Source organism: Salipiger thiooxidans (genome assembly GCF_900102075.1).
GTDB lineage: Bacteria > Pseudomonadota > Alphaproteobacteria > Rhodobacterales > Rhodobacteraceae > Salipiger > Salipiger thiooxidans.
Window position 1 is genome coordinate 1 of sequence record NZ_FNAV01000012.1, and the last position, 55,387, is coordinate 55,387.

Genomic DNA, 55,387 nt, shown 5'->3' on the forward strand with positions numbered 1-55,387 from the left:
CATGAAGGAGCTGAACCTGCGTGCCGACGAGTTCATCGTCACCGGCAAGGGGCCGGCGGCGGAGGCCTTCGCGCGGATCGGGCTCGGGGCGGCGGGTCTCGAGCGCAAGCTCGAGGCGCCCGAGGCGCTGCTGCTCGAGATCATCGGGCGCATGGAGGATCTCGACCGCGCCGCGCAGATCCGGGTGGCCGACGAGATCTTCGGCGGCACCGGCGGCGAGCGCTTCGTCGAGCTGCTGGCGCGCGGCGAGGACGGCATGCGCGCGATGATGCAGGAGGCTCGCGAGATGGGGCTGGTGATGGAGGCCGAGCTGGTCGCCAACCCCCGCGTCGACTACGCGCTCTCCGGCGTGGACAGCGCCTCGGGCGGGCCGACCTCCGGTCCGCGCGGCTGCCTGCGCGACAGCCGGGCTGGCACGATCTCCTCCGGCGCGCCGGCGCACCGCTACTGCCCCGCCTTCACCCTTCCGATCACCTGAGGATCCGCCATGACGATCACCCGATACACCCAGCTCGGCGCCGCCACGATGGCGCGCCCCTCGGCCTCGCCGGTCACCATCAATTCCACGCTCTCGAAGATCGCCTCGGTGGGCGGGCTGCTGGCCTACCTCGACCCGGGGCAGGTGGCCGAGAGCATCGCGCCGCTCTCGCTCAAGGAGCTGGTCTCGCGCAACCACCGCTTCAACGCTGCGACCACGGGCGAGAGCCCGACCGCCACGACGTTGGGTGGTCTCGCGGCCTATGACTACGACGGCGCCAACGACGCGCTGGACCTCATCAACATCGACAGCGGTGGCAACGTGAACATTCTGCCGCTCGGCGCGAGCTACTCGGTGATCCTCGCGGCGCAGCCCGACGCGCTCTCCGGCGCCCGGTCGCTGTTCGGCGGGGTCGCGGGCAGCGGCACCTGGGCGCGGCTCGACGTCAACTCGAACGGCGCTCTGGCGGGCTACCACGGCGGCGGTGCGGGGATTCCGCAGACGGTTCCCGGGCGCATCACCGCCGGGGCAACGCATCTCTGCGCGCTGAGCTTCGACGCGGCGGCAAACACGCTGGCGGTCTACGCCAACGGGCTGATCGGCAGCACCGTGCAGAGCGGCCCCGCGGCGCTGACCAACCGCACGCTGCAGCTCGGCAACCACGCGGCCTCGGGCTTCCAGCAGTTCGACGGCAAGATCGGCGACGTCATCGTCTTCGACTGGGCGATGCAGGCGGCGGAGAACGCCCTGCGGCGCCAGATCGTGCACGAGGCCCTCGCCGCGAAATGGGGCGTCACCCTGCTGGGGTAAGGCGCCAGCGCTGGTCCGGACTTCACTGAAGATGAGGCCACCGGTTCTGCACGGGCTTGCGCATGCCGGTGGCCGCCACAGGGCGCACAAAGGGTGAGCCCCCTGTGGCAGAGCACGATCTGGTGCGTTCGACGTGCCCGGCAAATCACGAGTTTGAACAGTACAGACCGGGGTGGAAATGGGAGACAGAAACATGACCGGCGACGAGTTCCCGAAGTCCAGAAGCGGCCGGGTGATCGAACTGGGAAAGATCATGGGCGCCATCGCTGCCATCTTCGGCGCCACCAGCTTGATATGGGGGATGACCTTCGGGCCGCTGCGCGAGGGCTACCTGATGATAGGCGACTTCGTGGACCGCTTCGCGCGCCTCGAGGTCACCGTCTCCGAGCTGCAGCAGGATGTGGCGCGGGCCAATGGCGAGGACCGGGTCATCCGGCAGATTCAGGGCCAGAGCTACATCCGCGAGCCGGTGAAGCAGGGCGACAACGTGGTGATGACCATGGTGGCGGCGCGCACGAAGCTCGGGGTCGACTGTCGCCTCACCGACTGGACGCCGATATTTACTGACGAGCTCAACATCCCGACGCCGGGGCAGCGGCTGAACGCGGGACGTGCGCCCCGGCAGCTCAGCGACGACACGCAGACGCTGCGCATCGAGATGATCCCTCCGGCCATCCTCCGGCCCGGGCGGATCACGGTCTACCTGACGCTGACCTACCAGTGCCCGACCGAGAACGGCACGACCACCGTCCAGGACCGCACGGACACGTTGGCCTATCAGCTCTTGTCTGCCGGGTGAGGGACGGGCGCAGCCACTAGATAGGGAACTTGGCGCCGAAGGGTTGGCGGCTTCAGCGCCTGGCTGAACCCGCTCGTCGACTTCAAGCGATCACGGGCTCCGGCGCAACCCTGCAAGTTGTGTCAGCTGGCCTTGGCCTATCTCGGCCTGGGGGTGGCGCGGCAAATAACGGGCGCAGCGAAATAAGTGTGGTCGGGCGAGACATCGTGAGTGGTGGCCGCGCTGCGCCCGCAACCCTGAGTATACACGAAATCTGAAACCGAGAATTACATTTCTTTAGTCGACGCTGCCGAAACAGCGTCCCGTCTCTGACCGCCCCGCCTCGTGCGGGGCTTTTTCATGGGAGAATCTCAATGAAGCTTATCGCCAACTGGCGCGACGTCGCGAAGAAGAGCCACAGCATGTGGGCCTTCTACCTGAGCCTCGTCTTCCTGCTGCTGCCGGAAGCGCTCTATTACTTCCTCGCCCTCGATACGAACCCGCACCTCTGGTTTTGGCTCGGCGTCGCCTTCCTCGTCTACGGGATCTGGGGCCGCCTGAAAGATCAGGGCATCGACCGGACCACGCTCAGGAGCCCGCTCTACGTCGTCCTTCTGGCGGCGATCATCGCGGGGGGAGGCGTCTTCCTGACCGGCGAGCGCCCGCACCGGCCCGCCAATGTCCCGCGGCTCTCGCAGGCAGGGCCGGAACAGCTCTTCCTCCAGGAGGCGATTCCGCTGGTCTCGAAGTGGGAGGGGCTCAGGACCGAGGCCTACCTCGACACCATCGCGAGCCCGCCGGTCTGGACCGTGTGTTATGGCGAGACCGTCGGCGTGAAGGCGGGGGACCGCTACAGCGCGGACGAGTGCGCGGCCATGCTCGGCCGCCGGATCCTCGTCTATCGCTCCGGCCTGCACCGGTACATGTCACCCGAGACGCTGGCGCGGCGGATGCCGCCAACGCGGGACGCGGCGTACACCTCGCTCGCCTACAACGTCGGGGTGGCCGGGGCAGGGAAGAGCACGGCGACCAGGCGCCTGAACGCCGGGGACATCCGCGGCGGCTGCGAGGCGCTGACCTGGTGGAACAAGGCCGGTGGCCGCGTGATCCGCGGGTTGGTGAACCGCCGTGCAGAGGAGCAGGCCAAGTGCCTGATCGGCGCATGAGCTCGCTCATGGTGGCATCCCGCAGCGCGAGGATGGGCTGATGGGCCGATTCTGGTTCGGCATCCCGGACGTGGCGAAGACCATCCTGTTCTTCACCGGCTTCGCGCTGGTCTGCGGCTTCGCGGGCTGGCTCATCCGCGGCGGCTGCGACGAGGCCGCGAACCTCGAGGCCTGCCGCGAGCGCACCAAGATCGAAAAGGAGATCCGCCGTGAAAGCGATGATGATTTGCTGCGTGGCATTACTGAGTAGCTGTGCCGTGCCGGGCGACTTCTGCGAGGTCGTGACCGGCGAGAAGCGTTTCGACCCGGCGACCGGCGCCGCGATGATCCGCACGGATCGCGAGGACGTGGTGCAGATCCGGGTCGAAAACGACTACTGGCTGGCGCGCTGTCAGGTGTCAGACAAAAGCGACTTTACTGTCAGGTCGCTGACCCATTTCGCCTTTACCAAGGAAAAGCCGTCGTTCGCGCCACATGCAGGAAAGGTCGGGAGTGAGCCCAAACTCCTCATTGGCGAGAACGCGTTCTCCCGAATAATTTCTGTGGCGCAGCAAGGATGTCCTCTTGCCCTGTCCCGCGCTACGCGCGGAACTCACAGGCAGGAGCGCGACAGGCCGGTTGCCCGTCCCGCCGCGGCCCGAATGTGACCTACTGCAGTTCGACGGTTACCTGCTTGATCGTGCCGGTGAATGCGAATGGCGCAGCTTCCCTGTAGGCGGGAGTGACCGTTGCACCGAGGTCCATTCCAATGTCCAGCGTCTCTGTTGCGGAGTAGCGGGACGGCACGACCTTCTCCACGTTTCCGGTTGCAACCTCGGCACCGTCCACGAGAAGCGTCGCCGTGCCGCCTGTAACCTCCTTCCCGGCCTCAAAAGGAAGCTGTTCATAGATCATCGTCACGGTGTGCTCACCTGCTTCCAGCGGCGTCTCTCCCGCAACCCGGTAGAGCTCCTTGCCGAAAAAGTTGAACTCATAGACCGGCACCCCGTCCTCGAGATACAGCGTGTATCCGGCCGCTGACCCACCGTTCGCGATCATCACGCCGCTTGCGCCTCCCTCGGGCACCTCGATTTCGGCGGTGATCGTATGGGAGCGCTGATAGGCCGGAGCCGCGCTGCCTTCGGGTATGCGGACCGTGCCCGGCGCATAGGTGAAGACGTTGCGACCGCGGGTCACGGACGGGCGTTCGGGGTTTCTTGCGCGATCAGAGAAGCGATCGTCGAGCGGGTAGACCTGGAACTTCTGGGCCTCTTCGTCGAACATCGCCTGAAGCTCGGCGAGCTTCTCGGGGTTCTCGGCGGCAACGTCATGTGCCTCAGAGAAATCTTCCTCGATGTTGTAGAGCTCCCAGGTGTTGTTGTCGAAACCGACCGAGCCGGTCAGCTCCCAGGGTGCGCCGTGGAACGACGCGGCGACCCAGCCATCATGATAGAGCGCGCGATGCCCTCCGGTCTCGAAGTACTGCGTGTGCCGTGTCCCGGGGGCCTCGGCGTCGGCAAAGGTGTAGTCCATGCTCACGCCTGCCATGGGCGTCTGCTCGGTGCCGTTGACCACTTCGGGCTCGGGAATGCCCACCGCTTCGAGGATCGTCGGGGCGATGTCCACGACGTGATGGAACTGCGTCCGGATGCCACCGGTGTCGGTGATCTGCGCGGGCCAGCTGATGACCATGCCATTTCGGGTCCCCCCGAAATGCGAGGGCACGCGCTTCATCCACTGGAACGGCGACGAACCTGCCCAGGCCCAGCCCACAGGGTAGTGATTTTCATGTAGCGGGCCGCCGATCTCGTCCATCACGGGCAGCTGCGCTTCGACCGTGTCGGGTACGCCGTTCTGGGTCATCATATTGTTCAGAGTGCCGGTGATGCTGCCCTCGGCGCTCGGGCCGTTGTCGCCCGCAATGAGGATGATCAGCGTATTGTCGGCACCGGGCATGGTGCGGACCTTCTCGATGAGGCGCCCGATTTCATAATCGGTCTGCGCCAGGAAGCCGGCAAAGACCTCCTGGTGCTTGCTGAAGAGTTTTTGTGCATCTGCGTCCAGGGCGTCCCAGGCCCGGATCTCCTCCGGTCGCGGCGTGAGGTCCGTATCCTCGGGGACGACGCCGATATCCTTCTGCCGGGCCAGTGTCTCTTCGCGGACCGCGTCCCAGCCCTGGTCGAACTGGCCGGCGAACTTGTCGATCCATTCCTGGCTGACATGCAGCGGGGCATGCACCGCGCCCGGCGCAAAATACATGAAGTAGGGCTTGTCGGGCGCGATGGACTGCTGGCGATCGAGCCAAGCGACCGCGTCATCCACCAGATCGACGTTGAGGTTGTAGCCTTGCTCCGGGGTGGTCTCCGGCTCCACAGGAATCGTGTTGCGGAACAGCTGCGGATCCCACTGGCTGGTCTCACCGCCCTGGAAACCGTACCAGTATTCAAAGCCCAGCCCGGTGGGCCAGTGATCAAATGGCCCCATGGGAGAGGTCTCCCAATCCGGCGTATTGTGCCACTTGCCGAAAGCCGAGGTCGAATAGCCGTGATCCTTGAGGATCTCCGCGATGGTCGCGGTAGAGCGCGGCCAGATGCTGTCGTAGCCGGGATAGCCGGTGGAGAGCTCGGTGATCGTGCCAAAACCGCTTTGATGATGATTGCGCCCGGTCAGCAGGGCCGCCCGCGTCGGCGAGCAGATTGCGGTGGTGTGGAACCGCGTATAACGCAGGCCATCTTCTGCAAGGGCATCCATCGCCGGGGTCGGAACCGGCCCCCCGAATGTGCCTGGCTGGCCGAACCCAAGGTCGTCGATCAGCACGACCAGGACGTTGGGCGCCCCTTCGGGCGGTGTCACCGGCTGCGGATAATCCTGCGTCGAGCCTTCGAAGGTCTTGGTGATGACCCCGTTGAATGGTGCCGGCGGCAGCGGCAGGACCGAGCCGCCCCGGGGCGCATCTTGCGCGCTGACCGTTGAAGCAGACGTGATGAACAGGAGGGCAGCGCCTTCTCGAAGCGCACGCCTGAAGTGGAACCGCTGGGTCATAGACTTCCCTCAGTAATCACTGAATCAATCTTGATGCTAGGTTAACACACAATTCATGCGTGCAAATAGGCCTCTTTCACTCGCGCAATTCGGAGCGAAGCTGCGGTCACGAGGTGACCCAGCACCTGCCGGACCTCCCGCCGGGGGCTGTGGACCCTACCGGCTGAACGCTCTCGGATGCGGCGCTGGCGCGGCTGCCATGCTCGGCCTGTGGGGGGCGGGCGGCCCGAAGAGGTGCGGTTCGGGTGGAGCCATGGGGGCGGGGGAGCCTGGTGCGCTTTTAGGCAGTCTTCTGCGATAGCGTACTGGCGGCAGCTGCGGTCCCGGGAAAACTCACAAAATCAGTCAAGATGACCTTGCGTCATCTTTGGGTCTATTGTTTCAAGCCGCCAGCGGCTCATGCCGCGTTTTGTGATTTTTCGGTAACCAAAGAACAGGTGCTCGACCACTATGCGGCTCGATCAACAGAGATACTTCCACTGCAAACACTGTAGTCACAAACTCCGCTTCGGGCGCCGCGAATGCGGTGCCTGTTACCAGCACACGCCGGTCTACAACCGGTTCATCTTCTGGCTGGTGCTGGTCCTGCTGCTCACGGTCAGCCCACTCGCTTCGTTGGTCGTCGCTGCGGTATAGCTGCTCAATAGGATGCTGCGAACGTTTCAAGATTCACGATCCGTTCTCGCTTTGTTCGTTGAAACGTGAGAGGCTAAGAAGCTGTATCCTATCGAGTTTTCGAACTCTGGTACGACAGCATCAGCGGAAACCCAGTGCGCGGCGCAGCCGCATCATCGGCGAGGTCTCGTCTGCCGCGCGGCGCGCGATCTCGTCCAGAACCGCCTTCTTGCGGGTGGCATCCACGGTGCAGACATCGCGCACGTCGCGCAGTGCGGCGTGGCGGCGCTCGGCCTCGTCGCGGGGCATGGCGGTGGCGTCGATCTCGGGGAAGGAGATACCGTGGGTCTCCGCCAGCCAGTCGAGATCGGTGCAGCGCGCCTCGATCACCTCGTGCAGCCCGTTGCGGAGCACCGGCTTCGACTGGCCGGGCACGGCGGCGTCGGCGGTGCGCACCAGCCACTTGTAGCGCTGCGGGCGGCGGTCGTAGTGACGATGCGGGGATTTCTGCGTGCCGCGGAAATACTGCTGCAGGATCTCCATGGCCTCGGGGCTCGCGGTCTCGTTCTCGGCGTAGCTGCGACGGTCGAAGGCCCCGGGATCGGTCATCGGCAGGAAGTGCGTGATGAAGTCGGTCACCACGTCGCCGCCGGTCAGCGCCTCGCGCGCGTAGCGGCGGCAGATTACCTCGCCCGGGCCCTTCGAGGCCCAGGGCTCGAGCACGTCGCGGAAGCGGCTGGCCGAGGGCAGCTCGAACTCGGGGCGCTTCTTCAGGTCCTGCTGTGCGGCGGACAGGAAGTAGGAGGCGGGCGCGCGCAGGTAGGCCATCACCCGGATGTTGGCGAATTGCGGCTTCAGGATACCGTTCATGCGGGCGAAGGCGGCGTCGGTGAAGGGGCGGAACTGGTTCTCGCAGCTCAGCACCACCAGCGAGGGCGAACGCTTGGCGATGCGCTCTTCGAGCCGGGCCCAGAGATCGGCACCGGCTTCCTCGGCCTTCTTCTGCTCGCGCGCGGCGTTCACGTAGCCCGGCATGTTGCCCTTGGGCAGGCGGCTCAGGTGGGCGAAGATCTGCTGGTGGTTGGCGTGGCGCTCGGCCTCGCCCACGACGACGCCTGCCGCCTCGAGCATCTTGCGGTTGGCCACGAGCGCGTGCTGGATCGAGCTCGAGCCGGTCTTGCCGTGGCCGATGTGGATCAGGAGGTCGGGTTTCTTCATGGGGATCCTGTAGAGCTTCAGCACATCTCTCTAGAGCGTTTGGGGACGGACCGGAAACGCTTTCCGCGGCCTCATTCCTGGGTCGGGCACCGCGATCGTGACCCGGCGCGTCGGGTGAGTCTTGCACATCTAGTCGCGTGGTCTTGCACATCTAGGGGCTCGTGCGCGCTCGCGCCATGGGGGGCCGCGGCATGGGCGGGCGGGCGCCGGTGCGCGCGTCTGTCAGGCCATGCCGGAGCTGCGCATGTCCTCGACCGCGAAGTCGATGAGCGCCCGGGTCTTGCGCGGCAGCGTCCGGCCCTCGAGCCAGACCGCGGCGATGGGGCGGGCGGGGCTGTCGTAGCCGGGCAGCAGGGGCACCAGCCGGCCGGCCTCGATATCATCGCCCAGCACGAAGACCGGGCAATAGGCCACGCCGTCGCCCGCCACCGCCAGATCGCGCGCCACCTGCGCGCTGTTCACCATGAAGCGCGTCGGCACCCGCACCGTGGTGGTGTCGCCGTCGCGCAGAAAGCGCCAGCGGGCGGGGTCGGAGCGGTTGGTGTCGACGATGCAGAGATGGCTTGCAAGATCCTCGGGCGTGGCGGGCGCGGGGTGGCGGGCGAGGTAGTCGGGACTCGCCACCAGCCGCGAGCGGATGGCACCGAGCTTGCGGCGCTTCAGCGACGACAGCGCGGGCTCGCCGATGCGGAAGCCCAGGTCGATGCCATCGGCGGCAAGGTCGACATAGGCATCGCTGAGCCGCAGGTCGATGGTCAGCTCCGGGTGCGGTGCGGCGAAGCGCGACAGCAGGTCCTTGACGTATTTCTCGCCGAATGTGACCGGCGCCGAGACCCTGAGCGTGCCGGTGAAGCCGCGCCCGTCCTCGGTCACCTCGGCCAGCATCTCGTCGAGTTCGTCCAGCAGCGCGGGCGCCCGCGCCAGCAGCGCCTCGCCCGAGGCGGTGACGCCCACCTTGCGCGTGGTGCGCTGCAGCAGCCGCACGCCCAGCCGCCGCTCGAGCTCGGCCACGTATTTCGAGGTCAGCCGGTTCGAGATCCCCAGCCGCTCGGCGGCGCCGGTGAACGAGCCGGTCTCGGCGGTGGCGACGAAGGCGCGCAGGCCGTCGATCATGTCCATGCGATCATTACGAACGAAATGTGGATTGTCATTCCACATCATCTCCATTTCATTCCTTTCCCGCAAGGCGCATCTTGGGCCTATCAAAACACACACCGCCACCGGGGACGCCACGACGCGCCGGTGCCGGACCTGACCGAAGGACCACCACCATGATCGACGTGAAATCCGCGCCCTATGCCGCGCTCCTGCTCCGCGTCTGCACCGGCGCGCTTTTCGTGACGCACGGGCTTACCAAGCTCTTCGTCTTCACCCCCGCCGGCACCATGGGCTTTTTCGAGAGCCTCGGCCTGCCGGGCTGGCTCGGCCTTGCCACCATGCTCTTCGAGATCGTGGGCGGCGCGGCGCTGATCCTCGGCGTCGCCACCCGCCTCGTGGCGCTGGTCGCCGTCCCGGTGCTGCTGGGCGCCGCGATCACCGCCCACTGGAGCAACGGCTTCGGCTTCTCGAACGCCGGCGGCGGCTGGGAATACCCGGTGATGTGGGCCGCCGTGATGGCCGCGCTCGCCCTGCTCGGCGACGGCGCGCTCGCGTTCTGGCCGCTCAAGCGCGGCTGAGCGCCCGCACCTATTAACGGGTGCCGCCGTGCCGCATGATCGGCATGGCGCCGCGCCCGACGCAACCCATTCCAGGGGAGATCCGCCATGAGCATCTCGCAACAACTGCAGAAACTGAAAGACGGCCTGAAGGCCTCGGACCGCATGCCGGTGGTCTTCCTTGGCCACGGCAGCCCGATGAACGCCATCGAGGACAACCCCTACGCGCGCAGCTGGGCCAGGCTCGGCCAGACGCTGCCGCGCCCGCAGGCGATCCTCGTGGTCTCGGCGCACTGGATGACCAGGGGCTCGACGCTGGTCAGCGTGACCGCGCGCCCCGAGACGATCCACGATTTCTACGGCTTCCCGCAGGAGCTGTTCCAGCAGCAGTACCCGGCGCCCGGCGCGCCCGGGCTCGCCGCCGAGGTGGTGTCGATCCTCGCCAGCCACCACGCCGAGGGCGACGACACCTGGGGGCTCGATCACGGCGCCTGGTCGGTGCTGAAGTTCCTCTATCCGGGGGCCGACGTGCGGGTGTTCCAGCTCTCGATCGACATGCGTGCCGACCTGCCGGAACACGTGGCCATCGGCGAGGCGCTGCGCGGCCTGCGCAGTCGCGGCGTGCTGATCCTGGGATCCGGCAACGTGGTGCACAACCTGCGCGAAGTGCGCTGGGGCGGCGGGCCCGCCCATGACTGGGCCGAGGAGTTCGACACGTTCTTCGCCGACCGGCTGGGGCAGGGCGACATCGCCGCGCTCAGCGACCGCGCCGGCATGGGCCGGCTCTTCAATATGGCGCACCCGAGCTTCGACCACTACCTGCCGGCGCTCACCGTCGCCGGGGCGGCCGATGCGAAGGACCGGCTGATCTTCATGAACGACAGCATCGACCTGGGATCGGTCTCGATGCGCAGCTTCGTCTACTACTGAGATACAAGGACCGGGAAGGCCCCCGACATGCTCGTGACAGGTATATCGACGACGGACTGGCAACCGGTGCAGAAGGCCGAAGAGAAGGGCCGCTTCGTGCGCCAGGACTCGTCCTTCCGCAACCGGATCACCCGGGACGGGGCGCCGGGCCACTCACCGGTGAGGGCGGCTTTCCCGCCGAGGCCGGGCGCTACCGGCATCGCCTGAACCTGCCCCCGGGCGTCGCGCACGCTGATGGCCCGCGCCCTGAAGGGGCTCGAGGAGATCATCCCGGCTGCCGTGGTGAACCCCGCACCGGGCGCGCAGGGCTGGGAATTCTGCGGCCACCCGGGCGCCGGGGAAGATCCGCTGCACTGGGCCGCCTACCTGCACGAGCTCTACACCCGCGCCGACAGGCAGTTCACCGGCCGCGCCACGGTGCCGGTGCTTTGGGACATGAAGCGCGACGTGATGGTCAACAACGAAAGCGCTGACATCCTGCGCATGTTCGACACCGCCTTCGAGGGGCTGGTGCCCTCGGACCTGCGGCTCTGCCCCGAGGACCTTGCCGCCGGGATCGACGCGCTCAACCCGCGGATCTCGGCCTGCATGGCGCGCATCCTCGCGCGGCCCGGGGTGCGGGCGACGGTCAACATGGATCACATCACGCGGGGGTACTACGCCATCAAGGCGCTGCACCCAACGCGGATCCGGCCAATTGGCCCCGCGCATTTGGGGCGCTGTTGCGGGGGTGACCTTGGGGACCTTGCCGGGGGCGCTTTGTGGAGGGGGCGGGAGTGAGGGGCCAGCCCCTCACACTCCCCGGAGTTTAGGGGCAAGATGAAGGGCGGACGCGGCGCTGGGGCGTCTGGCCGCGTGCTTTTTGATTTCGGGCTGTGGGGCTCGCGGGTGGCGGGGCGTTTTTTGGCTTTGGAGCGTGGCCGGGTGTAGGGGGCGCACGCGGGCTGGTGTGTCGGCGGGTTGTGGGGCGCCGGGGCCATGTGCCGGGTGCGGGGAGGTGGGGCCGGTTCGGGGTGAAGGTGCTGGCGTATTGGTTGAGGGGCAGGGCGCCGGGGGACGTCCTGCCCCTTTTTCGTCATGCGGGCTGGGTGATCTTCTGGATTGCCCGGAAGCCTTCGAAACGGGGGGCGCCGCTGTGCAGCTTGCGGGTCTCGCCGGCGCGGGAATGGGCGGCGCGGAAGCTGTCGCTGCGGGTCCAGTCGCGGAAGTGCTCCTCGCTCTCCCACACGGTGTGCGAGGCGTAGAGGATGGTGCCGTCCTCCTCGGGGCCCTTCAGCATATGGAACTCCACGAAGCCGGGGTTCTCGTGCAGCTTGCTTTCGCGGCCGAGCCAGAGTTCCTCGAACTCGGCGGCGTTCTCGAGCGGGACGGTGAAGCGGTTCATTGCGAGATACATCTGTGGTCCTTTCTGGGGTCACTCCGCCGCGAGCGAGGCGGGGTGGGGGAGGATGAAGGGCGTGCCGGGCGGCGGCGCCAGGCCCACGCGCAGCGTGCAGCCGTAGGCGCGGGAGAGAGTCTCGGAGGACATTACCCCGGAGACGGGCCCCGCGGCCAGCACGTGTCCGCCGGAGAGAAGCGCCACGTGGTCGGCGAACATGGCGGTGAGGTTGAGGTCGTGCATCACGGTCACCACGCCGCCGCCGTCATCGGCGAAATCGCGGGCGATCTGCATGACCGCGAGCTGGTGGGCGATGTCGAGCGCCGAGACCGGCTCGTCGAGGAAGAGCCAGCGCGGCCCGTCCTCGTCGGCGGCGGCGCCGACCTGCGCCAGCACGCGGGCGAGCTGGGCGCGTTGCTGTTCGCCGCCCGAGAGCGACTGGTAGGGGCGTCCGGCATGGTGGCCGAGGTCGACCCGGGCCAGCGCCTGCAGCGCGGCGCGGCGGTCGTGGCCGGCGCGGCCGCGCGAGAGCCCGATCTCGACCACCTCGAGCACGGTGAAGGGGAAGGCCAGCGCCGAAGCCTGCGGCAGCACGCCCCGGATCGCCGCCAGCTCCCACGGGGCCAGCCCGTCGAGATCGTGGCCGTTGAGCGTGATCCGCCCGCCGTGCGGCAGGTCGCCGGTCAGGGCCTTGAGCAGCGTGGTCTTGCCCGAACCGTTGGGGCCGCAGATGGCGGTGACCTTGCCGGGCGCGGCGTCGAAGTCGACGCGGTGCAGGACCTCGGTGCGGCCGAGCCGGACGGTGATGTCGTGCGCGTGCACCATCAGAGGTCCACCACGCCGCGCTGCCGGAGCAGGATCCACAGGAAGACCGGCGCGCCCAGCACCGCGGTGACGATGCCGATGGGCAGCTCCGCCGGGGCCACGACGACGCGGCTGATCATGTCCGCCACCAGCAGCAGCGCGGCGCCCAGAAGCGCCGCGTTGATCAGCAGCGCCCGGTGGTCGGGGCCGGAGGCGAGGCGCAGCAGGTGCGGCACCACGATGCCGATGAAGCCGATGCCACCCGAGACCGCCACGGCGGCGCCGGTGGCGGCGGCGACGCAGAGGATGGAGAGCCGCTTCATGCGCTGCACGGGGATGCCGATGTGGGCGGCGGTGGCCTCGCCGAGCGCCAGCGCGTTCAGGGCGCGGCCCAGCAGCACCGCGCCCGCGAGCGAGACGGCGATCACCGGCAGCGCCACCGCGAGCTTGGTCCAGCTCGCACCGGCAAGCGAGCCGAGGCCCCAGAAGGTGAGGTCGCGCAGCTGCGCGTCGTCGGCCATGTAGACCAGCACGCCCGAGACCGCGCCGGTCAGTGCCCCAAGCGCGATGCCGGCAAGCAGCATCGTCGCCACCGAAGTGTGACCGCGCCGGGTCGCGACGCGGTAGAGCAGCAGCGTGGTGACCCAGCCGCCGAGGAAGGCCGCGACCGGCACGAGGTAGGGCCCCGGCAGGACGGCCAGTGCCGGCGGCAGCAGCCCGCCCAGCACGATGGCGAGGATCGCGCCGAGCCCCGCGCCCGCGCTCACCCCGACGATGCCGGGATCGGCCAGCGGGTTGCGGAAGAGCCCCTGCATCACCGCGCCCGAGACCGCCAGCGCCGCGCCCACCGCGAGCCCCATGGCAAGGCGCGGCAGGCGGATGTCCAGCAGCACAACGCGCTCCATGGCGCTGAGTTCGTCGCCGCGCAGGAGCTTTCCCGCGACGTCCCAGAGTTGCACGCCGGTGGCGCCCACGGTGAGGCTCGTCAGCGCCACGACCACGAGCAGCAGCGCCAGCAGCCCGTGCAGGCGCCGGGCCCGGCTCAGCCTGTCGGGCGGCGCGGGGGTGGCGAGGGTCGGATCGGTGAGAGCGACCACGGCTCAGGACCCGTAGAGCGCGGCGGCAAGTTCGCTCACCGCCGCGCCGGTGCGGGGGCCGAAGCCCAGCAGCTTGAGCCCGTCCATCTGGACCAGCGACCGGCTCTCCGCCGCCGGGGTCACCGCCAGCGCGGGCAGGGCGAAGAGTTCTTCGGCGCTGGCGCCATGGTCGCCGCCGCGGTCCATCATCAGGATCACGTCGGGGGCGGCGGCGGCGGCGGCCTCGTCCGAAAGCGGCTTGTAGCCGGTCACGCCCTCGAGCGCGTTGACGCCGCCCGCCATGGCGATGATCGCCGCGGCGCCGGTGTCGTCGCCCGCGCCCATCAGCCGGCCGCCCTGCGCCGAGAGCACGAAGAGCACGCGCTTGGGGGCACCGCCGTGTTCCTGCGCGCGGGCCTTGGCGGTCTCGATCTGCCCGGTGACCTGCCGGGCCAGCGCCTCGGCCTCGTCCGGCACTTCGAGCGCGTCGCCCACGGCGCGGATCTTGGCGGCGACGCTTTCGGCGTCGAAGCCGCCGGGCACGGTGATGAAGGGGATGGCGGCCTCTTCCAGCACCCCGAGCGTCTCGGGCGGGCCGGCGCCTTCCTCGGAGAGAATCAGGTCGGGACTGACCGAGAGCACGCCCTCGGGCGAGAGCGCGCGCATGTAGCCGACGTCCGGAAGGGCCTGAGCCTCGGGCGGGAAGGTCGAGGTGGTGTCGCGGGCGATCAGCCGGTGCTGCTGGCCGAGCGCATAGACGATCTCGGTCACCGAGCCGCCGATGGCGAGCGTGTCGGCCTCGCCGCGCGCGGCCTGTGCGGGCAGGATCGCCGCGCCGAGCCCGCCGAGCGCGAGATAGGCGGCGGAGGAGAGGGTAAGGGCCAGGACGGAGCGGCGGTTCATGCGGTGACCTCCTCGGCCGAGGGCAGGGCGTCCACGATCTCGCGCCACGCCGGGCGGTGGTCGTTGCCGTCCTTGCCGACGCCGAAGCACTGGAAGATCAGCCCGCCTTCGGCGTCGAAGGCCTCGACCGAGACCGCGGCGCCGCGTTGCGTGGGTTTCTCGACCGCCCAGAGCTCGGCCACCTTGTCGCGGCGCAGGTGCAGGTTGAAGCCCGGGTCCATGACGTTCTGCCACGGCCCCATCGGGCGCAGCGTGCGGATCGGGCCCGAGTGGATCTGGATGCAGCCGCGGTTGCCGACGAAGAGCATGATCGCGGTCTCGCGGTCGCGTACGGTCTCGAGCATCTGATCGACGCAGCCCGGATCGAGCCGCCGGGCAAAGGGCGCGCCGGCGATGCGGTAGGCGCCGAGCCGGTTCATCCGCAGCTTCGAGCACAGCCGCAGGAACTGGTGGGTGTCGGTCAGCCGCGCCCATTCCTTGCGCAGGATGTCGAGCTTTGCAGGGTCGGACTTCGGCGCCTCGACCGGTTCGCGCGGGGCGACGTCGAGCGTGTCCGCGGTCTCGCCGGTGGCCAGCGCCTCCCTGGCGGCGACCCATGCGGCAAGGTCGGACCCGGCGCGGAGGTGGATCTTGTGCACCGCGTCGCCGGCGGCGTCGAACACCTGCAGGCTGCGGCGGAGGCCGTGCTCGCCCTCGTGCTCGACCATGAAGCCGTGCACCCAGTGTTTGGGGAAGATCCGCAGGTCGATCTCGTCAGCCAGCACCATCGCGGCATGCGGTCCGGGGTGGTAGTTGGCGTAGGTGCCGACCTTCTCGTGCACCGCGGCCTCGACCCGGGTCAGCGCCATGACCTCGCCCATGCGCTCGGCGGCGTGGATGACGACGTCGGGATGGGCGGTGATGCGGATCACGCCATGCCCGGTCTGGGCGGCGAGAAGCTGGGCTTCGGAGATCTTCAGGCGGTCCGCGAGGTCGCGGCTGCGGGCGGCACCGGCCTCGGTGAGGGCGGCGCGAATCTCGTTCGGGGTGGGCGTGCGGGTTGTCATGACACCTGTCCGGTTCTTCAGCATGTGAGGAAAGAACGACGGCTGGCGCTTGTGACGGCTGGCAAGTCCTTGTTGACTGTTTTACTAAGATAATGTACCGGCTGCAAGTATCAAACCCGAAGGTGCTGCGGAAATGCGCCTTACCGTGGTTTCAGCCAGCCCCAGGCCAGCGATCAAGAAAAACGCTGACAGAGGGACAACACCCCATGACTCGCAAAATGCTGCGCGGCTCCACCGCGTTGTTTGTGGCGCTGTGCGCCATCCCCGCCCTGCCTGCCGTGGCGCAGGAAGGCACCACCGCCGGCACCGGCTCGCAGGACGCCGTCTCGCGCGGCTTCCTCGGCACGCTCTGGATGACCCCGGGCAAGCGCGACCTGAGCCTCGGCAGCGCCGTGTCGCGCACCACGATCGACGCCGAGGAGATCGCCGACCGGCAGGCCGGCACCATCGCCGAGCTGCTCGACACCATCCCCAGCGTGACGCTGATCAACGGCTCCACACCGCAGGGCTCGGGCATCAACATCCGCGGCTATGGCGCCAACTCGACCTACGGCAACGATCAGAAGATCGCGATCCAGATCGACGGCGCCTCGGTTGGCTCGGAAGAGCTCTACCGCATCGGCACCCAGCTCTTCACCGACCCGCTGCTGTTCCGCGAGGTCGAGGTGCTGCGCGGCACCATCGGCAGCTTCGAATACGGCTCGGGCATCGTCGGCGGCGTCGTCCGGCTCGAGACCAAGGACGCCTCGGATTTCACCGGCGGTGTGCCCGGTTTGCGCATCGGCCAGACGCTCGAGTTCAGCTCGAACACCGCCGGGGCCACCAGCTCGACCACGCTGGCATGGCAGCCCGACGACCGGGCGGAGTTCCTTCTCAACTACACCTGGCGCCAGCAGGACGACCAGATCGACGGCGACGGCGACGTGATCGGCAACAGCGAGTTCGAGACGCCGTCGTGGCTCGCCAAGGGCAAGTACACCTTCGGGCAGGACGACGACCACTCGATCAGCCTGTCGTTCTCGCGCACCACGGCGGACGAGAAGGACGTGCCCTATGACACCTTCTCGACCACCGCCGGCAGCTTCGGCAACGTCGACCGCACCACCGAGACCCAGCAGGCGACGCTGCAATACGGCTACAACCCGGTCAGCGACCTCGTCGACCTGACCGCGACGCTCTCCTATGCCGACCAGAAGATCGACTACAGCTACGTGCCGGGCTCCTCGCCGCTCGAGGTCACGCCGACCTGGCCGTTCCTCGAGGCGACGGTCAACGCCAAGCAGCGCTACGAGACCACAAAGCTCGTGGTGAAGAACGAGGCGCGCTTCCTGACCGGCGGGGTGGCGCATTCGCTGCGCACCGGGGCCGAGGTCTCGCGCCGGGTGCGCAAGGACAACGACGCCTCCAGCGCCCCGGGCGGCGAGGACAACCGCGTGGCGCTCTTCGTCATCGACGAGATGACCGCGGGCGGGTTCACCATCACCCCGGCGCTGCGCTGGGAGAAATCAAAGGTCGAGAGCGCCGAGAATTACGGCGACTACGAAAACGACGCGCTGATGGGCGGGCTGGCGCTCGCCTATGAGTTCGACAACGGGCTCTCGGTCTTCGGAAGTTATGCCTACACCGAGGGCCTGCCGATCATCGACGATCTCGGTTCCGCCGCAATCAACGACTGGCGCATGAGCACCACCGAAAAGGCCGAGACCTGGGAGATCGGCGCCTCCTGGGCCGGCACCGACGTGCTGTCTGCGGGCGACAATTTCTCGGTGCGCGGCAACTACTACAGCACGAAGATGTGGGACGTGACCAGCTACAGCGCCTCGGGCTCGACTACCGAGAACCTGAGCCGCATCGAGACCGAGGGCTTCGAGATCGAGGCCTCCTACGGGCTTTCCAACGGTGTCTATTTCGACCTGCAGGGCTCGACCGGGCAGGGCACGGAATATGCCGACGGCGTGCCGGATACCGACTGGCGGAACCAGCCTGCCACCACCGTCGGCCTGACGCTTGGTCGCAAGTGGGGAGAGTGGCTCGACACCAGCTGGGAGGTGCGTCATACGGCGGATGCGCGCGATGCTCTGCTCGAGGATCTGCCGGATTACACGGTGCACAACCTGCGTGCCACGTGGAAGCCCCAGAACGGGGCACTCGAGGGCACCGAAGTGCGGTTCGGCCTCGAGAATGCCTTCGACCTCGACTACACGGGCAACCTGTCGTCCCGCAAGGCGCCGGGCCGGACCTACAAGCTGGGCATCACAAAGGTCTTCTGAACCCGTCGGGTTCCCTCACGACGGCGACCGAGGAAGGCGCTCCCCGCAGAACGCGGGGGGCGCCTTTTTCATGTCCGGAGGGAGAAGCGGCGCGTGATGGCGGGGGGTCGGAGGGGGAAGTGTGCGAGGTGGGTGGGGAGCCGGCCTGCGGGATGACGTGAGAGGCCGCGCGAGGTGCGGTATTGGAATTCCCCGCGGGTGCGGGAGCGGTAGTGCGCGAGGGGGCGCCGGAAGATGGCCCCCGGGGTCGACAGCGGCGTCTGGCGAGACTGGCCGTTCGGACTGCTGGGCGGGCGATGACGAGTGACCCGACCACCGAAGGGGCACGGCACTGCACGACTGACCGGCGCGACACCCCCTATATCGGAGCGATGTCCGAGCTCCGCCCCGGAGCCCGGACATCGCTCCGATATAGGGATATGGTCCTGCTCCGACCCAGTCACACGACATCGCGCCGGGATGCAAATACGGCGACGCTCGGGTCTGGCGACGCAGCAAGGCTCCGCCCCGGAGCGCGGCAAAGCTATGGCCCGGACACAGAGCAAGGCTCTGACCCGGTGAAGCGGCGACGTTCGGCCCCCAGGCGCGACGCCGCTCTGACACGGAAAGACTGCAACGCTCGGCGCTACAGAGACAGCAAGGGTCCGCCCCGCAGTGACCGCAAAGCTTAGCCCCGCAGACACAGGCCAGGATTCGACCCACAGACACCGCGAAGCTCCAACCCACAGACACCGCGAAGCTCCAACCCGCAGACACCGCGAAGCTCCAACCCGCAGACACGAAAAAGGCGCGCCGGGGCGCGCCTTTTTCGGTCGTGAGGGCTGCTCGGGGCAGGGCCGTCAGCGGGCCTTGATCTGCACCGAGAAGCTGCGTTGCGCCCCTGCCGGCGGGGCCGGGAAGGGGGCGGCGCGCTGCACCACCCGCAGCGCCGCGCTGTCGAGCGCCGACGAGCCCGAGCTGCGCGCCACCGACGCCCCGGCGAGCCCGCCGTTGGTGCCGATCCGGAATGCCACCACCGTGGCGCCGCGCACGTTCAAAGACGGCCGCGGCACCCGCGAGAGCTTGCGCATCACCTGGCCCGGGTAGTTGCTCGCCGCGGCATTGCCCGCCTGCTGCGAGCGCCCGCCGGCGCCGCTGCGGGTCGCCGTCGCGGTCTCGCTGCCCGCTTCCTGCCCGGCATTGGCATTGCGCTCGGCGTTGCCCTGAGGCGCGGCCTGCGGTTGCCGGCGCTCGGGTTTGGCCTGCGTGGTGCGGGTCTGGCGCTGCGGTTCCGGCCGGGGCTCGGGCTCCGGCCTGGTCCTGGCGAGGTTCTCGGGCCGCTCGACCGGGCGCGGCGAGCTTGCCAGCGCTTTGGTCGTCGGCTCGGGCGTCTCTTCCTCCTCGGCCTCGAGGGTTTCCTCGGGCGGCGGCGGGGTCAGCTCCTCGGGCGGTTCGACCTCGGCAGTTTCCTCGGGCGGGGCCAGCGCCACGATGGCGTCCTCGGCGGGCGCGTCCGGCACCGGCAGCGGCGCCTCGGCGGTGAGCGGCGTCTCGGGCACCGGCTCCGCCTGCTGCGGCGTCACCGGCCGGGCCGGCTCGGGCTGCACCGTTTCCACCGGCTCGGCGGGCGTGGGGTCCACCGGCTCCACCGGGGTCAGCGCCGCCTCTTCGACGGGCTCCACCTCGGTCGTCTCTTCCGGCGTCTCGGCCGAGAGCGTGCCCGCGGCCATGTCGGCAAAGCTCGAGCCCAGCCGCGCCTCGGCGGCCCCGTCCGAGCCTTCGATCTCGACCGGCGGACCGTCGGGCATCAGGGCCAGCGCCAGCGCGCCATGGGCGCTGAAGGCCAGCAGCAGCGCCAGCACCTTGCGCATTCGCGATTGCGCGATCATTCCAGCCCCCTTTCACTGACGATGACGACGCGCTCGGCACCGCCGCTGCGCAGGGCGCGGGCCAGTGCGACAAGATCCTCGGCGGGCAGCTCTCGGTCGGGGATCAGCCGCACCACGGCCAGCCCCTCTTCGCCGCGCGCCTCGAGAAAGGCCTCGGGCGTGGCGATGTCCTGCCCGGCAAGGCTCATGCGCCCGTCGGGATGCACCACCAGCGCGTCGGCCGGGGGCGAGGTGGACTCGAGGTCGCTGGTGTTCACCAGCTTCAGCGCGCTGTCGATGGGCTGCGCCAGCGTGCCCGCCACCAGGAAGAAGATCAGCATCAGGAACACGATGTTGATCAGCGCGATGGTGTTCTCGCGTTCGGGTTTGGGCGGTCTCGCGCGCATCACGATGCTCCCAGGATGGCCAGGGCGAAGCCCGGTACGCCGCGCAGCACCACCAGCAGGTCGGTCAGCCGCTGGGCGCTCACCCCCGGCTGCAGCGACACGATGAGCGGCTGCGGCTCCTCGTCTTCGGCTCCGGCGCGGCGCTCGGCCAGCGCCTCGGGCAGCGCCTCGAGCGCCAGCTCGGCGCTGTTGAGCCGCGCCGTCTCGGGCCCGAGCTGCAGGAACAGCGGCCGCGCCGTCGAACTGGTCGCCGCCCCGGCACCGCCGGCGGTCAGCTCGACCTCGGCGAACTTGCTGAAGGTCGAGCTCAGCATGAAGAAGAGCAGGAGCAGGAAGATGACGTCGATCAGCGACGTCATCGACAGCTTGCGCCTGCGCCGGACCTTACGCATGGGCCGGGGCCCCGTCGGCGGCGCGCAGGGCAGCGGCCTGGCCGCCCGAGGGCGAGAGGGCGCTGCGGATGCACCTCTCGGCGAGCACGCGCTCGGCCTCCATGCGGCTCTCGAACCAGCTCAGGATCAGCGAGGTCGGCATGGCGACCGCAAGGCCCACGGCGGTGGTCAGCAGCGCCACCCAGATGCCGCCGGCAAGGATCGACGGATCGACCTGGCTGCCCGCGTCCTGCAGCGCCTGGAAGGCCGAGATCATGCCGAGGACGGTGCCGAAGAGACCCAGCAGCGGCGACAGCTGCGCCACCGAATCGAGGAACCGAAAGCCGCTCTCGAGCCGGGCGAAACGGGTCTCGGCCTCGGCCTCGAGCCGGCCCGCGTCGCAGCGCCCGGTGAAGGCCAGCGCGATCACTGGCTTGAGGTAGCTCCTGGAATGCGCGAGTTCGCCCGCGGCGGTGCCACGGTCGCCCTTGTCCCAGGCCTCGACCGCGAGACGCAGCGCCTTGTGACGCCCGACGCCGGCCGCCTGGAACTGCCAGAGCTTGTAGAGCACCACAGCCAGCGTCAGCACCGACAGCACGATGAGCAGCAGCACGACCGGGCCGCCAAGATCCGCGATGCGGATCACGAGGGATTTGAGGCTGTCGATCATCCCAGCATCTCCACGTCGGTGCGGCTGCTCAGGGTCAGGCCGCGGGTACAGGCATCGGCGCCGAGTGCCCCCGCCTCGCAGGTGCTCGCACCGTTGATGAGGATCTGGCCGAGCGCGTCGCATTGCGCGCCGGGTACCACGAACTGGCGCAGCCGCGGCTTGCCCGCGGGCAGGGTGCCGAAATCGAAGAGGGTCAGCCGCTCGACCTGGCCGTTGGCGTCGAAGAGGACGGTCTCGTAGACCGCCTTGGCGATGTCGCCACCGGCGCCGTTCCTGGCAAGGAAGCTGAGCTTGCAGCCGGCCTCGACCTGCTCCTGGGCGTTAAGTTCAATGGTCAGCGAACCCGTCTCGGCATCCTGCGCAGAGAGAGCAGCCGGCAGCAGCGCCAGCGCTGCGACAAGCAGGGCGGACAGGGAAGGGCGGGGGATGGCACGGGGCACCGTCACCTCCTTGGAAGGGTGGTAAATGACATGATCCGCTGGCAGTGCCCCGCGGGCAATTCGCTGGCAGGACAGGACGAACGCCGAAAGAGTCACCACAGCGGGCGGAAAAGTGCAATACCTTATAAACTTGCTCAAGTATTCCGCCCCGCATGGGGCCTCGCGACGATGGCACATTGCCCGAGGGGAAGGCACGCGAAAACACCCCGCGACCGTTGTCGTGGGGTGACGCCTGGAAACGGCCCGAAGGCCCGCGCCGGTCCCGACCCGTCTGGTGGTCCGGTCCCGTATCGGGTGATGATGTCTGCTGACCGGAAAACCGGCAAATTGGAGCGGGCGATGAGATTCGAACTCACGACCCTTACCTTGGCAAGGTAATGCTCTACCCCTGAGCTACGCCCGCATCCGTTTACGACGGCGCTGCCGTCGAAGGGTCCATCTGGAGCGGGCGATGAGATTCGAACTCACGACCCTTACCTTGGCAAGGTAATGCTCTACCCCTGAGCTACGCCCGCGTCCTTGATGGTGGAGGCGATTTAGAGTCTCCCGCGCCGGTCTGCAAGGGGAAAATCTCACCTTTCTGCGAATTCTTTCGACGGGGCCGGAATGACACCGCGTTCAAGTCCATGAGAGCGCCGCCCGGGCACCGATGCGGGGCGACGCGACCTTCAAGAAAGCCAGGTGTTTGCCATGCCATCCGTTCTCAACCGTTACGCCACCCCGCTGCTGACGGGGATCTTCCTCGTGTCCCTCGTCTCGGGGATCGCGCTTTTCTTCCACTGGAATCCGACGTGGTTCCACGCGATGCACGAATGGCTGAGCCTGCTGCTCATCCTGCCCTTCGCGCTGCACCTGTGGAAAAACTGGCGGCCGCTGCGCTGCTATCTGCGCCGCCCGGCCTTCGCCATCGCCATGCTGGCCTCGCTCGCCGCGGCGCTGCTCTTCGTCCTGCCGCTCGGCGGGCTCACCGGCAGCGCCGGCACCGCGGGGCAGGGCGGCCGCCCGGCGCAGTTCGCCGTCGCCGGCCTGATGATCGAAGGCACGGTGGACAGCGTCGCCGCGGTGCTGGGCGAAACGCCGGACCAGCTGATGCAGGCGCTCGAAGGGTCGGGAATCGTCGCCGGAGACCCACACCAGAGCCTCTCCGACCTCGCCGCCGCCTCCGGCATCGACGAGCGCAGGCTCTACGCCGTGCTGGCGGCGCAGGCCCGCTAGGGCCGCAGTCGCAAACTCAGTCCCGGGGTGGCAGCTGCTCGACGGCGCCGCCCTGGGCCACCCAGTCGGTGAAGCCGTCGCGGAGGTGGGCCGCCTCGAAGCCCATCTCCTGCAGCGCCGCCACCGTCAGCGCCGAGCGCCAGCCGCTGGCGCAATGGAACAGGTAGCGCTTGCCCTCCTGGGCGAAGACCGGCTTGTGATAGGGGCTGTCGGGATCGACCCAGAACTCGATCATGCCGCGCGGCGCGTGCACCGAGCCGGGAATCACGCCGCTGCGCTGGCGCTCGCGGATGTCGCGGATGTCGACGATCACCAGATCCGGATCCCCGAGCGCGGCGATCGCCTCCGCGGTTCCGACCTCGGAAATGCGCGCCCGCGCTTCCGCCACAAGCTGCGCCGCCGTCTTCTTCAGTGCCATGCTCTCCTCCTCCGGGCGAGGCTTCGCCCTTCATCTTGCCGGATAAACTCCGGGGGGATTCCGGACGCATGTCCGGAATGGGGGCAGAGCCCCCTGCTTCCGCTCCGCAAGCGAGACCCGCAGGACAGTCCGAAGACCCCACAACGCACGCCCGTCAAAACCGAAACCCCGAAACCCCGCCCGATCAGGACCGGTCCCCGACACTCCGGCCCGCGACACTGCAGACGAGCGGGCGGGACCGGCGGCGCCGCCCCGCCCGCAGGCGCTCATTCCAGCTCGATGAGCAGGTCCTTGGCGTCGATCTGGCCGCCGGGGACGACGTGCACCGCCGTCACCGTGGCGTCGCGCTCGGCGTGCAGGCCGGTCTCCATCTTCATCGCCTCGATGGTCAGAAGCAGGTCGCCGGTCTTGACCTTCTGCCCCACCGACACCGCGACCGAGGCCACGACGCCCGGCATCGGCGCCCCGATATGCGAGGGGTTGCCGGTCTCGGCCTTGGGCCGGGCGGCGGTGGTGGCCTTCGCCTTCCGGTCCGGCACGCGCACCGCGCGCGGCTGGCCGTTCAGCTCGAAGAACACCCGCACCTCGCCATCGTCCTGGGTCTCGCCCACGGTGATCAGCCGGATCTCGAGCGTCTTGCCCGGATCGATCTCGGCGGTGATCTCGTCGCCGGGCGCCATGCCGTAGAAGTAGGTCAGCGTGGGCAGGGTGCGGACGGGGCCGTATTCCTCGTGCCGCGCCACGTAGTCGGTGAAGACCTTGGGGTACATGAGGTAGCCGTTGAAGTCCTCGTCGTCGAACTCGATGTCCTCGAACTTCGCCGCAAGCTCCGCCCGCAGCGCATCGAAATTCGCCGGGGGCAGGTGCTTGCCCGGGCGTTCGGTGTTGGGCTTCTCGGATTTCAGCACCTTCTTCACGATGCCCTTCGGGAAGCCCCCCGGCGGCTGGCCGAGGTTGCCCCGCATCATGTCGACCACCGAATCGGGGAAGCTGACCTCGGTCTTCGGATCCTCGACCTGCGCCCGGGTCAGCCCCTGGCTCACCATCATCAGCGCCATGTCGCCCACCACCTTGGACGAGGGCGTCACCTTCACGATGTCGCCGAACATCATGTTCACGTCGGCATAGGTCTTGGCGACCTCGTGCCAGCGCTCTTCCAGCCCCAGCGAGCGCGCCTGCGCCTTGAGGTTGGTGAACTGTCCGCCCGGCATCTCGTGCAGGTAGACCTCGGAGGCCGGCGCCTGCATGCCGCTTTCGAACGCCGCGTACTGGCCGCGCACCGCTTCCCAGTAGTTCGAGACCTCGCGGATCACGTCCACGTCGAGCCCGGTGTCGCGGTCGGTGTGGCGCAGCGCCTCGACGATGGAGCCCAGCGTCGGCTGCGAGGTGTTGCCCGAGAGCGCGTCCATGGCCGCGTCCACCGCGTCGACGCCCGCCTTCGAGGCCTCCATGATGGTGGCGATGGCAGCGCCGCTGGTGTCGTGGGTGTGGAAGTGGATCGGCAGGCCGACCTCTTCCTTCAGCGCCTTGATCAGCGCGCCGGCGGCGGAGGGCTTCAGCAGCCCCGCCATGTCCTTGAGTCCCAGCACGTGGGCGCCCGCGGCCTTCAGCTCCTTGCCCATGGCGACGTAGTACTTGAGGTCGTACTTGGCGCGCGCCGGGTCGAGGATGTCACCGGTGTAGCAGACTGTGCCCTCGCAGATCTTGCCGCTCTCGATCACCGCGTCCATGGCGACGCGCATGTTCTCGACCCAGTTCAGCGAGTCGAAGACGCGGAACACGTCGACGCCCGAGTCCGCCGCCTGCTTCACGAAGCTCTCGACCACGTTGTCGGGATAGTTGGTGTAGCCCACGCCGTTGGAGGCGCGCAGCAGCATCTGCGTCATCACGTTGGGCATCTTGGCGCGGATGTCGCGCAGGCGCTGCCACGGGCATTCCTGCAGGAAACGGTAGGCCACGTCGAAGGTGGCGCCGCCCCAGCACTCGACCGAGAACAGGTTCGACAGGTTCGCCGCATAGGCCGGCGCCACCTTGATCATGTCGAGCGAGCGCATGCGGGTGGCCAGCAGCGACTGGTGACCGTCGCGCATGGTGGTGTCGGTGATCAGCAGCTGCGTCTGCTCGGACATCCAGTCGGCGACCGCCTGCGCGCCCTTCTCCTCGAGCAGGGTGCGGGTGCCCGGCGGTGGCGTCTCGGTGCGCGGGGCGGGGGGCTTGGCGGGCTTGAGATCGGCGGGCGGCTTGGGGCGCCCGGCGACCTCGGGGTGACCGTTCACCGTGATGTCGGCGATGTAGGTCAGCACCTTGGTGCCCCGGTCCCGGCGCTTCTTGAAGTCGAAGAGCTCGGGCGTCGTGTCGATGAACTTGGTGGTGTACTGGTTGTTGAGGAAGGTCGGGTGCTTCAGCAGGTTGATCACGAAGTCGATGTTCGTGCTCACGCCCCGGATGCGGAATTCGCGCAGCGCGCGGTCCATCCGGCGGATCGCCTGCTCGGGGGTCGGCGCCTTGGCGGTGACCTTCACCAGCAGCGAGTCGTAATAGCGGGTGATCACCCCGCCGGCGTAGGCGGTGCCGCCGTCGAGGCGGATGCCCATGCCGGTGGCCGAGCGGTAGGCGGTGAGCCGGCCGTAGTCGGGGATGAAGTTGTTGGTCGGATCCTCGGTGGTGATCCGGGTCTGCAGCGCGTGGCCGGTGAGCCGGATGTCGTATTGCGAGGCCTTGCCGGTGGCCTCGGCGAGGCTTTTGCCCTCGGCGATCATGATCTGGGCCTGCACGATGTCGATGCCGGTGACCTCTTCGGTCACGGTGTGCTCGACCTGCACGCGCGGGTTCACCTCGATGAAGTAGAACTTGCCCGTCTCCATATCCATCAGGAACTCGACGGTGCCGGCGCATTCGTAGTTCACGTGGGCACAGATCTTGCGGCCGAGCTCGCAGAGCTCCTCGCGCTGCGCTTCCGAGAGATACGGCGCGGGCGCGCGCTCGACGACCTTCTGGTTGCGGCGCTGCACCGAGCAGTCGCGCTCGTAGAGGTGGTAGATGTTGCCCTGCTTGTCGCCGAGGATCTGCACCTCGACGTGGCGGGCGCGGATGATCATCTTCTCGAGATAGCCCTCGCCGTTGCCGAAGGCCGCCTCGGCCTCGCGGCGGCCCTCGAGCACCTTCTCCTTGAGCTCCTTGGCGTTGTTGATCGGGCGCATGCCGCGCCCGCCGCCGCCCCAGGACGCCTTGAGCATCAGCGGGTAGCAGATCTCTTCGGCCTCCTTCGCGATGGCGTCGAAGTCGTCGCCCAGCACCTCGGTGGCGGGGATGACCGGGACGCCGGCGGCGACGGCCACCTTGCGGGCGCTGGCCTTGTCGCCGAGCGCACGCATGGTCTCGGCCCTGGGTCCGATGAAGGTGATCCCGGCAGCGTCGCAGGCATCCACGAACTCGGGGTTCTCGGAGAGCAGCCCGTAGCCCGGGTGGATGGCGTCGGCGCCCGATTCCTTGGCCACGCGGATGATCTCGGGGATCGACAGGTAGGCCGCCACGGGGCCCAGCCCCTCGCCGATGCGATAGGCCTCGTCGGCCTTGAAGCGATGCAGCCCGAGCTTGTCCTCTTCGGCGAAGACGGCGACCGTCTTCTTCCCCATCTCGTTGGCCGCTCGCATGATGCGGATGGCAATCTCTCCGCGGTTCGCGACCAGAATTTTCTGGAACTCGGGCATCGCTGGTATTCCTCCTTCAACGGCCTCTCTCCGACCGTGGCGGAGAGTGAACGCGATGCCGCGATGCAGCGCAAGATGGCTTTGCAAAGTTAGCGAATTTAGCCGAACGCTTTGCAGAATCGCGGTTCGGAAGGAGGCAGCGCCCCCGCGGAGGGCGCGGGGACGCTGCGGTTTCACCGGGGCCCGCCGCATCGTCGGGGGAGGAGGCAACGACGCCGCCCGCGGTGCCCGGCGCCAAAGGTTCGCCGGGGATGAAAAAGGTCCGGGGCCGCCCGCATGGAACGCCGTTGACCGGAGGTCCCGGACCGGGTGTCGTCACCCGACCTGCCGTTGACGGCCTAGCGCGCTCCGTCGGCCGGCGCAGGGCGCGCAGACAGGAAAATCTCGTCCTGCAGCCTCGTCCTGAAGGTCGCGATGATCTCAATCATCCACGTGTGATCGCAAACCCGGTCGCACCTTCGGGAGGGGCGTGAGTGGGCGCACCCGCAGTCGTTTCCTTGCGTGCGGCGGCCGGGGCCGTGACCGACCATGCCGCCGCACTTGAAAAGGTATTTTTCGGGGAGCACGAGGCGCCTTCCGATAATGATAACAGGGTACCACGGACACACGCCTCGGTTGCGTTAATAATACGTGAACTGAATTTCACCCGCGGCGGTCAATTTTACGAACAAATGCGGAACGCACCTTTTGTCGCCGCCGCGCATGCGCTAGATTTCCCGGCATGAGCAGTTTCGATGACATGGACGCCTTCGAAGGCGCCTCGCTGTCGGCGCGCGCCATGGCGGCGCGCCCCGCGCCTTATCTTGACGACCTGAACCCGGCGCAGCGCGAGGCGGTCGAACGGCTCGACGGGCCGGTGCTGATGCTCGCGGGGGCGGGGACCGGCAAGACCAAGGCGCTGACCAGCCGCATCGTGCACCTGCTGGTGAGCGGCAAGGCGCGCCCGAACGAGATCCTGTCGGTGACCTTCACCAACAAGGCCGCGCGCGAGATGAAGGAGCGGGTGGGCCGCCTGCTCGGGCAGCAGATCGAGGGCATGCCGTGGCTCGGCACCTTCCACTCGATCTGCGTCAAGCTGCTGCGCCGCCATGCCGAGCTGGTGGGGCTGAAGTCGAACTTCACCATCCTCGACACCGACGACCAGATCCGGCTGCTGAAACAGCTCATCGCCGCCAACAACATCGACGAGAAGCGCTGGCCTGCCCGCCAGCTCTCGGGGCTGATCGACCACTGGAAGAACCGGGCCTGGGTTCCGACCAAGGTGCCCGCCTCCGAGGCCTCGGCGTTCAACAACCGCGGCACCGAGCTTTACGAGCAGTACCAGACCCGCCTGCGCGAGCTGAACGCCTGCGATTTCGGTGACCTGCTGCTGCACATGGTGACGATCTTCCAGACCCACCAGGACGTGCTCGAACAGTACCAGCGCTGGTTCCGCTACATCCTCGTGGACGAGTACCAGGACACCAACGTCGCCCAGTACCTGTGGCTGCGGCTGCTGGCGGGGGCGCACAAGAACATCTGCTGCGTCGGCGACGACGACCAGTCGATCTACGGCTGGCGCGGCGCCGAGGTCGGCAACATCCTGCGCTTCGAAAAGGATTTCCCCGGCGCCCACGTGGTGCGGCTGGAACAGAACTACCGCTCGACCGCGCATATCCTCGCCGCCGCCTCCGGCGTGATCCGCGGCAACGAGGGGCGGCTCGGCAAGGAGCTCTGGACGGCGGCCGATGGCGGCGAGAAGGTCCGTCTGATCGGCCACTGGGACGGCGAGGAAGAGGCGCGCTGGATCGGCGAGGAGATCGAGGCGCTGCAGAAGGGCACGCGCGGCATCCGGCCGCATTCGCTCGACGACATGGCGATCCTCGTCCGGGCCTCGCACCAGATGCGCGCCTTCGAGGACCGCTTCCTGACCATCGGGCTGCCCTACCGGGTGATCGGCGGGCCGCGCTTCTACGAACGGCTCGAGATCCGCGATGCCATGGCCTATTTCCGGCTGGTGGTCTCGCCCGACGACGACCTTGCCTTCGAGCGCATCGTCAATACCCCCAAGCGCGGGCTCGGCGACAAGGCCCAGCAGGTGATCCAGCACACCGCCCGCGAATTCGGCGTGAGCCTCATCGAGGGCGCCCGCATCGCGGTCGAGGAAGAGCGCATCAAGGGCAAGGGCGGGGGCCAGCTGCGGCTCCTGTGCGAGAACCTCGCGCGCTGGCGCGAGACCATGCTCGGGCCGGTGCTGCGCCCGGGCGAGATCGACGGCGACGATCCGACCGACGTGATCGACGACGAGCCCGCCTTCGTGGTCGGCGGCACCCGGCGCGGCCGCCCGCGGGTGACCCACATGGAGCTTGCCGAGATGATCCTCGACGAAAGCGGCTACACCGCCATGTGGCAGGCCGACAAGACGCCCGAGGCGCCGGGGCGGCTCGAGAACCTCAAGGAACTCGTGAAGGCGCTCGAGCAGTTCGAGAACCTGCAGGGGTTTCTCGAGCACGTCGCGCTGATCATGGACAACGAGAGCGAGGAGGCCGGCGCCAAGGTCTCGATCATGACCCTGCACGCGGCCAAGGGGCTCGAGTTTCCCGCCGTGTTCCTGCCCGGCTGGGAGGACGGCCTGTTCCCCTCGCAGCGCAGCATGGACGAGAGCGGGGTGAAGGGGCTCGAGGAAGAGCGGCGCCTCGCCTACGTGGGGATCACCCGGGCCGAAGAGCTTTGCACAATTTCCTTTGCCGGCAACCGGCGGGTGTTCGGTCAGTGGCAGTCGGCGCTGCCCTCGCGCTTCATCGACGAACTGCCCGAGGAACATGTCGAGGTGCTGACGCCGCCGGGTCTCTACGGCGGCGGCTACGGTGCCGCGGCGGCCTATGGCACCGGCTCGGGGCTCGAGACCCGCGCCGCCGAGGCCAATGTCTACAACTCTCCGGGCTGGAAGCGCCTGCAGGAGCGTTCGACCCAGCGCCCGGTGAGCCAGCCGCGCGAGAGCCGCAACACCATCATCGACCTGCAGGCGGTCTCGGCCTTCGAGATGGGCCAGCGGGTGTTCCACCAGAAGTTCGGCTACGGCGAGATCATCGGCATCGAGGGCGACAAGCTCGAGATCGCCTTCGAGAAGGCCGGCACCAAGAAGGTGGTGGCCCGGTTCGTGCACGCCGAGACCGACGTCCCGTTCTGAGGTGGGGGGCCGCGGCCGGGGCGCAGGCTGTGGTTTCCGCGGATTGGTGGGGCGTTGGGCTGGTTCGGGCGCTTGGTGCGTCTGCCTGAGCGGTCAGGCGAGGTTTCCTGATGTTATCGGCCACGGGGACTGGCCGCGCCCGTGTGGTGGCCCTGTGCGGTGGTGAGGGGGGCGCCCTGTTCTCCGATCTCGCGCGGGCGGGGGCGTCGGGACGCCTCCGGCGGGAGTTTATCTGGCAAGATGAAGGGACGGGACGTCCCGAGGGATGGGCCGGTCAGCCGTTCGGCATCCGCAGCACCACGTTCCGGCCGTTCTTGTTGAGCTGGAGTTCCGTATCGCCGATGGCCGCGACGCGGCCGCCGTCCAGACGGTCGCCCACCTTCACGTTCTGCAGCCGCCCGTTCGACAGCCGCACCAGCGCGCGGCGGCTCGAGGGGGTGCCGAAGACGCCGATCAAGTTGATCTGGCGCAGGTTGATCTGGTTCTTGACCGTGGCGGCGCCCGCGACGCTGCTGTTCTGCGGGATCCGCGGCGCGGCGGGCTGGGCGCGCACTGTGGCGGCAGAAGCGGTCCGCACCGGCTCGGATTCGGTGCGCTTGACGATGGTGTCGATGTCGCGCGGCCGGTTCTTCGGCTGGATCGAGCTTGCCACCGCGAGCCGTGTGCCGACCGGCACTTCGGCGACGATCTCGTCTGCCTCGGCTTCGGGTTCTGCTTCCGGTTCTGGCGGGGTATCGACGGTGGCGGCGACCTGCTGGGCGATGGCCTCTGCCATCGCCGCCTCGGCCTGCTGCTGGGCCGCTTCGCTGATCGCAGCCGGGCGTTCGATCGGGCGCTTTCCGGCCAGTTCCGCAAACGAGTTGCCGCCCAGCGTGGCGCGCTCGGCCTGTTCGACGAGATCGCCGGGACGGGGCTGCGGGCGGCTCTGGGCGAGCGGGTTCCCTGGCTCGGCGCTTGCGGTGTCGGTGGACGCGGCGTCACTCGTGGCCGCGCCGGTCTCTTCGCTGCCGGTCTCTTCGCCGCCGGACGCGGGAGCCTCGGGCCGCGCTGTGGGGGCGATGGGGGCGGCTTCGTCTGCCGGCCCGGCGGGGCTGCGCTGCGGCGGGATCTGCGGCGGCGGGCCGGTGAAGACCCGGATACCGTCGGGCGAGATCGCGCCCTCGGGGGTGGCACGCACCAGCCCGTTCTCGTCGAGGTCGAAGCGCACGTCCGGTCCAGGCGGCAGGCGCACCGGCTCGAGCGCCACGTCGTCGTTCAGGGTGCCCGCGGGCGGCAGCGCCACCGCGTCGTACTGGCCGACCTTGGGATCGACCGAGGCGATGTAGAGGTCGTCGACGGAATCGGTCTGCGGGTGGTGCGGCGCGGAGGGCGCGCGCTCCCAGATGCCGGTGGCGGCGTAGCGCGCGGCGGCCTCGTCGGCGCTCGGGCTCTGGCCAGTGGGTTCGGCGGGGAGCGGCTGGGTCGGGACCGGGGCGGCGTCCCCGTCGGGCGGCAGCAGAGCCGCGACGTCCATCCCTTCGTCGGCCAGGGTTTCGGCGGCATCGGCGGCGGCTTCCGGCTCGTCGGCGATGGCGACGCCGTCGCCGAGCGCCGCGTCATCGGGCGCCTCGGAGGTGGCGATCGCCGCGGCGGCGGGCTCGTCGGGACGGAAGAAGCGCGAGATGCCGTCCTCGAGGAAGACCGAGGCCCAGGCGGCGACGGCGGCGAGGAAGAGCAGCAGCACCACGGTCAGCATCAGCCCGAGGAAGCGCGGCTTGCCGCCGATCTGCTCGTCGCGGCGGGCGCCGAACACCGTCATGCGGCGGCGTTCCTCGTCCGGGTCGATGGCCGCGGTGCCGGCCGCGGAGGCGGTGACGGGGGGGCCGGGATCCTCGTTGCGCGAGCGGCGCAGGGCGGCGACGCGCAGGCCGTCACGGGGCTCTGCCGCGGTCTCGGGCGCGGGCTGGGGGACTGGCGGCGGTGCGGGCTGGGGCCGGGGGGCGCTGGCGGCGGCGGCCTTGGCGCCGTTGCGTGCACGCTTCGGGGCTGCGGGTTTCTTGCGCGGGGCGGGCGTGGGATCGGCGGCGGGCTCCGGCGGCGGCGACGGGCGCAGCTTCGGAGCGGGGGCACCGGCGGGCGCGGCGGCCTGCGGCACCGGGGCGGCGGGCGCCTCGGGGATGTCGCGGGTGGCGCGCATGGTGCTGAAGCTGGGCGCCGGGTCGGGGCGCGCACCGGCGGGGTCGGCGACGCGCGGCGCGGCGCCGGTGGCGGCGGCCGAGACGAGCGGTCGGGTGAGGGCCGTCTCGCCCGGCTCGGCAGGGGTGGTATCGGCGCGGGCGTTGCCGCCGGGGCCGAAGACGCCCTGTGCGAAGCGCACCCGCTGGTCCGGATCGGGCAGCGGCGCGGGTTCGGCGGCGTCCCCCGGAAGGGCCGGCTCCGGTGCGTTGTCCCTGGGCGACGACGGTGCGGCATCCTGCTTGTGGGGTGCGGCGGGCGGTGTTGGGGCCGCTGCGGCGCGTTCCGTCGGGAGGCTCTCGGGGGCCGGGGTGTCGGTCTCCGCGGCGTTTTCCGTGGGCGGGGTTGCGGGGGTGGTCGCGGGTGTTCGGGTGGCCCGTTCCGTCGGCGCGGTTTCGGAAACCGGGGCGGGACGCTCGGCGCTGGGGTCCGTCGGGACAGTTTCCGGCGCGGGCGTCTCCGCTGCGGCGTCCGGCGTGGGCGCAAGCTTGGCGGGGGCCGCAGACACCTCGGGGACGGCCTCGGCCTCGGGCCGGGCGGGCGCAACCGGCGCCGCGTCGCGCGGGGCCGTCTGGGCACCGCGGCGCCACGGCAGCACGGGGGCTGCGGCGACGATGCGCACCGGCTGCGGCAGGCGGTCGGGGGGGACGCCGGTCCAGCCGGGGGCGGCGCCGAAGAAGGGCGCGCCGGTGAAGGCGCCGTCGGGGGCCATCGCGGTGAAGCCCACCGGCACGAAACCGTGGGCGCTCACGAAGCCCGCCGCCTCTTCCAGCGTCTCGCGCGCCACGGCGGCGGCGAAGAGCCGCTCTCCGTCCGTGGACCAGTCGCAGACCAGCTCGTCCACCGCGTAGGGGGTCGCGCCGTCGAGGGCGGCCTGAACCGCCGCCTCCTGCTGGGCCGGATCGCCCGGCGCGGCGAGGTCGAGATAGCGGATCTGCTCGTTCGGCAGGATCAGCAGCACCTGCGCCCCTTCGGGCGAGAGCTGTTCTGCGGTCGCGCGCAGGGCGGTCAGCTCGGCGTCGAGATCCGCACTGTCGAGCGCCACGTCTCCCGCCGGGCTCCACCCGGTCACTGCCCGTCGCAGCAGGGTGATTCCGTCGGACGAAAGGGAAAGCGCGAAATTCGGTACCATGGCCGATCTCTATCACTGCTCAAGTGCTTGTGGGAGTCCCATGACGCCCGATGCCCGGCTGTAGCGGCTCTTTGCCGAGCCAGTGGGCGCCTGCGGGACGGGGCCTTGAAGACCTCTTCTAGAGGTTCGATGTTACCTGAGATTGAGCATGTTTGAAGGAGTATTTTCCATGCGTCGTTTCGTTCTCGCCGTCCTCTGTGCCGCGGCGCTGCCTCTTGCCGCAATTGCGCAGGAGCAGGGCCCGCAGATCACCGTCACCGGCGAGGGCCGCGCGGCCGCGGTTCCGGACATGGCCACGGTCACCCTTGGCGTCACCGCGCAGGATGCCGATGCCGGTGCTGCCATGGCCGAGACCAAACGCGTCGCGGGCGCCATCCTCGACCGGCTCGAGGGCATGGGCATCGAGGCGCGCGACCGCCAGACCTCGGATCTCGGGCTGCAGCCGGTCTGGAGCAACTACCGTGACGACCGCGCGCAGGAGATCACCGGCTACGAGGCGAGCAACCGGCTCACGGTGCGGGTGCGCGACCTTGCCCAGCTGGGTGACGTACTGGGCGCGGTGACCGAGGACGGCGCCAACCGGCTCTCGGGGCTGAGCTTCGGCCTGCAGGACCCGGACCCGGTGGAAGAGGAAGCCCGGCGCGACGCGGTGGCCGACGCCATGCAGCGGGCGCGGGTGCTGGCCGAGGCCGCGGGCGTGACGCTTGGGCCGGTGCTGTCGATCAGCGAATCCGGCGGCGGCTACGCGCCCGAGCCGATGATGATGATGGAGGCGCGCGACAAGTCGGTGCCGGTGGCCGCGGGCGAAACCGTGCTGGCGGCGCGGGTGACCATGGTCTTCTCGCTCGGCGAAGGCGACCAGTGACCGAAGTCGTGGCCGTTGCGCGGGACGCCGCGCACCGGTTCTCGAAGCAGCTCTGCCCCGGGATCGTGCTGATCGCGGGGCAGGGGGTCGAGGGTGACGCCCATCGCGGCGTCACCGTGCAGCACCGGTCGCGGGTGGCGCAGGACCCGACCCAGCCCAACCTGCGGCAGGTCCACCTGCTCGCCGCCGAGCTGCTCGACGAGCTCAATGCCAAGGGCTACGACGTGGGCCCCGGCGAGATGGGCGAGAACGTGACGACCCGCGGCATCGACCTGCTGGCACTGCCGCGCGGGACCCGGCTGGCGCTCGGGGAGGCCGAGGTCGAGGTGACCGGCCTGCGCAACCCCTGCGCGCAGATCTCGGGTTTCCGCTCGGGGCTCCTGTCGGAGGTGCTGATGCGCACGCCGGAAGGCGGTCTGGTGCGACGGGCGGGGATCATGGCGGTGGTCACCCGTGGCGGGGCGGTGACGCCCGGCGACGCGATCGCGGTCAAGCTGCCGGCCGCGCCGCACCTGCCGCTCGAACGGGTCTGAGCGTCGTCGTCATCGCGGATCCGCAAATCCCCGGAAAAGCAAAGGGCCCGGCGCTGCCGCCGGGCCCGGCCGGTCATCCGGCGTTCTTCAGCGCCTGGTCGAGGTCGGCGATCAGGTCGTCCGGGTCCTCGATCCCGATCGAGATCCGCACCACGTTCGGTGCGGCCCCGGCGGCGATCTGCTGCTCTTCGGAGAGCTGGCGGTGCGTGGTCGAGGCCGAGTGGATCACCAGGCTCCGGGCATCGCCGAGGTTGGCGACGTGGCTGAAGATCTCGAGCCCGTCGACGAATTTCAGGCAGCTCTCGTAGCCGCCCTTCAGCGCCACTGTGAACAGCCCGCCCGCGCCGTTGGGACAGATCCGCGCCACCCGGTCGTTGTAGGGCGACGAGGGCAGGCCCGCGTAGGTCACCTGCGCCACCGCCGGGTGGTTCTCGAGCCACGAGGCCACGCGCACCGCGTTCTCCACGTGCTTCTGCATCCGCAGCGACAGGGTCTCGATGCCCATCAGCGTGTAATGGGCGCCCTGCGGGTTCATCGTCATCCCGAGGTCACGCAGCCCCACGGCGATGGAATGGAAGGTGAAGGCCAGCCCGCCGAAGGTCTCGTGGAACTTCAGCCCGTGGTAGGCGGGCTCGGGATCGGCGAGCGAGGGGAACTTGCCCGAGGCGGACCAGTCGAACTTGCCGGAATCCACCACCGCGCCGCCGGTCACCGTGCCGTTGCCGGTCATGTACTTGGTCAGCGAGTGCACCACCAGCGTCGCGCCATGCTCGATGGGGCGGCAGAGGTAGGGCGTGGCCGAAGTGTTGTCGACGATGAGCGGCAGCCCGGCGCGGTCGGCGATGGCTGCCACCGCGTCGAGGTCGGTGACGTAGCCGCCCGGGTTGGCGATGCTCTCGCAGAAGATCGCGCGGGTGTTCTCGTCGATGGCGCCCTCGATGGCGGCGGGGTCGTCGAAATCGACGAAGCTGCAGGACCAGCCGAAGCGTTTGATGGTCTGGCTGAACTGGGTGATCGTGCCACCGTAGAGCCGCGTCGAGGCGACGATGTTCAGCCCCGGGCCCATCAGCGGGAACAGCGCCATGATCTGCGCCGCGTGGCCGGAAGAGACGCAGACCGCCCCGGCACCGCCCTCGAGCGTCGCGACCCGCTCCTGCAGCGCCGCCACCGTCGGGTTGGTGAGGCGCGAGTAGATGTAGCCCACCTCCTGAAGGTTGAAGAGCGCCGCGGCGTGATCCGCATCGCGGAAGACATAGGCGGTGGTCTGGTAGATCGGGGTCTGACGTGCGCCGGTCGCCGGATCGGGGCGCGCGCCCGCGTGAACCTGCAACGTGTCGAAGCCGTGAGTCATCGAGTCCTCCCTCTGGATTCCCTGCCCGAAAGGGTTAGGACATTGTGGCCCGGCTCACAACAGGCGGCTTGGTCGCGGGGGGGCGGCTGGGGGCTTGGGTGTTGCGGCATGGCCGTGAGCAGGCGTTGGCGCGGGCGTTGTGGCGACAGGGCGCGCGTGGACCCTACGCGCCGCGCGCACCGCAGCCCGACCGGCGCACACGGCTCCGGCGTCCTCACAGCCCCCGCCGAAGCGCCCCAGGCACGGCGCCATCCCGAAGCCAGCGCCCGCGCGGCATCGCCTCAGGCGGGCGCCGCTCAGGCCTGCTCCAGCACCTCGACGCAAAGCACCGTCGGCAGGTGCCGCGCGATCTCCTGCCAGCTGTCGCCCTCGTCGGCACTGGCGAAGACCGAGCCGGTGTTGGTGCCGAAATAGACGCCGGCGGGCTCGGCGTGGTCGGTGGCCATGGCCTGCCGCAACACGGTGAAAAAACACGATTGCTGCGGCAGCCCGTCGCGGCAGGCGTGCCAGCTCTCGCCGCCATCGCGCGAGCGCCAGACCGCGGCGCTGGCCTCGGGCGGGTAGCGGCCCTCGGTGTCGCCGTTCAGCGGCAGCGTCCAGATCGTCCCGGGGTCGCGCGGGTGCACCCCGATGGGAAAGCCGAAGGTCGAGGGCAGCCCGTCGGTGATCTCGTCCCAGCTGCGCCCGCCATCGCGCGAGCGGAAGACGCCGTGGTGGTTCTGCTGGTAGAGCATGTCGCCGTCGCCCGGCGCGTGCTGGAGGTTGTGCACGCAATGGCCGGTCTCGATGCCGTCCCCGGACGCCGGGTGGCTCGACGGCGTCGCCGGGGCGTTGGAGCGGCGGTTGCGGCGCTCCCATGTGTCGCCGCCGTCCTCCGAGGCGAAGACCCCCGCCGCCGAGATCGCCACCCAGATCTTCTCGGGCGCGTCGTGCACGGTGACGATGCTGTGCAGCGTGAGCCCCGCCGCCCCGGGCTGCCAGCTGTCCGACGAGGGGTGATCGGCGAGCCCGGCCATCTCGTCCCAGGTCTCGCCGCCATCGGTGCTGCGGAAGAGCCGCGCGGGCTTGGACCCGGCGTACAGCGCCTGGGGCGTGTGGCGCACCGACCAGAGCGCGTCGAGCCGCCCGGTGAAAGGGGCGGGGGGCTGCGCGGTGACGCCCAGCAGCTTCGCCGTGTCGGGGTCGTTGCGCACCCAGTCGTCCATCTGCCCGTCGGCGAGCTTGGCCAGCGTCCAGTCCGTGCCGTCGCCGCTGCGCCAGACCCCGGCGCCGAACCAGTCGTTGCCGCCCACCGCCCAGATCCGCCCGGTCTGCGGGTCGCCGCCCATGTGGTTGATCGGCCAGCCGTCGCAGAATGGCCCCGCGACCGACCAGCCGTCGCCCTCGGGCGTGCCGGAGAGCAGGAAGGCGCCCTTGGTGGTGCCGACGAGGACGGTCACGTGGGTCATTTTTTTGGGCTCCGAATGCGCATGGCGAAAATATGATGATATCAACCTATCACGAGCTGACAGATTCGCGGAACGCGTTTTCGGATCACCGGCGAGGTGCCGCCGTCTTGCTCTGCGCGGGGCGGGCGCCTCAGCGCATCCAGAGGCCCTCGCGCTTGAGCCGGTTGCGGATCGCCTGTTCGCGCCGGGGCAGATCGTCGCGATCGAAGAGCGCCCGCGCCTTCGCGCCGCGCCCCTGGTAGACCATGCGCCGGATCGGCACGTACTGCTTCAGCACCTGCCGGACCCGGTGCGGCGCGGCAATCTCCTCGAGCCGCTGCACCACCGCGTCGGCCTCGCGGGCGTAGAGCAGCGGCAGCGCGCGGTAGTGGCAGGTGACCGCGCCATCAAGCAGCCCCTCGGGCAGCGCGTCGCGCCCGCCGCCGAACGCGTGGATCACCAGCGGCAGCGCGATCTGGTCGAGCCACGGGTCGAGGCTCTGGCACACCAGCTCCGGCGGTGGGTCGTCGCGGATCTCGAGCGCGTAGTCGAGGAAGCGCTGCCCGAAGCGGCGGGGGCATTCGTAGAAGAAGAAGCCCGCGTTCAAGTAGAGGTAGCGGCGCCAGTGCTCCTCGGGCCAGCCGGTGTCGAGGGAGCTTTCGAAATCGAGCCCGAAGCGGTCGTAGAGCGATGTCCAGATCGCGGTGTAGCCGGGGCCGTAAAGCTCGATCTGTGGCCACGTGCCCTCGCGGCGGAGCGAGGCGCCGGGCCGGGCGAAATCGAAGGGCACGGAGGCGAGATCGCCAAGCACCAGCGTGTCGGTGTCGAAGAACACGAAGGGCTCGCCCTCGGGCAGGGCGGCAAGCGCCTCGATCTTGTTGCCGTAGGGATAGGCCTGCCCGAAGTGGCGGCTCTCGAAGGGCAGGAAGATGGCGCCGTGCGCGCTGAGAAGCTCCCGCACCTCGGCATCGAGGATGCGCGGGTTCTGCGACCAGAGCGGACCGGGCTGCGGCTCGGCCACGAAGAGCCGCACCTGATCGCGCGGGGTCGCGTGGGCGAGCGACAGGGCGAAGAGCAGCGCCTCGTACTGCAGCCGCCCCGCCTGTCCGACGATCATCACGTTGAGCGGTTGCGCCCGCGCCGGTGCTGTCATGCCCCCCGCCTGCCTCGTGTCCTGCGGTGTTTTCCCGCCATCATAGGCCGCCGAAGGGCGCGGGCCGCGCCGTCAGATCTCGATGGCTTCGAGAACCTCGGGCTCGATCACCTTCACCCCGGGCAGGCCCGCGGCCAGCGCCTCGGCGGATTGCTCGAGCGCGTCGAAGGTGCGGTAGTGCATGGGGATCACGGTCTTGAAGTCGAAGTAGGTCTTCGCCGCCCAGGCCGCCGCCTTCATGTCCATGGTGTAATAGCCGCCCGCCGAGAGCATGCCGATGTCCGGCTTGTGATAGGCGCCGATCCACGCCATGTCGGCCATGATCGTGGTGTCGCCCGAGAAATAGATCGTGTGGCCCTCGCCCTCGATGATGAAGCCGGTCTCCATGCCGGTGTAGACGGGCTTGTCGTCCACGGTCATCGACGAGCTGTGCGAGGCGGGCACCATGGTGATCTTGACCTCGCCGAAGGCGATGGTGCCGCCCTTGTTGAAGGCGTGGCCAGCGTTGGCGCCCTGGCTTTCCAGCAGGCCGATCAGTTCGAAGATGCCGGAGACCGGCAGGCCGGTGTCCTTCGAGATCTGCACCACGTCGGAGCTGTGGTCGAAGTGGCCGTGGGTCATGAGGATCTGCGTCGCGCCCTCGAGCGCCTCTGCCTTGCGGTCCTCGGGCATCATGGGGTTGCCGTTGAGCCAGGGGTCGATGAGCAGCACCTGATCCGCGATCTCGAAGCGGAAGGAGCCGTGGCCGAGCCAGATGATCTTCATGGGGGAATCCTCCGGTTGCGTGTTCCGGCCCGACGGTAGCGCAACTTTGCGGGGGGTAAAGGGGGCGCTGCCCCCATCTGCCTGCGGCAGACTCCCCCGGGATATTTATGGCCACTGGAAGACGGGGCGTTCAGACGGGGCGTGTTTTCCAATGGCCCCAAATATCCCCGCCGGAGGCAGGCACGAGGCCGCGAACACGCGGACCGCCGGGTCTTTTCGTCAGGCCGCCGGCCAGGCGCGGGCAAGCCCCGCCATCAGGGCGCGGTCGGTCAGGTCGAGCGGGCCGCTGGCGCCGGGCCGGAACCGGTCGCGGAAGGCGGCGAGCAGGGCGTCGTGCTGGTCGGGGGTGAAGCGGTAGCCGAAGCTTCGGGCGTCGGTGTGGAAATCGCCGGGTGCGCCCGCATCGGCGCGGATCGCGAGGCCGCGCCGCGCGAGCCGTGCCCAGTCGAACCGCGGGCCGGGGTCGATCTTGCGCCCCGGCGCCATGTCGGAATGGCCGATCACCCGCTCGGGCGGGATCTGCCAGCGCCCGAGGATGTCCGCGAGCAGCGGCTCGAGCGCCGCCATCTGGGGCTCGGGGAAGGGCTCCTTGCCGGTGTTGGCAATCTCGATGCCGATGGAGCGCGAATTCACCTCCTCGACGCTGCCCCAGGCCCCGAGGCCCGCGTGCCAGGCCCGCATGTCCTCGCGGACCAGCTGCCAGCAGGTGCCGTCACGCGCGATGACGTAATGGGCCGAGACTTCGGAGACGGGGTTGCAGAGCCAGTCGCGCGCCGCCTCGGCGCCGGCCATGGCGGTGTAGTGCAGCACGACCATGTCCGGCGCCGCGCCAAGCCGGCGCGGGCCGAAATTGTCGCTGGGGTGCCAGAGCGGCGTCAGCCGCCGCGCGCCGCGCGGAAGGGCGCGGGGTCCCAGGCGCAGGCGAAGCCGTCGCCATCGGGGTCGAGCCCCTTGCGGTCCCGCTGCGGGCCGCCGCCCGCGAGGAAGGCTTCCTGCGCGAGGTCGGACGAGTTGTACTGCCCGCAGGCGCGCCCGATGCGGTTGCCGTCATAGCGCCCCGAGCGCTCGTAGAGCGGTGTGCCTACCGGGTTGGTGGTCTGCAGCGCGTAGGCCACGATATTGGGGCTGTTGCTGTCCGGGCGCGGCGGCAGCTGCGTCGGCGTCACAACCTGATACTGCGCCCGGTTCTGGGCGATCAGCGCCGCGTCGTCCTGGATGTCGCGCTCGGCCGAGACCGCCTCGAAGCTGTTCTCGTTCGAGATCCCGGCGGAGTTGGTGACCATCTGCGGCGCGGCATTGGAGGGTGAGGCCTGCAGCGGCGCCACGCCCGAGTTCTGCGCCGCGGCGGTGGCGGCCGCCTGCGTCTCGAGGCTGTTGCCGTCGAGGGTGCTGGTCTCGACCGCGGTTGGCGGTTGAACGGTCAGCTGGGTGTTCTGAGCCTCCTGCTGCGAGCGGTACTGCTGCTCGCCGTAGTCCTGGAACCCGACCCCTGCACCGCTGTCGGGCATGTTCGATGCACATCCCGCCAGCGCCAGCGCCGCCACTCCGCAAAGGAAAACCGTTCTCATGTCGATATCGTCACCCTTCCTGTCCGTGCGTTCCTACCACCACTTCGCCGGTTTTTCCACAAAGCCCGCGGCGCGCTCGAGCGCGTAGGCGGTGTTCAGCAGATCGCCCTCTTCCCAGGGCCGCCCGATCAGCTGCAGCCCCAGCGGCAGGCCCTGCTTGTCCAGCCCCGCCGGAACGCTAACGCCCGGAAGCCCGGCAAGGTTCACCGTGACGGTGAAAACGTCGTTGAGATACATCTGCACCGGATCCGCGTCCTGCATCTCGCCCAGCCCGAAGGCGGCCGAGGGGGTGGCGGGGGTGAGGATGGCGTCGACCCCGGCCGCGAAGGCGTCCTCGAAGTCCTTCTTGATCAGGGTGCGGACCTTGCGGGCGCGGTTGTAATAGGCGTCGTAGAAGCCCGCCGACAGCACGTAGGTGCCGACCATGACCCGGCGCTGGACCTCGGCGCCGAAGCCCTCGGCGCGGGTCTTCTCGTACATGTCGTTGATGCCCTCGCCCTGCGAGAGCCGGGCGCGGTGGCCGTAGCGCACGCCGTCGTAGCGGGCGAGGTTCGACGAGGCCTCGGCCGGCGCGATCACGTAGTAGGTGGGCAGCGCGTACCTGGTGTGCGGCAGCGAGATGTCGACGATCCTGGCGCCCGCGTCCGCCAGCATGTCGCGGCCCCGGGCCCAGAGCGCCTCGATCTCGTCGGGCATGCCGTCCATGTGGTACTCGCGCGGGATGCCGATGGTCTTGCCGCGGATGTCGCCGGTCAGCATGGCCTCGAAATCCGGCACCGCCAGCTCGGCCGAGGTCGAATCCTTGGGATCGTGACCGCACATCGCCTGCAGCAGGATCGCGGCGTCGCGCACGTCCTTGGTCATCGGGCCGGCCTGGTCGAGCGACGAGGCGAAGGCCACGATGCCCCAGCGCGAGCAGCGCCCGTAGGTCGGCTTGATGCCGGTGATGCCGGTGAAGGCCGCGGGCTGGCGGATCGAGCCGCCGGTGTCGGTGCCGGTGGCGGCAAGGCAGAGATCCGCCGCGACCGCCGCCGCCGAGCCGCCGGACGAGCCGCCGGGCGTCAGCGCGGTGTCGTCGTTGCCGCGGCGCCACGGGTTGACCGCGTTGCCGTAGCACGAGGTCTCGTTCGACGAGCCCATGGCGAACTCGTCCATGTTGAGCTTGCCGAGCATCACTGCGCCCGCGTCGAAGAGCTTGCCGGTGACGGTGGATTCGTACTCGGGCCGGAAGCCCTCGAGGATGCGCGAGGCGGCCTGCGACGGCACGCCCCTGGTGCAGAAGAGGTCCTTGATGCCCATCGGGATGCCGCAGAGCGACGGCGCCTCGCCGCCCTTGATGCGGGCATCGGCGGCCCTCGCCTGCTCCATGGCGATCTCGGGGGTCTTGTGCACGAAGGCCCCGAGCGCGTCGGCGGCGTCGATGGCGCCGAGGCAGGCTTCGGTCAGCTCGACCGAGGTCATGTCACCGGCGCGCAGCGCGTCGCGCGCCTCGGCTACTTTCATCTTGGTCAGATCGGTCATTCCACCACCTTCGGCACGGCAAAGAAGCCCTCGCGGGCATCGGGGGCATTGCTCAGGATCTTGTCCTGCTGGTTGCCGTCGGTCACGCCGTCCTGCCGGCGCTTGAGACGCATCGGGGTGACCGAGACCATCGGCTCGACGCCCTCCACGTCCACTTCGTTCAGCTGCTCGATGAAATCGAGGATGTTCGAGAATTCCTGTGCCAGCGCCGGAAGCTGGTCGTCCTCGACCCGGATCCGGGCGAGCTTCGCCACGCGGGCGGCGGTGTCGGTGTCGATCGACATCGGGCGGCTCCCCTGTCTGAATATGTCCGCAAGAGTTTCGCCCGCTTTACCGCCGCAGCCGCGCAGCCGCAAGCGTGTCGGGCGCGCGCCACCGGCCACAAGGCCGTCATCGCGCAGCACGCACCACCCCATCACCGGCAGGATCCTCCGCGGCGCAGGCGACACCACCAGGACCGCCCCCGCCCTTCATCTTGCCAGATAAACTCCGGGGGTGAGGCGCGGCACGCGCCGAGGGGGCAGCGCCCCCTTCCTTTTCCCGAAGGTCTTCCCCCCGAAGCCTCACTCCAGCGCGTAGGGCAGCACCTCGCGCCGCTCGGGGTGGATGGCGAGCCGCTTCTCGAGCGGCGGCACCGAGCGCTGGTGGCAGTCGGTGCGCTCGCAGATCCGGCAGGAAATGCCGATGGGCTCGAAGGCGCCGTCGCGGTCGAGCCCCAGCCCGTCGGCATAGACCAGCGCGCCCGCGTGGCGCACCTCGCAGCCGAGCGCCATGGCATAGCGCCGCACCGGCGCGCCGAAATGACCGCCGCGCTTGGTGACGTCGCGGGCGAGCAGCACGTAGCGCACCCCGTCGGGGGTCTCGGCAAGCTGGCGCAGGAAGCGGCCCGGGGTCTCGAAGGCGCGGTGCACGTTCCAGAGCGGGCAGGCGCCGCCGAAGCGGGCGAACTGCAGCCGCGTGGCCGAGTGGCGCTTGGTGATGGTGCCCGCCTGGTCGACGCGGGCGAAGAAGAACGGGATGCCCTTGGCGCCGGGGCGCTGCAGCGTCGAGAGCCGGTGCGCCACCTGCTCGATCGAGGCCCCGAAGCGCGAGGCCAGCAGCTCGAGATCGTGGCGCGCCTCCTGCGCGGCGGCGAGGAAACGGCCGTAGGGCATCATCGCGGCGCCGGCGAAGTAGTTGGCAAGTCCCAGCTTGGCGATGGCGCGGGCGGCGTCGGACTGGAACCGCGCAAGGTCCAGCGTCGCCTCGAGCAGGTCGTTCTGCCGCAACAGCGCCACCTGCACCAGCAGCTGGAAGCTCTGGGTCTCGGGCGGGGCGAGGCTCGAGAGGGTGAGCACCTTGCGCTCGGGATCGAAGACCCGCAGCGCGCCGGTCTGGGCGAACTCGACGCGGATGCCGCGCTCGCGCAGCCGCGAAATGACGCCCGTGCGCATTTCGCCGGTCAGCCCGCCGGCGTAGTGCTCGGCAGCGCGGTCGACGGCGTCGATGTAGTTGTCGCAGTAGTGGAAGAAGTCGCGCACCTCTTCCCACGGCGAGGGCTGGAGCTGCGCACCCTCGCGCCCCAGCGCCTCGTCGAGCGAGGCCAGCCGCTCGTGGGTCTGCCGGTAGGCGCGGTGAAGTTCGAGGAAGGCGCGGGCCAGCGCCGGGGCGTTCGACGCGGTGAGCCGCAGGTCGGCCAGCGGAGGGGCCTCGCCGAACACCGGGTCGGCCAGCGCCTCGCGCATGTCGGTGACCAGGCGTTCGCTGTCGCCCTGTCCAAGCTCCGTGACGTCGAAGCCGAATTCCTGCGCCAGCGCCAGCACCACCGTGGTCGAGACCGGGCGGTTGTTGTTCTCCATCTGGTTCAGGTAGGGCAGCGAGATCCCCAGTTTCCCGGCGAAATCCTTCTGCGTCAGGCCGAGGCGGCCGCGCAGGTCGCGCAGCTTGGCGCCAGCATAAAGCTTGCGTGTGGGCATGTCTCCTCCTCCGTCACCCGGCGGGGCGGCCTGCAGGGCAGGGTGGCTTTGCAGCTTAGCGCCGGGTGGTGACGTTCTTTGCAAATCTCGCGCGCCACGTCCAGAGGGCGCGCGTGTGCGGAGGTCAGGATGGGCCGGACGGGGCCGGGCTCAGAGGGCAAGCCCGGCGAGGCGGCGCTCGCGGCGGATCACCAGCAGGATCGACACGATCGAGGCGACGCCGGTGGCGAACATCAGCCAGAGCAGCGGCCACGCGCCGGTGCCGGGTTGCAACAGCGCGCCCGCCAGCGCCGAGAGCGCCGCGCCGCCGCCGATCATGATCGCGCCCGAGAGGCCCGAGGCGGTACCCGCGAGATGCGGCCGCACCGACAGCGCGCCGGCGGTGGCGTTGGGGATGGTCATGCCGTTGCCGAGGCCGACGAAGGTCATGAAGCCGAAGAAGGTCCATTCCGACTGGAAACCCGCGGCGAAGACCATCAGCGCCGTGCCGAGTCCTGCGGCGTTCAGCACGCAGCCCCAGAGGATCATGCGGTTGATGCCGACCCGCGCCGAGTAGCGCCCCGAAAGGCCGTTGCCGATGAAGTAGCCCACGGCAGGTGCTCCGAAGAAGAACCCCAGCGCCGCGGGCGAGAGGTGGAACACCGCGGAGCCCACGAAGGGCGCGCCGCCGAGATAGGCGAAGAAGGCACCCGACGAGAGCGCGCAGGTCAGCGCGTAGCCCCAGAAGCGCGGGCTGCGGAAGAGCTCGGGGTATTCGCGGAACTGCTGCATCAGCGACAGCCCGCGCGACACCGAGGTCTCGCCGAGGTCGCGCCAGCTCATCCACAGGATCAGCGCACCGAGGATGAACAGGAGCCAGAAGGTCGACTGCCAGCCGAAGGCCTCGTCGAGCATGCCGCCGAACACCGGGCCCACCATCGGCACGACTGCGACGCCCATGGTCACGTAGCCGATCATCGACGCCGCCTGGTCCTGCGGTACCATGTCCCGGACCACCGCACGGCTCAGCACCATGGCCGTGACGACCACGGCCTGGCACATCCTGAAGGTGAGGAAGGTGGCGATGTCGGGGGCGAAGATGCAGCCGAGCGTCGCCCCGAGGAACAGCACCAGGCCCCAGAGAATCACGGGGCGTCGCCCGAACTTGTCCGAGATCGGCCCGATGATGATCTGCAGGAGCGCGTTCACCCCGAGGTAGATCGCCACCGACAGCTGCATGACCCGGTATTCCGTGTGGAAATGCTCGGTCATCCTGGGCAGAGACGGCAGGAACACGTTCATCGCAAGCGCCGACAGCCCGGCCAGCAGGATCAGCGTGACAATATGTGGCGGGGTCGAGCGGTCCAGAAAGCGAACCATGGGTCCATTTTGCATGGCTAGAGCCGTATGGTCCCCCGCGCGGTTTGTCCATTCGGGAAAGCCTGACCCCGATCTATTTGCTTTTTTGCAATTAGCTCATAATGCCATTTCCAAGCTTTGCAAATTTGCCGAATTTGACTTGAGTGGGAAAGCCGCCTCTGTATGGTCACGCCAAACGAAAGGGACGGCGATGAAAGACATTCTGCACGAACTGGAAGACCGGCGCGCAGGTGCGCGCCTCGGCGGTGGCCAGAAGCGGATCGACGCGCAGCACGCCAAGGGCAAGCTGACCGCGCGCGAGCGGATCGAGCTTCTCCTCGACGACGGCAGCTTCGAAGAATACGACATGTTCGTCGCCCACCGGTGCACCGATTTCGGCATGGAGAACAACCGTCCGTACGGCGACGGCGTGATCACCGGCTGGGGCACCATCAACGGCCGCATGGTCTATGTCTTCAGCCAGGATTTTACCGTCCTCGGCGGGTCGGTCTCGGCCACCCACGCGCAGAAAATCTGCAAGATCATGGACATGGCCATGCAGAACGGCGCCCCGGTGATCGGTCTCAACGACTCGGGCGGCGCGCGCATCCAGGAGGGTGTCGACAGCCTCGCGGGCTACGCCGAGATCTTCCAGCGCAACGTGCTCGCCTCGGGCGTGGTTCCGCAGATCTCCGTCATCATGGGCCCCTGCGCCGGCGGCGCGGTCTACTCGCCCGCCATGACCGACTTCATCTTCATGGTGAAGGACACCTCCTACATGTTCGTCACCGGCCCCGACGTGGTGAAGACCGTGACCAACGAGGTGGTGACCGCCGAAGAGCTGGGCGGCGCCTCGACCCACACCAGGAAGAGCTCGGTCGCCGACGGCGCCTTCGAGAACGACGTCGAGGCCCTGGCCGAAGTGCGCCGCCTCGTCGACTTCCTGCCGCTCAACAACCGCCAGAAGCCGCCGGTGCGGCCGTTCTTCGATGACGTGGCGCGGCTCGAGGACTCGCTCGACACGATCATCCCCGAGAACGCCAACCAGCCCTACGACATGAAGGAACTGATCCTGAAGGTCGCGGACGAGGGCGACTTCTACGAGATCCAGGAAGAGCACGCCAAGAACATCATCACCGGCTTCATCCGGCTCGAGGGCCAGACCGTGGGCGTGATCGCCAACCAGCCCATGGTGCTGGCGGGCTGTCTCGACATCGACAGCTCGAAGAAGGCGGCACGGTTCGTGCGCTTCTGCGACTGTTTCGAGATCCCGCTGCTGACCTTTGTCGACGTGCCGGGCTTCCTGCCGGGCACCGGCCAGGAATACGGCGGCGTCATCAAGCACGGCGCCAAGCTGCTCTTCGCCTATGGCGAGGCGACGGTGCCCAAGGTCACCGTCATCACCCGCAAGGCCTATGGCGGCGCCTATGACGTGATGAGCTCCAAGCACCTGCGGGGCGACGTGAACTATGCGTGGCCCACCGCCGAGATCGCGGTGATGGGCGCCAAGGGCGCGACCGAGATCATCCACCGCGCCGATCTCGGCGACCCCGAGAAGATCGCCAAGCACACCGCCGATTACGAGGGCCGCTTCGCCAACCCCTTCGTGGCGGCCGAGCGCGGCTTCATCGACGAGGTGATCCAGCCGCGGTCGACCCGTCGCCGGGTGAGCCGCGCCTTCGCGATGCTGCGGGGCAAGCAGCTCTCGAATCCGTGGAAGAAGCACGACAACATTCCGCTCTGATCCGGACAGGGGAGGGGGAATGGCCCGCGGGGCATGGCATATGCACGAGGAGGAGGGCGGGCTGATCCTGGCCCGCCGCTGGCCGGCGCGATTTGACCTCGTGGTCGAGACGCGCCTGCCGCCGGTGACGCGCCGGGGCCGGCTGGCCCACCAGGTGCGGCAGGACGTCTGGCGTGCCTTGCGCGACCTTCGCGGCTTCTCGCCCTGCGTGTCGGTGCGGACCGACGAAGAGGGCACCGTGCTGCGGGCGGGCGGACAGCTGGACGCGGCGGCCCCCGGAGCGTTGGCGGCGAGACGCATCGCCGCCGTTCTCGAGGACCCGGGCAACCGTGCCCGCTGGCTCAGGTGGTCCAGATGATGTTGAACCTGCCGGTGATTCTCCTCGTTGCCGCGGCAGCGATGCCGGTGGCGGGCGAGCCCGTCGTGGTGCCCTCCGGGATGCCGGTCAGCTTCGAGGATGTCATTTGGGACCAGCCCGGCGACGGTCTGGTCTACCGCTTTCGCTTCCTCGCACCCGAGATCGGGGGGGAGGCGCCGAGACTTTACGAAGAGGTGTCATCCGACATGGATTATCTATGCGAGTCCTTCGCGCTGCCGCGGCTCGCGGCGATCGGCCCCGAGCCATCGCGCATCGTGATCTCCCTCATGGCCGAACCGGTCGCCTTCGGCGATCCGGCGCCTGAGGTGAGGCAGTATTTTGAGGCCTACTCCCACGCTGAAGGCAACTGCATCTGGGAGGCTTTCTGATGCCTGCACAACATCTTGGGAGATTTTGCTCATACGGTGGGCAGACTGCGTCTTTGCAGTCACATATCCGCTTTGCAGCGCGAGGCAGATATTGTCCCCGCAAAACTTGGGCTATGTTGAAATCCGATTGCACCCAAGCAATCGAAACCTCGGAGCGAGGACAGGCAAGGCCAGAGGGCTTTGTCGGTTCCGTTGAACCTGACAGGAGAAAAAGATGTCCAAGAGCATCAAAGTGCTTGCAATGCTTGGTCTGTTCGGGCTTGCCGCTTGCGGCGGTCAGCAAGAAGAAGAGTACGTGGTGGTCGACCCCGAGCCCATCACGACCGAGCCCGTCTACACCGGCAAGTACAAGTAATACTGTGGGGCGGGCCTGCGGGCCCGCCCCCCTTTCGCCCCGCGCGGTGGCCCTCGGTTCGGAGGGCGGGCGATGCTGAAACACCGTGGCTTCCCGGGCCGTCTGCCCGGAACCGATTTCCAGTTCACCATCCGGCGGGCCAACCCGCGCGGCATCACTGCGCTCGTGCGTCGCGAACGCTATCGCGACCGCAAGGCCGTGGACAAGCGCGCCGACCTCGCCTTCATGGCGGCGCTGTGGGAACACTTCGGCGACCAGCCCTTCGAACGCGGCAATCTCGACGCGGGACGCCTGTCCTGGCTGTTCGGCCGCGAGGTGCTCCCCTACGACGATCCCTTCGATCCGGAGAGCTACGACTCGCTGCTCGTGATCAACGAGCAGGCCGCCCGCGCGTCCTTCCCCGAGGCCTTTGAGGAGGACGGGGATTGGGAGTGATTGCACAATCCATGATTGCGGATTGGCGGGAAAGCGCCGATCTGCGCGTGTGCATCAGATTCGCCTTTGCGGGGGGGGATCATTCGTGCAACGTAAGGTTGTTGCGAGTTGATTGGCGCCCTCGCAGGGCGCCCCTCATTCACCGTTACCCTTCCCCTTGCGGACGGCCCGACTTATCCCCTGGTCGGCCGTCCGCCCCTTCTTCCCGACGTGTGACGGTCGCCGCGCGGCTTTCCGCCCAATCTCGGCGCCGCGCCGCCGCTTTTGCGCGCGGTGACGAATTTCGGTGGAACCTCCCCGGGAAATCTGGCGTTTATGCTCTGATCGTTTCAACGACCAGAACGGAACAAAGGGAGTTTCCAACATGGCAAAGACCGCCATCTGCGTCGCCGCAATCCTCGGCCTCTTCACCGTCGCAGCTTGCGAAAGCTCGGACCTCAGCCGTGGCGCCATCGGCGCTGGCTCGGGCTATCTCATCGACCGCGCGGTCGGCGGTGACGGCATGGTCGGTGCAGCCGTTGGTGCGACCGCAGGCGTGGTCTGCGACGACGTCACGCCGCAGTACTGCAACTGATCGACTGATCTCCGCGGCGCCTCGCGCCGTGGCACAACAGACATCGAAGCCATCGGGGCCCTCAGCCCCGGTGGCTTTTTTCGTGGCCGGAGGCGCCGCGGCGCGCTGCGGCCGTGGGAACTCGTAGGAAAGGGACGACAATGTTCGACAAGATCCTGATCGCCAACCGGGGCGAGATCGCCTGCCGGGTCATGAAGACGGCCAAGAAGATGGGCATCAAGACGGTGGCTGTCTATTCGGAGGCCGACAAGCACGCCCTGCACGTCGCCATGGCCGACGAGGCGGTGCACATCGGCCCGCCGCAGGCCAACCAGTCCTACATCGTGATCGACAAGATCATGCAGGCCGTCAAGGACACCGGCGCGCAGGCGGTGCACCCGGGCTATGGCTTCCTCTCCGAGAACCCCAGGTTCGCCGATGCGCTCGAGGCCGCCGGCGTCGCCTTCGTGGGCCCGCCCAAGGGCGCCATCGAGGCGATGGGCGACAAGATCACCTCGAAGAAGATCGCGCAGGAAGCCGGCGTGAACACCGTGCCCGGCTACATGGGCCTGATCGAGGACGCCGACGAGGCAGTGAAGATCTCGGGCGAGATCGGCTACCCGGTGATGATCAAGGCCTCCGCCGGCGGCGGCGGCAAGGGCATGCGCATCGCGTGGAACGACCAGGAGGCGCGCGAGGGCTTCCAGTCCTCCAAGAACGAGGCCGCCTCGAGCTTCGGCGACGACCGGATCTTCATCGAGAAATTCGTCACCCAGCCGCGCCACATCGAGATCCAGGTGCTCTGTGACGCGCATGGCAACGGCCTCTGGCTGAACGAGCGCGAGTGCTCGATCCAGCGCCGGAACCAGAAGGTGGTGGAAGAGGCGCCGAGCCCGTTCCTCGACCCCGAGACCCGCAAGGCGATGGGCGAGCAGGCCGTGGCGCTTGCCAAGGCCGTGGGCTACACCTCGGCCGGCACCGTCGAATTCATCGTCGACGGCGAGAAGAACTTCTACTTCCTCGAGATGAACACCCGCCTGCAGGTGGAGCACCCGGTCACCGAGCTGATCACCGGCATCGACCTTGTCGAGCAGATGATCCGGATCGCCAACGGCGAGCCGCTGAGCATCACCCAGGATGACGTTGGCATCAACGGCTGGGCCATCGAGAACCGGCTCTACGCCGAGGACCCCTACCGCGGCTTCCTGCCCTCCATCGGCCGCCTGACCCGCTACCGTCCGCCCGCCGAGGGCGCTCTGGGCGAGGGCATCGTGCGCAACGACACCGGCGTCTTCGAGGGCGGCGAGATCTCGATGTACTACGACCCGATGATCGCCAAGCTCTGCACGTGGGCGCCGACCCGCGAGGCGGCGATCGAGGTGATGCGCAACGCGCTCGACAGCTTCGAGGTCGAGGGCATCGGCCACAACCTGCCCTTCGTCGCGGCCGTGATGGACCACGAGCGCTTCATCACCGGCAACATCACCACCGCCTTCATCGCCGAGGAATATCCCGACGGCTTCCAGGGCGTGACGCTGTCCGACGACAAGCTCCGCGACATCGCCGCCGCAAGTGCCGCGATGAACCGTGTCGCAGAAATCCGCCGCGCCCGCATCTCGGGCACGCTCGACAACCACGAGCGCAAGGTCGGCACCGAGTGGACCGTGACGCTGCAGGGTGCGAGCTACGACATGACGCTGGCCGCCGACCGGCAGGGCGCCACGGTGACCTTCTCCGACGGCGCATCCCTGCGGGTCGAGGGAGACTGGACCCCGGGGCAGACGCTCGCCCACATGACCGTGGACGGCAAGCCGCTGGTGCTGAAGGTCGGCAAGATCTCGGGCGGGTTCCGCATCCGCTCGCGCGGGGCGGATCTCAAGGTGCACGTGCGCACCCCGCGCCAGGCCGAGCTTGCCCGGCTGATGCCCGAGAAGCTGCCGCCGGACACCTCGAAGATGCTGCTCTGCCCGATGCCGGGTCTCATCGTGTCGATGAACGTGGCCGAGGGCGACGAGGTGCAGGAGGGCCAGGCGCTCTGCACCGTCGAGGCGATGAAGATGGAGAACATCCTGCGCGCCGAGCGCCGGGGCGTGGTCGCGAAGATCAACGCGGGGCCGGGCGACAGCCTCGCGGTGGACGACGTGATCATGGAGTTCGAGTAACCCGCGCCATGACCCTGCGCCGTGACATACCGGCCCCGCAGGCAATCGCCCGCGTGACGGTGTCCCCCAGATCCGGGGGAGATGTCTCCGATTGGTCGGAGACGTCACGGCGTTGCCGCAGTCTGCGAAGGTTGCGGCAACCTCTGGCGGCGACGCTGTCCCTGTGGGGGCATTGCCGCGGAGGTGGGTGTCATGACTGGGACCTGGCGGTCCGGGCGATGCGCCCGGGCCATGGGGCTGGCGATGTCGCTGACCCTGTCCACGGCGCTTTCGGGGTGTTTCTTCGAGACCGAGCAGAGCCTCAGGGCGCAGCTCTCCGAGACGCTCTACCTGCGCGAGCCGCTCTACTTCCGCGACCGGCTCGGCTGCACGGCGGCGCTCTACTCGCTCTATTCGCGCTATCCGAAGCCGGGGGTGATCCCGGTGAGCGACCTGACCGCGGCGCTGTTCCTGATGGAGCGGGGCAGGGCGGTGGCCTTCAACGTGGGGCTCAGCCCCGACGACATCTCGCGCGAGGTGATCGGTCGCGAGCAGCGCAGCGGGCTGGGGATCGTCAACGCCGGCGTCTCGGGGGCGACGGGCTGTCTCGAGGAACGGCTCGAGGTGCCGCTCTACGAGGCGATGCTGAACCCCGAGGTGGTCACGGTCTACGACCCGCAGGCGCGGGTGCTGTCGCTGATCGAGTGGGAGCAGAAGCGCGTCTGGGTGCTGCGTTCCTACGACTGAGCGCGGGTCACTCGGCGGGGGCGTCGATCGGGGGGCGCACGGCGGAGTGCCGGTCACGCACCTCCTGCTTGCGGAGGGGAAGCTTGTCGATGGACCGCGAGATCTCGCGCACGTCCCACGGCGCGGGCTTGCGCAGCAGGATCGTGCCGTCCTTCGAGATCAGCGTGAACATGAAGCCGCGCGGCCGCAGCTCCTGCCGGATCGGCGAACGTGCAGAGGGGTCGGTGTCGGTGATCACCACCACGTCGCGGTCCTCGAGCGCCCCGAGCCGGGCATTGATCAGCTCCATCTGCTGCACGAAGCGCGGGTCGGCCGGACTGTCGGCGAAGACCACCAGCGGCCGGCTGGTCCAGCGGAAGTCTTCGAGCGTCGCGTCGCCCGCCGGTCGGATGGCCTCGGCCGCGGGCGTTTCGGCACCCTGCGCCGCGCCAAGGCCCGCCGTCAGGGTGAACAGTCCGATGAGGACGGGTTTTATCCAGCGCATCATACCCCAAGATATAGGCACGGGGTGCCGCACCGCACAATGTTTCCAAGAGACTATCGGGATTTTTTCCACCCTTAACCGGTTTCACACCGGGGAGGGCGCATGATGCCGGGGATCGCATGCACAAGGAAATCCGGCCGTGGACATCATCCTGCACCTGGGCGCCCATCGCGCCGCCTCGACCTCGTTCCAGACCTACCTGCGGGGCGCGGATGCGCAGCTCGCGGGGCAGGGCATCGGGGTCTGGGGGCCATGGCGGACCCGCAAGGGGCTGTTCCACGGGCTGATGGAGCCCGGGGCGCGGCCGGGCGACGCGGAGCGCGCGGCGGGGCGGGTGCGGCTTGCCGCCGAGGCGGCGGCGCGGCGCGGGCTGGCGGTGCTTCTGGTCTCGGACGAGAACACGCTCGGCACGCCGCGGGCCTGCCTGCGCGCCCGCAAGCTCTACCCGGCGGCGGGGCCGCGGCTGGCGCAGCTCTTGCGGGGCTTCGGCTCGGTCGAGCGCGCGGTGCTGCAGATCCGCTCGTCCGAGATGTGGTGGGCCTCAGTGCTGGCCCACCTCGTGGCGCGCGGCATGGCGCTGCCCGAGCCGGGGCTGATCGACCATCTGATCGCGCAGCGGCGCGGCTGGCGCGAGGTGATCGCGGACGTGGCCGCGGCACTGCCCGGGACCGAATTGCTGGTCACGCCGTTCGAGCGTTTCGCCTCGCGGCCCGACCAGCTGCTGAAACGGACCACCGGCGTGCTGTTCACGCCGCCACTGCCCTCGGGCGGGATCTGGGCGCATCGCGGCCCCTCCCTGCCGGAGCTGCGCGCCCTGCTCGACGAGCGGGGCGAGGACGCATCGTCGCTGCCTGCCGGAGAGGGGCGCTGGATGCCCTTCACGCCGGTGCAGGCCGCCGACCTGCGCGAGAGATATGCCGACGACTTGTTCTGGCTGCGTGCCGGGGCGGACGGGCTGGCACGACTGACAGAGGACCCGGAGCCCGCGACGGCCAGCACGAACTGGCCGCCGGCTTCAAAGGAGAGAGGACGGGACGATGACGGCCAAACTGGACGATTGGCGCACTCTGGCTGAGAAGGAACTGCGGGGGCGCCCGCTCGACGATCTGACCTGGACCACCATCGAGGGGATCGAGGTCAAACCGATCTACACCCCCGCCGATGTCGAGGGGCTGCCGCAGGTCGGTGAACTGCCGGGCTTCGAGCCCTTCACCCGCGGCGTGAAGGCGACGATGTACGCCGGCCGGCCCTGGACCATCCGCCAGTACGCGGGCTTCTCCACCGCCGAGGAATCGAACGCCTTCTACCGCAAGGCGCTGGCCGCCGGTCAGCAGGGTGTCTCGGTGGCCTTCGACCTCGCGACGCACCGCGGCTACGACAGCGACCACCCGCGCGTGGTGGGCGACGTCGGCAAGGCGGGCGTCGCCATCGACTCGGTCGAGGACATGAAGGTGCTGTTCAGCGGCATCCCGCTGGACAAGGTGTCGGTCTCGATGACCATGAACGGCGCGGTGATCCCGGTGCTGGCGAACTTCATCGTCACCGGCGAAGAGCAGGGCCATGACCGGGCGCTGCTTTCGGGCACGATCCAGAACGACATCCTGAAAGAGTTCATGGTGCGGAACACCTACATCTATCCGCCCGAACCCTCGATGCGCATCATCGCCGACATCATCGAGTACACCTCGAACGAGATGCCGAAGTTCAACTCGATCTCGATTTCGGGCTACCACATGCAGGAGGCCGGCGCCTCTCTGGTGCAGGAGCTCGCCTACACGCTGGCGGACGGCAAGGAATACGTGAAGACCGCCATGGACGCCGGCATGGACATCGACAAGTTCGCCGGCCGGCTGTCGTTCTTCTTCGCCATCGGCAAGAACTTCTTCATGGAGATCGCCAAGCTGCGCGCCGCGCGGATGCTGTGGTCGCGCATCATGACCGAGCTCGGCGCCCGCGACGCCCGC

The 55,387-nt window shown here is 68.8% G+C and carries 51 protein-coding genes, 2 tRNA genes and 2 pseudogenes (1 of these 55 cut by a window edge); 25 read left to right on the top strand and 30 right to left on the bottom strand.

The genetic code is table 11. The features are described from left to right. The 6 genes and pseudogenes from BLQ77_RS28850 to BLQ77_RS17855 all read left to right on the top strand — a co-directional run. Nucleotides 1–478 (top strand): annotated as a pseudogene (locus BLQ77_RS28850) (hypothetical protein); the annotation flags it as partial. Between the two features lie 9 nt (nt 479–487). After that, complete coding sequence (locus BLQ77_RS17835) at nt 488–1,288, top strand: LamG-like jellyroll fold domain-containing protein (protein WP_089961666.1); 801 nt, start codon at nt 488–490, stop codon at nt 1,286–1,288. Nucleotides 1,289–1,481: 193 nt separating this feature from the next. Continuing rightward, nucleotides 1,482–2,087, top strand: a complete 606-nt coding sequence (locus BLQ77_RS17840) for a hypothetical protein (protein ID WP_089961668.1) — start codon at nt 1,482–1,484, stop codon at nt 2,085–2,087. 353 nt (nt 2,088–2,440) lie between these two features. After that, nucleotides 2,441–3,232, top strand: coding sequence for a lysozyme (locus BLQ77_RS17845; protein ID WP_089961669.1), 792 nt, complete (start codon nt 2,441–2,443; stop codon nt 3,230–3,232). 40 nt (nt 3,233–3,272) lie between these two features. Next, complete coding sequence (locus BLQ77_RS17850) at nt 3,273–3,482, top strand: hypothetical protein (RefSeq protein WP_089961672.1); 210 nt, start codon at nt 3,273–3,275, stop codon at nt 3,480–3,482. Beyond that, entirely contained in the window at nt 3,442–3,879 is a 438-nt protein-coding gene (locus BLQ77_RS17855) for a hypothetical protein (RefSeq protein WP_131822034.1), read from the top strand. Before BLQ77_RS17850 ends, BLQ77_RS17855 begins: the two co-directional genes overlap by 41 nt. 1 nt (nt 3,880) lies before the next feature. Here BLQ77_RS17855 and BLQ77_RS17860 read toward each other — a convergent pair whose 3' ends face one another. The 4 genes from BLQ77_RS17860 to BLQ77_RS17875 form a co-directional block, all read right to left on the bottom strand. Beyond that, entirely contained in the window at nt 3,881–6,253 is a 2,373-nt protein-coding gene (locus BLQ77_RS17860) for an arylsulfatase (protein ID WP_089961678.1), read from the bottom strand. Nucleotides 6,254–6,634: 381 nt separating this feature from the next. Further along, nucleotides 6,635–6,919 carry a hypothetical protein gene (locus tag BLQ77_RS28465; protein ID WP_131822035.1) on the bottom strand — a complete coding sequence of 95 codons (285 nt, stop codon included), beginning with the start codon at nt 6,917–6,919 and terminating at the stop codon, nt 6,635–6,637. Nucleotides 6,920–7,009: 90 nt separating this feature from the next. Further along, nucleotides 7,010–8,086: a hypothetical protein gene (locus tag BLQ77_RS17870; RefSeq protein ID WP_089961683.1), complete on the bottom strand. Its 1,077-nt coding sequence runs from the start codon at nt 8,084–8,086 to the stop codon at nt 7,010–7,012. A 222-nt stretch (nt 8,087–8,308) separates the two neighbouring features. After that, nucleotides 8,309–9,205, bottom strand: coding sequence for a LysR family transcriptional regulator (locus BLQ77_RS17875; protein WP_089961685.1), 897 nt, complete (start codon nt 9,203–9,205; stop codon nt 8,309–8,311). Between the two features lie 152 nt (nt 9,206–9,357). On the opposite strand from BLQ77_RS17875, the gene BLQ77_RS17880 reads away from it, so the two are divergent. From BLQ77_RS17880 to BLQ77_RS17890, 4 genes and pseudogenes are all read left to right on the top strand, one after another. Further along, nucleotides 9,358–9,762, top strand: coding sequence for a DoxX family protein (locus tag BLQ77_RS17880; RefSeq protein ID WP_008884750.1), 405 nt, complete (start codon nt 9,358–9,360; stop codon nt 9,760–9,762). Nucleotides 9,763–9,849: 87 nt separating this feature from the next. After that, nucleotides 9,850–10,671 (top strand): 4,5-DOPA-extradiol-dioxygenase, encoded by an 822-nt coding sequence (gene ygiD / locus BLQ77_RS17885; RefSeq protein ID WP_089961687.1) that lies wholly within the window; start codon nt 9,850–9,852, stop codon nt 10,669–10,671. 27 nt (nt 10,672–10,698) lie between these two features. Beyond that, the gene (locus BLQ77_RS29430; RefSeq protein WP_242661769.1) at nt 10,699–10,878 is read left to right on the top strand and encodes a hypothetical protein; all 180 of its coding nucleotides are present in this window, start codon (nt 10,699–10,701) and stop codon (nt 10,876–10,878) included. Nucleotides 10,879–10,890: 12 nt separating this feature from the next. After that, a pseudogene (locus tag BLQ77_RS17890) lies at nt 10,891–11,451 on the top strand (glutathione S-transferase family protein); the annotation flags it as partial. A 295-nt stretch (nt 11,452–11,746) separates the two neighbouring features. Here the strand turns inward: BLQ77_RS17890 and hmuQ are convergent. The 5 genes from hmuQ to BLQ77_RS17915 are packed head-to-tail and all read right to left on the bottom strand — an operon-like array spanning nt 11,747 to nt 15,878. Continuing rightward, the gene (gene hmuQ, locus BLQ77_RS17895; RefSeq protein WP_008884917.1) at nt 11,747–12,067 is read right to left on the bottom strand and encodes a heme-degrading protein HmuQ; all 321 of its coding nucleotides are present in this window, start codon (nt 12,065–12,067) and stop codon (nt 11,747–11,749) included. An 18-nt stretch (nt 12,068–12,085) separates the two neighbouring features. After that, nucleotides 12,086–12,874, bottom strand: coding sequence for a heme ABC transporter ATP-binding protein (locus tag BLQ77_RS17900; protein WP_089961688.1), 789 nt, complete (start codon nt 12,872–12,874; stop codon nt 12,086–12,088). Further along, nucleotides 12,874–13,950, bottom strand: coding sequence for a FecCD family ABC transporter permease (locus BLQ77_RS17905; RefSeq protein ID WP_089961691.1), 1,077 nt, complete (start codon nt 13,948–13,950; stop codon nt 12,874–12,876). Before BLQ77_RS17905 ends, BLQ77_RS17900 begins: the two co-directional genes overlap by 1 nt. A 3-nt stretch (nt 13,951–13,953) precedes the next feature. Beyond that, nucleotides 13,954–14,832 (bottom strand): heme/hemin ABC transporter substrate-binding protein, encoded by an 879-nt coding sequence (locus BLQ77_RS17910; protein ID WP_089961693.1) that lies wholly within the window; start codon nt 14,830–14,832, stop codon nt 13,954–13,956. After that, nucleotides 14,829–15,878, bottom strand: a complete 1,050-nt coding sequence (locus BLQ77_RS17915; RefSeq protein WP_089961696.1) for a hemin-degrading factor — start codon at nt 15,876–15,878, stop codon at nt 14,829–14,831. The genes BLQ77_RS17910 and BLQ77_RS17915 overlap by 4 nt, the downstream gene beginning before the upstream one ends. Nucleotides 15,879–16,084: 206 nt before the next feature. Here BLQ77_RS17915 and BLQ77_RS17920 point away from each other — a divergent pair, with 206 nt between their 5' ends. Then, nucleotides 16,085–18,148: a TonB-dependent receptor domain-containing protein gene (locus tag BLQ77_RS17920; protein ID WP_089961699.1), complete on the top strand. Its 2,064-nt coding sequence runs from the start codon at nt 16,085–16,087 to the stop codon at nt 18,146–18,148. 839 nt (nt 18,149–18,987) lie between these two features. Here the strand turns inward: BLQ77_RS17920 and BLQ77_RS17925 are convergent. From BLQ77_RS17925 to BLQ77_RS17955, 7 genes are all read right to left on the bottom strand, one after another. Continuing rightward, complete coding sequence (locus BLQ77_RS17925; RefSeq protein WP_089961702.1) at nt 18,988–20,016, bottom strand: energy transducer TonB; 1,029 nt, start codon at nt 20,014–20,016, stop codon at nt 18,988–18,990. Beyond that, complete coding sequence (locus BLQ77_RS17930) at nt 20,013–20,402, bottom strand: ExbD/TolR family protein (RefSeq protein WP_089961705.1); 390 nt, start codon at nt 20,400–20,402, stop codon at nt 20,013–20,015. The genes BLQ77_RS17925 and BLQ77_RS17930 overlap by 4 nt, the downstream gene beginning before the upstream one ends. Next, nucleotides 20,402–20,794 carry a biopolymer transporter ExbD gene (locus tag BLQ77_RS17935; RefSeq protein WP_278184709.1) on the bottom strand — a complete coding sequence of 131 codons (393 nt, stop codon included), beginning with the start codon at nt 20,792–20,794 and terminating at the stop codon, nt 20,402–20,404. The genes BLQ77_RS17930 and BLQ77_RS17935 overlap by 1 nt, the downstream gene beginning before the upstream one ends. Further along, entirely contained in the window at nt 20,787–21,443 is a 657-nt protein-coding gene (locus tag BLQ77_RS17940) for a MotA/TolQ/ExbB proton channel family protein (RefSeq protein ID WP_008886333.1), read from the bottom strand. Before BLQ77_RS17940 ends, BLQ77_RS17935 begins: the two co-directional genes overlap by 8 nt. Then, a complete protein-coding gene (locus BLQ77_RS17945; RefSeq protein ID WP_089961708.1) occupies nt 21,440–21,883 on the bottom strand; it encodes a hypothetical protein in 444 nt (147 codons plus the stop codon). Before BLQ77_RS17945 ends, BLQ77_RS17940 begins: the two co-directional genes overlap by 4 nt. A 328-nt stretch (nt 21,884–22,211) precedes the next feature. Continuing rightward, nucleotides 22,212–22,286 (bottom strand) — tRNA-Gly (locus tag BLQ77_RS17950). A 37-nt stretch (nt 22,287–22,323) separates the two neighbouring features. Next, a tRNA-Gly gene (locus tag BLQ77_RS17955) sits at nt 22,324–22,398 on the bottom strand. Between the two features lie 175 nt (nt 22,399–22,573). Between BLQ77_RS17955 and BLQ77_RS17960 the strand changes: the two genes are divergently transcribed. Then, nucleotides 22,574–23,098 (top strand): DUF4405 domain-containing protein, encoded by a 525-nt coding sequence (locus tag BLQ77_RS17960; RefSeq protein ID WP_165617145.1) that lies wholly within the window; start codon nt 22,574–22,576, stop codon nt 23,096–23,098. 16 nt (nt 23,099–23,114) lie between these two features. Here the strand turns inward: BLQ77_RS17960 and BLQ77_RS17965 are convergent, their stop codons facing one another. Continuing rightward, on the bottom strand, nt 23,115–23,516 hold the full coding sequence (locus tag BLQ77_RS17965) for a rhodanese-like domain-containing protein (RefSeq protein WP_089961712.1): 402 nt from the start codon (nt 23,514–23,516) through the stop codon (nt 23,115–23,117). Between the two features lie 266 nt (nt 23,517–23,782). Continuing rightward, complete coding sequence (locus BLQ77_RS17970; RefSeq protein ID WP_089961715.1) at nt 23,783–27,226, bottom strand: pyruvate carboxylase; 3,444 nt, start codon at nt 27,224–27,226, stop codon at nt 23,783–23,785. 721 nt (nt 27,227–27,947) lie between these two features. On the opposite strand from BLQ77_RS17970, the gene BLQ77_RS17975 reads away from it, so the two are divergent. Beyond that, nucleotides 27,948–30,395 carry an ATP-dependent helicase gene (locus BLQ77_RS17975; protein WP_008886258.1) on the top strand — a complete coding sequence of 816 codons (2,448 nt, stop codon included), beginning with the start codon at nt 27,948–27,950 and terminating at the stop codon, nt 30,393–30,395. A gap of 274 nt (nt 30,396–30,669) precedes the next feature. Here the strand turns inward: BLQ77_RS17975 and BLQ77_RS17980 are convergent, their stop codons facing one another. Next, nucleotides 30,670–33,741: a hypothetical protein gene (locus BLQ77_RS17980; RefSeq protein ID WP_131822036.1), complete on the bottom strand. Its 3,072-nt coding sequence runs from the start codon at nt 33,739–33,741 to the stop codon at nt 30,670–30,672. Nucleotides 33,742–33,910: 169 nt separating this feature from the next. Here BLQ77_RS17980 and BLQ77_RS17985 point away from each other — a divergent pair, with 169 nt between their 5' ends. Next, the gene (locus tag BLQ77_RS17985; protein ID WP_165617146.1) at nt 33,911–34,606 is read left to right on the top strand and encodes an SIMPL domain-containing protein; all 696 of its coding nucleotides are present in this window, start codon (nt 33,911–33,913) and stop codon (nt 34,604–34,606) included. After that, nucleotides 34,603–35,139, top strand: coding sequence for an MOSC domain-containing protein (locus tag BLQ77_RS17990; RefSeq protein WP_089961722.1), 537 nt, complete (start codon nt 34,603–34,605; stop codon nt 35,137–35,139). The genes BLQ77_RS17985 and BLQ77_RS17990 overlap by 4 nt, the downstream gene beginning before the upstream one ends. Nucleotides 35,140–35,212: 73 nt before the next feature. Here BLQ77_RS17990 and BLQ77_RS17995 read toward each other — a convergent pair whose 3' ends face one another. The 10 genes from BLQ77_RS17995 to BLQ77_RS18040 form a co-directional block, all read right to left on the bottom strand. Then, nucleotides 35,213–36,490, bottom strand: a complete 1,278-nt coding sequence (locus BLQ77_RS17995) for an O-acetylhomoserine aminocarboxypropyltransferase/cysteine synthase family protein (protein WP_089961724.1) — start codon at nt 36,488–36,490, stop codon at nt 35,213–35,215. Between the two features lie 296 nt (nt 36,491–36,786). Then, nucleotides 36,787–37,938: a WD40/YVTN/BNR-like repeat-containing protein gene (locus tag BLQ77_RS18000; protein ID WP_089961726.1), complete on the bottom strand. Its 1,152-nt coding sequence runs from the start codon at nt 37,936–37,938 to the stop codon at nt 36,787–36,789. Nucleotides 37,939–38,068: 130 nt separating this feature from the next. Next, complete coding sequence (locus tag BLQ77_RS18005) at nt 38,069–39,070, bottom strand: GT-B fold glycosyltransferase domain-containing protein (protein WP_089961728.1); 1,002 nt, start codon at nt 39,068–39,070, stop codon at nt 38,069–38,071. A 72-nt stretch (nt 39,071–39,142) separates the two neighbouring features. Further along, entirely contained in the window at nt 39,143–39,835 is a 693-nt protein-coding gene (locus tag BLQ77_RS18010) for a metal-dependent hydrolase (RefSeq protein ID WP_089961730.1), read from the bottom strand. A gap of 219 nt (nt 39,836–40,054) precedes the next feature. Continuing rightward, entirely contained in the window at nt 40,055–40,750 is a 696-nt protein-coding gene (locus tag BLQ77_RS18015; RefSeq protein WP_089961734.1) for an N-acetylmuramoyl-L-alanine amidase, read from the bottom strand. Continuing rightward, nucleotides 40,711–41,403, bottom strand: a complete 693-nt coding sequence (locus tag BLQ77_RS18020) for a hypothetical protein (RefSeq protein WP_089961737.1) — start codon at nt 41,401–41,403, stop codon at nt 40,711–40,713. The genes BLQ77_RS18015 and BLQ77_RS18020 overlap by 40 nt, the downstream gene beginning before the upstream one ends. Nucleotides 41,404–41,436: 33 nt before the next feature. Beyond that, complete coding sequence (gatA, locus tag BLQ77_RS18025) at nt 41,437–42,924, bottom strand: Asp-tRNA(Asn)/Glu-tRNA(Gln) amidotransferase subunit GatA (RefSeq protein ID WP_089961740.1); 1,488 nt, start codon at nt 42,922–42,924, stop codon at nt 41,437–41,439. After that, a complete protein-coding gene (gene gatC, locus BLQ77_RS18030; protein ID WP_008886296.1) occupies nt 42,921–43,208 on the bottom strand; it encodes an Asp-tRNA(Asn)/Glu-tRNA(Gln) amidotransferase subunit GatC in 288 nt (95 codons plus the stop codon). Before gatC ends, gatA begins: the two co-directional genes overlap by 4 nt. A 279-nt stretch (nt 43,209–43,487) precedes the next feature. Beyond that, nucleotides 43,488–44,879, bottom strand: coding sequence for a helix-turn-helix domain-containing protein (locus BLQ77_RS18035; RefSeq protein ID WP_008884656.1), 1,392 nt, complete (start codon nt 44,877–44,879; stop codon nt 43,488–43,490). Between the two features lie 150 nt (nt 44,880–45,029). Then, nucleotides 45,030–46,253 (bottom strand): multidrug effflux MFS transporter, encoded by a 1,224-nt coding sequence (locus tag BLQ77_RS18040; protein WP_089961743.1) that lies wholly within the window; start codon nt 46,251–46,253, stop codon nt 45,030–45,032. A gap of 175 nt (nt 46,254–46,428) precedes the next feature. Here BLQ77_RS18040 and BLQ77_RS18045 point away from each other — a divergent pair, with 175 nt between their 5' ends. From BLQ77_RS18045 to BLQ77_RS18075, 8 genes are all read left to right on the top strand, one after another. Continuing rightward, nucleotides 46,429–47,961 carry an acyl-CoA carboxylase subunit beta gene (locus BLQ77_RS18045; RefSeq protein WP_008884675.1) on the top strand — a complete coding sequence of 511 codons (1,533 nt, stop codon included), beginning with the start codon at nt 46,429–46,431 and terminating at the stop codon, nt 47,959–47,961. A gap of 19 nt (nt 47,962–47,980) precedes the next feature. Next, complete coding sequence (locus tag BLQ77_RS18050; RefSeq protein WP_089961745.1) at nt 47,981–48,319, top strand: hypothetical protein; 339 nt, start codon at nt 47,981–47,983, stop codon at nt 48,317–48,319. After that, nucleotides 48,316–48,708, top strand: coding sequence for a DUF6497 family protein (locus tag BLQ77_RS18055; protein ID WP_008884294.1), 393 nt, complete (start codon nt 48,316–48,318; stop codon nt 48,706–48,708). Before BLQ77_RS18050 ends, BLQ77_RS18055 begins: the two co-directional genes overlap by 4 nt. 214 nt (nt 48,709–48,922) lie before the next feature. Then, the gene (locus BLQ77_RS28855) at nt 48,923–49,063 is read left to right on the top strand and encodes a hypothetical protein (RefSeq protein ID WP_165617147.1); all 141 of its coding nucleotides are present in this window, start codon (nt 48,923–48,925) and stop codon (nt 49,061–49,063) included. A 72-nt stretch (nt 49,064–49,135) separates the two neighbouring features. Continuing rightward, nucleotides 49,136–49,498 carry a hypothetical protein gene (locus BLQ77_RS18060; RefSeq protein WP_089961748.1) on the top strand — a complete coding sequence of 121 codons (363 nt, stop codon included), beginning with the start codon at nt 49,136–49,138 and terminating at the stop codon, nt 49,496–49,498. Nucleotides 49,499–49,862: 364 nt separating this feature from the next. Then, a complete protein-coding gene (locus BLQ77_RS18065) occupies nt 49,863–50,072 on the top strand; it encodes a hypothetical protein (protein WP_089961750.1) in 210 nt (69 codons plus the stop codon). 140 nt (nt 50,073–50,212) lie between these two features. Further along, entirely contained in the window at nt 50,213–52,213 is a 2,001-nt protein-coding gene (locus BLQ77_RS18070) for an acetyl-CoA carboxylase biotin carboxylase subunit (protein ID WP_089961753.1), read from the top strand. Between the two features lie 192 nt (nt 52,214–52,405). Then, on the top strand, nt 52,406–52,939 hold the full coding sequence (locus tag BLQ77_RS18075) for a hypothetical protein (protein ID WP_242661772.1): 534 nt from the start codon (nt 52,406–52,408) through the stop codon (nt 52,937–52,939). 7 nt (nt 52,940–52,946) lie between these two features. Here the strand turns inward: BLQ77_RS18075 and BLQ77_RS18080 are convergent, their stop codons facing one another. Beyond that, nucleotides 52,947–53,426 carry a DUF4174 domain-containing protein gene (locus tag BLQ77_RS18080; RefSeq protein ID WP_040384159.1) on the bottom strand — a complete coding sequence of 160 codons (480 nt, stop codon included), beginning with the start codon at nt 53,424–53,426 and terminating at the stop codon, nt 52,947–52,949. 136 nt (nt 53,427–53,562) lie between these two features. On the opposite strand from BLQ77_RS18080, the gene BLQ77_RS18085 reads away from it, so the two are divergent. Together BLQ77_RS18085 and scpA are read left to right on the top strand one after the other, a co-directional pair. Next, the gene (locus tag BLQ77_RS18085; protein WP_089961758.1) at nt 53,563–54,498 is read left to right on the top strand and encodes a hypothetical protein; all 936 of its coding nucleotides are present in this window, start codon (nt 53,563–53,565) and stop codon (nt 54,496–54,498) included. Next, nucleotides 54,461–55,387 carry the 5' end (the start) of a methylmalonyl-CoA mutase gene (scpA, locus tag BLQ77_RS18090; protein WP_008885594.1) on the top strand. The gene runs 1,203 nt beyond the window's last position, so only the first 927 of its 2,130 coding nucleotides appear in the window; its start codon is at nt 54,461–54,463; its stop codon lies off the right edge, out of view. The genes BLQ77_RS18085 and scpA overlap by 38 nt, the downstream gene beginning before the upstream one ends.

What these genes read in the sequence shown, in the direction of transcription:
- BLQ77_RS17835 (WP_089961666.1), top strand. Translation starts at nt 488, where the DNA reads ATGACGATCACCCGATACACCCAGCTCGGCGCCGCCACGATGGCGCGC.
- BLQ77_RS17840 (WP_089961668.1), top strand. Translation starts at nt 1,482, where the DNA reads ATGACCGGCGACGAGTTCCCGAAGTCCAGAAGCGGCCGGGTGATCGAA.
- BLQ77_RS17845 (WP_089961669.1), top strand. Translation starts at nt 2,441, where the DNA reads ATGAAGCTTATCGCCAACTGGCGCGACGTCGCGAAGAAGAGCCACAGC.
- BLQ77_RS17850 (WP_089961672.1), top strand. Translation starts at nt 3,273, where the DNA reads ATGGGCCGATTCTGGTTCGGCATCCCGGACGTGGCGAAGACCATCCTG.
- BLQ77_RS17860 (WP_089961678.1), bottom strand. Translation starts at nt 6,253, where the DNA reads ATGACCCAGCGGTTCCACTTCAGGCGTGCGCTTCGAGAAGGCGCTGCC.
- BLQ77_RS17870 (WP_089961683.1), bottom strand. Translation starts at nt 8,086, where the DNA reads ATGAAGAAACCCGACCTCCTGATCCACATCGGCCACGGCAAGACCGGC.
- BLQ77_RS17875 (WP_089961685.1), bottom strand. Translation starts at nt 9,205, where the DNA reads ATGGACATGATCGACGGCCTGCGCGCCTTCGTCGCCACCGCCGAGACC.
- BLQ77_RS17880 (WP_008884750.1), top strand. Translation starts at nt 9,358, where the DNA reads ATGATCGACGTGAAATCCGCGCCCTATGCCGCGCTCCTGCTCCGCGTC.
- ygiD (WP_089961687.1), top strand. Translation starts at nt 9,850, where the DNA reads ATGAGCATCTCGCAACAACTGCAGAAACTGAAAGACGGCCTGAAGGCC.
- BLQ77_RS29430 (WP_242661769.1), top strand. Translation starts at nt 10,699, where the DNA reads ATGCTCGTGACAGGTATATCGACGACGGACTGGCAACCGGTGCAGAAG.
- hmuQ (WP_008884917.1), bottom strand. Translation starts at nt 12,067, where the DNA reads ATGTATCTCGCAATGAACCGCTTCACCGTCCCGCTCGAGAACGCCGCC.
- BLQ77_RS17900 (WP_089961688.1), bottom strand. Translation starts at nt 12,874, where the DNA reads ATGGTGCACGCGCACGACATCACCGTCCGGCTCGGCCGCACCGAGGTC.
- BLQ77_RS17910 (WP_089961693.1), bottom strand. Translation starts at nt 14,832, where the DNA reads ATGAACCGCCGCTCCGTCCTGGCCCTTACCCTCTCCTCCGCCGCCTAT.
- BLQ77_RS17915 (WP_089961696.1), bottom strand. Translation starts at nt 15,878, where the DNA reads ATGACAACCCGCACGCCCACCCCGAACGAGATTCGCGCCGCCCTCACC.
- BLQ77_RS17920 (WP_089961699.1), top strand. Translation starts at nt 16,085, where the DNA reads ATGACTCGCAAAATGCTGCGCGGCTCCACCGCGTTGTTTGTGGCGCTG.
- BLQ77_RS17925 (WP_089961702.1), bottom strand. Translation starts at nt 20,016, where the DNA reads ATGATCGCGCAATCGCGAATGCGCAAGGTGCTGGCGCTGCTGCTGGCC.
- BLQ77_RS17930 (WP_089961705.1), bottom strand. Translation starts at nt 20,402, where the DNA reads ATGCGCGCGAGACCGCCCAAACCCGAACGCGAGAACACCATCGCGCTG.
- BLQ77_RS17935 (WP_278184709.1), bottom strand. Translation starts at nt 20,794, where the DNA reads ATGCGTAAGGTCCGGCGCAGGCGCAAGCTGTCGATGACGTCGCTGATC.
- BLQ77_RS17940 (WP_008886333.1), bottom strand. Translation starts at nt 21,443, where the DNA reads ATGATCGACAGCCTCAAATCCCTCGTGATCCGCATCGCGGATCTTGGC.
- BLQ77_RS17960 (WP_165617145.1), top strand. Translation starts at nt 22,574, where the DNA reads ATGCCATCCGTTCTCAACCGTTACGCCACCCCGCTGCTGACGGGGATC.
- BLQ77_RS17965 (WP_089961712.1), bottom strand. Translation starts at nt 23,516, where the DNA reads ATGGCACTGAAGAAGACGGCGGCGCAGCTTGTGGCGGAAGCGCGGGCG.
- BLQ77_RS17970 (WP_089961715.1), bottom strand. Translation starts at nt 27,226, where the DNA reads ATGCCCGAGTTCCAGAAAATTCTGGTCGCGAACCGCGGAGAGATTGCC.
- BLQ77_RS17975 (WP_008886258.1), top strand. Translation starts at nt 27,948, where the DNA reads ATGAGCAGTTTCGATGACATGGACGCCTTCGAAGGCGCCTCGCTGTCG.
- BLQ77_RS17980 (WP_131822036.1), bottom strand. Translation starts at nt 33,741, where the DNA reads ATGGTACCGAATTTCGCGCTTTCCCTTTCGTCCGACGGAATCACCCTG.
- BLQ77_RS17985 (WP_165617146.1), top strand. Translation starts at nt 33,911, where the DNA reads ATGCGTCGTTTCGTTCTCGCCGTCCTCTGTGCCGCGGCGCTGCCTCTT.
- BLQ77_RS17995 (WP_089961724.1), bottom strand. Translation starts at nt 36,490, where the DNA reads ATGACTCACGGCTTCGACACGTTGCAGGTTCACGCGGGCGCGCGCCCC.
- BLQ77_RS18000 (WP_089961726.1), bottom strand. Translation starts at nt 37,938, where the DNA reads ATGACCCACGTGACCGTCCTCGTCGGCACCACCAAGGGCGCCTTCCTG.
- BLQ77_RS18005 (WP_089961728.1), bottom strand. Translation starts at nt 39,070, where the DNA reads ATGACAGCACCGGCGCGGGCGCAACCGCTCAACGTGATGATCGTCGGA.
- BLQ77_RS18010 (WP_089961730.1), bottom strand. Translation starts at nt 39,835, where the DNA reads ATGAAGATCATCTGGCTCGGCCACGGCTCCTTCCGCTTCGAGATCGCG.
- BLQ77_RS18020 (WP_089961737.1), bottom strand. Translation starts at nt 41,403, where the DNA reads ATGAGAACGGTTTTCCTTTGCGGAGTGGCGGCGCTGGCGCTGGCGGGA.
- gatA (WP_089961740.1), bottom strand. Translation starts at nt 42,924, where the DNA reads ATGACCGATCTGACCAAGATGAAAGTAGCCGAGGCGCGCGACGCGCTG.
- gatC (WP_008886296.1), bottom strand. Translation starts at nt 43,208, where the DNA reads ATGTCGATCGACACCGACACCGCCGCCCGCGTGGCGAAGCTCGCCCGG.
- BLQ77_RS18035 (WP_008884656.1), bottom strand. Translation starts at nt 44,879, where the DNA reads ATGCCCACACGCAAGCTTTATGCTGGCGCCAAGCTGCGCGACCTGCGC.
- BLQ77_RS18040 (WP_089961743.1), bottom strand. Translation starts at nt 46,253, where the DNA reads ATGCAAAATGGACCCATGGTTCGCTTTCTGGACCGCTCGACCCCGCCA.
- BLQ77_RS18045 (WP_008884675.1), top strand. Translation starts at nt 46,429, where the DNA reads ATGAAAGACATTCTGCACGAACTGGAAGACCGGCGCGCAGGTGCGCGC.
- BLQ77_RS18050 (WP_089961745.1), top strand. Translation starts at nt 47,981, where the DNA reads ATGGCCCGCGGGGCATGGCATATGCACGAGGAGGAGGGCGGGCTGATC.
- BLQ77_RS18055 (WP_008884294.1), top strand. Translation starts at nt 48,316, where the DNA reads ATGATGTTGAACCTGCCGGTGATTCTCCTCGTTGCCGCGGCAGCGATG.
- BLQ77_RS28855 (WP_165617147.1), top strand. Translation starts at nt 48,923, where the DNA reads ATGTCCAAGAGCATCAAAGTGCTTGCAATGCTTGGTCTGTTCGGGCTT.
- BLQ77_RS18060 (WP_089961748.1), top strand. Translation starts at nt 49,136, where the DNA reads ATGCTGAAACACCGTGGCTTCCCGGGCCGTCTGCCCGGAACCGATTTC.
- BLQ77_RS18065 (WP_089961750.1), top strand. Translation starts at nt 49,863, where the DNA reads ATGGCAAAGACCGCCATCTGCGTCGCCGCAATCCTCGGCCTCTTCACC.
- BLQ77_RS18070 (WP_089961753.1), top strand. Translation starts at nt 50,213, where the DNA reads ATGTTCGACAAGATCCTGATCGCCAACCGGGGCGAGATCGCCTGCCGG.
- BLQ77_RS18075 (WP_242661772.1), top strand. Translation starts at nt 52,406, where the DNA reads ATGACTGGGACCTGGCGGTCCGGGCGATGCGCCCGGGCCATGGGGCTG.
- BLQ77_RS18080 (WP_040384159.1), bottom strand. Translation starts at nt 53,426, where the DNA reads ATGATGCGCTGGATAAAACCCGTCCTCATCGGACTGTTCACCCTGACG.